Origin of the sequence: Bartonella silvatica, assembly GCF_040545155.1 — a bacterium.
Classification (GTDB): Bacteria; Pseudomonadota; Alphaproteobacteria; order Rhizobiales; family Rhizobiaceae; genus Bartonella; species Bartonella silvatica.
This window is the reverse complement of the sequence record NZ_JBEPLI010000007.1, coordinates 1-57,671: the sequence shown is the minus strand read 5'-3', so window position 1 is coordinate 57,671 and position 57,671 is coordinate 1. Positions and strand designations below refer to the sequence as shown.

The window sequence follows — 57,671 nt, the reverse complement described above, 5'->3', positions numbered from 1 at the left end:
TCTCAACGGTGGAAAACCTATTTTTATAAAAACCAAAGCCGAGTTTTCTTATAAACTTCAACCACAAGAGTTAGAAGCTGCCATTACCCAAAAAACCAAGTGGTTTATTTTTAACTCTCCTTCAAATCCATCGGGAGCTGCTTATACGCATGAGGAGTTAAAAAAGCTAACGGATGTTTTAGTCAAATATTCTCATGTCTATATTCTGAGCGATGATATATATGAACACTTAACATATGAGGATTTTATTTTTGTCACTCCAGCAGAAGTAGAACCAAAGCTTTACGATCGCACCCTCACGATGAACGGTGTTTCTAAAGCTTATGCTATGACAGGTTGGAGGATCGGTTATGCAGGCGGTCCACAAGAGTTAATTAAAGCTATGGATATCATTCAAGGCCAGCAAACATCCGGTGCGAGCTCTATTTCTCAATGGGCAGCTATCGAAGCGCTCAATGGTCCACAAGATTTCATTGCACGAAATAAAAGTATTTTCCAAGCGCGCCGTGACCTTGTCGTTTCCATGTTAAACCAAGCTCCTGGCATCCACTGCCCGACGCCGGAAGGTGCTTTCTATGTTTATCCTTCCTGTGCAGATCTTATCGGAAAAAAGACCCCTGAAGGCAAAATCATTAAAAATGACGAAGACTTTGTCATAGCCCTTCTGGAAACAGAAGCGGTTGCTGTTGTCCATGGATCTGCTTTTGGACTTGGTCCAACCTTTCGTATTTCTTATGCGACATCAGAAAAGTTTCTTGAAGAAGCTTGCTCACGTATTCAACGCTTTTGTAATAATTTACGTTAAAAATTTCAAATACGATCTATCATGAAAGCTTTATTATCAATCGCTTTATACGGAAGTTTATAACTTTTAGATTTAGGTCGTAAATAGATCAAATTCTGTGAAAAATTTATATGTACGAAAATAGATTTTTTATCATGGAATTCTCAAATCAAGTTGTGTTGTTGCTCAAGGAATGAACGAGCACCGTTATATATTTATTAACACATGTTTCTATGATAACTCTATAATCTATAAAAAGCACTTTTTCCTTGTAAAATAATTTTTATATACCTTCCTATTTTTGATGCGCAAGTCAATGATTTTATCTTAATTCAACATAAACAAAAACTTGAAATAAAAAATTACGATATGCAAAATAGTGGGTGCTTCTTATAACTCAGAGTATTTTTCATACGAGTAAAATATATAATTCTTAACTAAAGCTTCTATATTTATAAATGCTCTGTTTCTCAATTAAATCCTTTCTCTCTTGAAAAGATCAGAACTATTCAAAGATTTTCAGCAAAGCTTAATATACTTCAAAAACTGTTCAAGACTCATACAGTTCCTTTAATTTTTTTATTATCTTCCAAGACATTTACATTTTTAGATGCTATTTAAAAAATAAAAAAAAGCCGGACATAAGTCCGGCAAGTCTGGAAAATCTTCAGAGATAAAATCAATCCGAAAGATTTTCGTAAGGGAACACTCAAGAAAATGCAATGGGAGGCAACATAATCAAGAGATAATACTCTATGTCACTTTATAAGAAAAAGCACAATAAAAACTTAAGCGTAACAGCTATGCAATAAATACATAGCTGAAAGAATGGCCACACATTAAAAAGACCAATGACGCGCTTTTAAAAAAATAAAATCTCGAAAAGCTCTAAGCTTTGCCAAATTCTTTAAAGCATAAGGATAACAAAAAAAAGTATCAAAAGAGGGAATATCAACAACTTCAGGAAAAAGACGCACAAGCCGCTCATCATTATTAACAATATAATCAGGTAGAACAGCGATCCCGAGATTGCACATAATGGCATTCTTAATTGAAATGATATTATTGATTCGTAAAACTGGCAGGCGCAAAGACCCATCACTTCTACCAGCCTTTTCCAACCAGTTTAAACCAGCCAAATAAGGTGGTGCAGATTCACCAAATGAAATAATACGGTGTGAATCTAGCTCAGATAATGTTTCTGGTTTACCATAATTTGCAATATAACTCTCAGAGGCATAAACATGCATATGAATTGTAAATAATTTTCTTTGTATAAGATCAGGCTGTTGAGGTTGCTGTAAGCGAACAGCACAGTCTGCTTGACGCATCGTTAAATCAAGTTCTTTATCATCAAACAAGAGTTGAACACGGATATCCGGATAAAGACCAAGAAATTCAGGCATACGCTCCACAAGCCATCCTGCGCCCATTCCAAATGTCGATGTAATACGCAAATCTCCCGTGGGTTTTTCACAGCTTTCACTTAATTGTGAGCGAGCACTTTCAAGCTTCATTAAAACATCATGGGTCGTACGATAAAGAATTTCTTCCTGCTCGGTTAAGATTAATCCACGAGCATGACGCTGAAACAAAGATACCCCAACATCTTGTTCTAAAGCCGAAACCTGTCGAGAAATAGCTGATTGAGATAAATGAAGATTTTGGGCTGCATGTGTAAAAGAGCCAGCCTCTGCCACAGCATGAAAAATTCTTAACTTATCCCAATCCAATGGCGACGTCACAATTTTACCTATAGTTTTTTTTACTGTTTCAATAATTTTTTATGTTCGCATATCTAAAAAGCGTTCTGCTTCCAACGCTGCCATACACCCCCTTCCTGCTGCAGTGACAGCTTGACGGAATATTTCATCTGTTACATCACCTGCAGCAAAAACACCAGAAATGCTTGTTGCTGTTGAATCGGGGGCTGTCCACAGATAGCCGCCTTGCTTTTGTTTCAATTGTCCTTCAAATAAAGAAACGGCAGGATCATGCCCAATAGCAATAAATATTCCCTCCGCATCCACCTTAGTCTCTTGACCCGTTTTAACATTTTTAAGACGTGCCCCAGTAACAACGGCTCCTTTTGAATCCTGAGCTGGTAAACCAACAATTTCTTCTACCACATGGTCCCAAAGAATACGTACATTATCGCAAGCAAGCAATCTATCTTGTAGAATTTTTTCTGCCCGAAAATGATTGCGCCGATGAACTACGCTTACACTCTTTGCCAAATGCGATAAATAAAGAGCTTCTTCAACAGCTGTATTTCCTCCTCCCACAACAATGACATCCTTACCACGATAAAAAAATCCATCACATGTTGCACAAGCAGAAACCCCTCCTCCCATAAAGGTTTGTTCACTTTCCAAGCCAAGCCAGCGCGCTTTTGCTCCCGTTGCAATAATCAAGGCATCACAATGATATTGATTTCCTAAATCTCCATATAAGAGAAAAGGATATTGCCGCAAATCAGCCTTCACAATATGATCATAGATAATTCTTGCATCCATATTTTCAGCTTGTTTTGCCATTTGTTCCATTAACCACGGTCCTTGAATAGGATCAGCAAAACCTGGATAATTTTCAACATCCGTTGTAATTGTTAACTGTCCACCTTGCTGTACCCCCGTAACCAAAACCGGCTTGAGCATCGCTCTTGCCGCATAGATCGCCGCTGTATAACCAGCTGGCCCTGAGCCAAGAATAAGCAAGCGAATATGCAATTGTTCCATAGAATCCCCTTTATTGAAGAATAACTATATATTATAATGAAATACCGCCTATAAAAAACATTTTTCAATAGCCTCAATTATGGTGTATACGTACTGTTTTCCAAAATTGACAAAAAATTTCGATTGTCAAGCCACCAAGTCGTGCTTAATGTAGGCATTCACTTTTATCGTATAAAGAGATAAACGTAAATTCTTATGAGAACAAAACAGTCATAAAATAAATCTGAGGATAGGAAACGGTCATTTTTCAATTTATTATCAATGTCTGTGCACGTTTTGCATTTATCATGGGAGGAGCAATGCTTCTACCAATTTTTGTTGGCTTACACGACAACAACCCTAATTGGGTCGTTTTTCTTTACTCTTGCGCGATAACCACCGTGTTAGCAACATTAATTCTTTTAGCAACAAAGGGGGCTACCTGTCGTTTTTCAGCACGACTTGGCTTTATTCTCACTGTTTGTCTTTGGCTCACAGGGAGCATTGTGGGTGCATTACCCCTTTATCTTTCTCCTCTTCCCATTTCTCTTGCAGCAGCAATCTTTGAAGCTGTCTCTGGAATTACAACAACAGGCTCTACAGTCCTTACTGGTCTTGATAATTTATCACGTAGCCTTTTGTTATGGCGTTCTATCATATGCTGGATTGGAGGCATTGGTTTTATTGGTTTAGCCTTATTGCTTTTGCCTTCACTGCGTGTTGGGGGTGTTCGACTTTTTCATATGGAATCATCAGATAAATCTGAAAAAATACTGCCCCGTATCAATCAAATTGCTAATGGAATTATCATCGCTTATGTTGGGTTAACACTGGCTTGTATGCTTTCCTATTTTGCTTCTGGCATGAGCTTATTTGACGCTATCAACCATGCAATGAGCACAGTAGCAACAGCTGGATTCTCAACCCATGACGCTTCTTTTGGCTATTTTTCTGATAAACCAGCCATTCTTATTATTTCAACGATCTTTATGTTGCTCTCAGCACTACCTTTCGTCCTTTATGTTAAATTAGTCCTTCCTGGCCACTCTAAACGCTTTATTGATCCGCAAGTCATCATTTTCCTTCATATTGTTTTTATCTTCAGCTTTGCTTTAGCCGCATGGTTGCAATTTCATGACCATCGTACTTTCCACTTGGTTTTTCTTGATGTCATTTTTCACCTGACGTCTATCATTAGCACCACTGGTTATAGTGCCGAAGACTATCAACTTTGGGGACCTTTTGCCCTTGGTATTTTTTTCATCGTTTCTTTCACTGGTGGTTGTGCTGGTTCTACCTCTGGTGGCATGAAAATTAATCGCTTAATTATTCTTTGGCGAATTACACAAACAAATCTAGAAAAACTTTTCTCACCCCATGTTGTGGTAAAGGCACGTTACGATCATTCAAATATATCAAGTGATGCTGCTAAAGCCGTTTTGTTCTTTGTATGTCTTTACATGTTCTGTCTCATCATTGGCACTGCATTTTTACTTATGACGGGTCTCGACTTCACTTCTGCCTTTACAGGCGTCTTAACCGCTCTTTCCAATGTGGGTCCAGGTTTTGGGAACATTATTGGCCCTGCTGGAAATTTTTCTACAATCAACGATGGTGCTTTATGGATTTTAAGCTTTTTGATGCTAGCTGGGCGTCTTGAAATTATAACAATATTTGTACTTTTCATTCCTGCTTTTTGGCGTGAATAATTTTGAAACTTAAAAAAAATTCAAATACACAATCATATAAACAATATCAAACGAACATAAAGTGAGATTTTATATCATGTTATTTTAATATACAGCCCCTTTAAAAGAGATGAAAAACAAAAACTTATTATTCAAGAACTCTCACATCAATTAAAGTCAATACTCTGCTTTATCAATGGTCCCCGAAGAGGTTTGTAAGGATAACGCATTCTTTTTACTTCATAGCAAGATTTCTACTGCATTTAGGAATTTTTATCCGCAAAGATTTCCTCATAAACGCTCCCAATTGCGGCAGCCTCCTTTTCTAAAGAAAAGTGGGTACGAACATGATCTAAAGCTTTTTCTCCTGCTTCCATTGTTTTTTTCAAATTAGCCAAATAAGGCTCAATTGCCGTTGTTAAAGCTGAACCATCTCCTGCTTTCACAACCGCTCCTGTTCCCTCCACCACCAATTTTTCATAAGCTCCCGCATCACTCGCCACAACAGCTGTCTGTGATGCCATTGCTTCCAATGGTGTCAAACCAAAACCTTCTGTACGAGAAGGTGCCACATAAAGAGACAAACGACGATACCACAGAGGTGTATCGAGCACTTCACCAAGAAAAATAATACGATCTTCCAAACCCGCTTTAGCAATTTTCTGGCGCAGTTTCTTTTCAAAGTTATAATGTTGTTCTGTCGTGCGACCAGCAATAAGCGCTGTCCACTCAGGATAACGAGGCAATAACTCGATCATTGCATCCACAAAAATATCAGTCCCCTTAAAATAACGCACACGCCCAAAACACCCGACTGCATATTTTCCTGGTAAGCCTGATGCAGAAAAGCGATCATCAAGCGTTTTTGGTGGCGAAAAACGCCTTATATCTACCCCATGCATAATGACCTGATGAGGCACTTCCAGATAAGCTCCTGTATAAACACTGGTAGCAATCACTTTATCCATACGGCGAATCAACCATTTGGTAAAAGGTTTATGATAACGCCGAGATGCTGATGTAAAGACAAGTTTAAGCTTCATTTTCAATACATCACGCAAAAAGATCCCATAAAGCATTTCAATATTGCGCCGTGCGTGCAAAATACGAAACGACCTACCTTTTGGGCTTTTCCAAAGCCCAAAAAGCGACTTAAAAGCAAGAGCTGGCAAATGTGCTGGCAATCCAAACCCAAAAGTAGCTATACGCACCCCCTGCTTTCGCTGCATGGGAATAAGCTGAATAACCGTAGATGTTACGCCTGACAAACGCTTTTTAAAGTGAAGAGCAATAATCTCTATTTCTTCTAAAGATACACGCATAATAACTTAGATATACTGAACCTTAATAATTTCGTAATTATGTGTACCTCCTGGTGCATTCACTTCAATGACATCGCCTTCTTGCTTGCCAATGAGTGCACGTGCAATAGGTGATGAAATAGATATTTTACCGGTCTTCACATCAGCTTCTTGATCACCAACGATCTGGTAAACCTTTTTTTCTTCAGTATCTTCATCTAAAAGATTAATCGTGGCTCCAAATTTAATTTGATCACCTGAAAGACGAGAAACGTTAATCACTTCTGCCCGCGCAATATAATCCTCAAGCTCATTAATACGCCCTTCATTATGGCTTTGTGCCTCTTTCGCAGCGTGATATTCGGCATTTTCTGACAGATCACCATGCGCACGCGCCTCAGAAATTGCTTCAATAATCCGTGGACGCTCCTGTTGTTGACGCCACCGTAACTCTTCTTTAAGACTTTCAAAACCAGCTGTAGTCATCGGAACTTTTTCCATAATCCGTCCCTTTCTGTTACACGGAAGGTTTAATAAAAATACAAAAAACGGCTTCCAAAATTACTTCTGGAATCCGAAAACCATAACCTCTCTTACTATATAGTACGGTATGCTTGTTTTCCATATAAAAAATAAAAAAGAAAGCAAACTATTCACCAATTATATTTAGGTTCTTTAATATTTTAAAACTTAGAAATGCCACGCTTCACTTCTCGTAAACAGGAAGAAACAATTGTCTTTCTTTCTGTTTTATTATAGCTTAGAAGAGGGTTGGTATGAAGAGAAAAAACTCTAAAGGAATCCTTTGCAAAAAAATGAAAAAATTAGTCGTTTTTTTTATGCTTGTTCCTCTCTTTTTACCCATAACAGAGTCCAGAGCCGTGGATGCATTTGTGACAGAAAACCTTAACTTTAGAACAGGACCAGGCACTCAGTACGCGCGTTGTGGTTTAATCCCTGCAGGTAGACTGGTGTTTGTCAAAGCTTGTAAAGGGAACTGGTGCCATGTTCAATATAACACAAAAACAGGCTGGGTATCAGCTCGCTACCTTTCTTTTAAAGATGCCAATGACCTTTATCACATATACACAATATTTTCAGAAAAAAATCACATTAGATGCGATCCTTCTCCGTAACGACGACCGTGAATATTTAGCCCACACTCTATAGCATATTATTATAATAAAATGGTGCCCATGAGAAATCGTAAACATGACTTCCTTCCAAGAAATACTTCAAAGAACTTTCTTGATATTGAAAACTTATCAAATATCGTATGAAGTATTCAACCTGCCTGCAAAAAACAGCTCGGTAACATTTTGCCATCATTGGGATAAAGTTGTAAAATTTAGTCTTTTCTCTAAAGCCAAAAGCTCTTCTATCTTAAAAGGATACAATAATGAAAAACGGTGTCACAGCAACAGTCGAAGCTCTTTCTGCTCTGATTGCTTCTGGTAATCCTCTTTTTAAGAATGGCGAATTATGGACACCCCACCGCCCTATTCGTCCTGAAAAATCGGAAGGTGGAATTCCATTTCAACTCGAAACATCTTTTGAAGCTGCAGGAGATCAACCTCAAGCAATTAAAACCCTGGTTGAAGGCATTAAAAAAGAAGAGCGTACACAAGTGCTTTTAGGTGTTACCGGATCAGGGAAAACTTATACAATGGCTAAAGTCATTGAAAAGACACAGCGTCCTACTCTCATTTTAGCGCCAAATAAAACTTTAGCAGCGCAACTTTACGGAGAGTTTAAGCGTTTTTTTCCCAAAAATGCCGTCGAATATTTTGTTTCTTATTACGACTATTATCAGCCTGAAGCTTATGTTGCACGCTCTGATACTTATATCGAAAAAGAATCCTCTATTAATGAACAAATTGACCGTATGCGCCATGCCGCAACACGCGCTGTACTTGAACGTGATGATGTCGTTATTGTGGCCTCTGTGTCCTGTATCTACGGAATTGGCTCGGTAGAAACCTATACGGCTATGACTTTGCAAATAGACAAGGGCGACAAACTCAATCAACGACAATTCCTAGCGGATTTAGTTTCTCAACACTATTATCGACAAGACATTAATTTTATTCGTGGTTCTTTTCGTGTCCGAGGCGACACAATCGAGATTTTTCCAGCCCACCTCGAAGATCGAGCCTGGCGTATTTCGCTCTTTGGTGATGAAGTGGAAGCAATTATTGAGTTTGATCCTCTTACAGGACAAAAAACAGGTGATCTTCCATCTATTAAAATTTACGCTAATTCACACTATGTCATACCACGTCTAACATTAAATCAAGCAATGAAAGCGATTAAAACGGAACTGGTTCAACGTCTCGATGAATTGAATACAGCTGGGCGCCTTTTAGAAGCACAACGTTTAGAACAGCGTACAATGTTTGATTTGGAAATGCTGGAAACAACGGGCTCATGTATGGGAATCGAAAATTATTCACGCTATTTAACAGGCCGAAAACCCGGTGAACCCCCACCAACCTTGTTCGAATATATTCCCCATAATGCTCTTGTTTTTATCGACGAAAGTCATGTCACTATTCCTCAAATTGGTGGTATGTATCGTGGTGACTTCCGAAGAAAAGCAACCCTCGCAGAATATGGATTTCGTCTGCCCTCTTGTATGGACAATCGTCCCTTACGCTTTGAAGAGTGGGACGCCATGCGTCCGCAAACTATTGCTGTCTCTGCAACCCCTGGACGCTGGGAAATAGAGCAGTCTCATGGTATTTTTGCCGAACAAATTATTCGCCCAACGGGACTTGTTGATCCATCAACAGAAGTGCGCAAAGCCTCCAATCAAGTCGATGATGTCGTAAACGAAATCCGTAAAACAATTCAAAAAGGTTACCGTACCTTAGTCACAGTGCTAACCAAACGTATGGCCGAAGATTTGACAGAATATCTCCATGAACAAGGGATTCGGGTACGCTATATGCATTCTGATATTGATACCTTAGAACGTATTGAAATTCTTCGTGACTTACGGCTTGGCACCTTTGATGTCCTCATCGGTATCAACCTGCTCCGAGAAGGCCTTGATATTCCAGAGTGCGGTTTTGTTGCTATTTTGGATGCTGACAAAGAAGGTTTTTTACGCTCAGAAACCTCGCTCATCCAAACAATCGGACGCGCTGCACGCAACGTAGACGGACGCGTTATACTCTATGCTGATACCATGACTGGCTCTATAGAACGAGCCTTACAAGAAACACAAAGACGTCGAAAAAAGCAGATAGAATATAATGAAAAACATCATATCACACCGACAAGTATCAAAAAAAATATCGACGATATTCTCAAATCAAACGAAGAAAACAACAATAGTCCTCATAATATTCCTGACTTTATCACGCAAAAAAATATGGTTGGCAATAATCTAGCAACCCATATTCAATCCTTGGAAAAGTCAATGCGTGAAGCTGCAGCTGATCTTAATTTTGAAGAAGCGGCACGACTTCGTGATGAAATCAAAAAATTGCAAAAAATAGAACTAACACTTACAGATAATCCTTTAAAACATCATGAGGAACACCCCACCCACGAGCCTATGATGCAATTAAATGTCCTCATCAAATCAGGCCTTAATCAGGAAGAGACACCCCTAAATACCGATATTTCAAAAAATCCAAAGAACAAAAGAAAAGTGCATAAAAATACTCTTAAAAAAAACAGTAAAAAATAATGATACAAAGTTCTCAGAACATTGAAAGCCAATCTTAATTTTCTAAAATCACATAAAACAACCAAGAAACATCATAATTCTATAAAATAGATATCCTGCATTTCATTGATACGTCTATTTGGCAAAAAACATAAAGAAAAAATGATACCAACAAGAGCTTATTATATTGTCTTTTTAGAAAGTCTGTCTCATTCCAATATTTATCAACCATAAAAACTCTATAGCCACCATCCATGTTGAGTAATAATGATACAGTGCATAACCCGATTTTGTATTCGTCAACTTCTTAAAAAGTACTCAAAAAAGGTCGTACTCTTGTCAATCATATATGAAAAAAGAAAACTTCACCATAATAGGGGTAGTCATTTGTTTATAATGATAACCTATCGTTTTACATGTTAAATGAAAGCACAATGCTGCAGAGTTTCCCCCTTTCAAATTTTATTTATGTTAAACTAATCAAAATTATCCTCTTATAGGTTTATAAATGGGATTAGCGTTTAGATAAAAACTTTATAAGACAATAGAGTAGAAATGCCTCTTATGAACCTCTCAATGCCATATTCTTTACAGTACACACGCGCTGGAAAATAAAATGATATTTCTAGCTTTCTCCTTCATCAGCATAAAGATGGTGTTTTTTAATGGGGACATACTCCTCACGTCAAACAGAACGCCATTGATTTATACATTTACGGACTTGTTTTAAAGAAACATCTCTCAAAGCATCCCAAGCCCATTTCACATCAACACCCGTGAAGGATATAACGGTAAATCCACCCAGCACCTCCATCTTTACGCTTATCGAGAAGCAAACCGGCATCATCACACTATTTGCCAACTCGTGGATGTTACGATAGCCATTGCTAAGATAAGTTCATAAGAGCTATTTTTAGTCCTTTCTTATACAAATTTGATCTACAAATTCATCCCACTTATGACGTACAAGGATGTGGTTTTAATTGATTCAAGATAAGCAGGTTTAAAATAAAAGAATTTTACGTTATTCGGAACTCTCATTCAATATGAAAAACGCTAAATTATCTATATAAATAAATAAATTGAGAAAATAATACTATCTACCTATTTCAAAGATTACGCCGGTAAATATACGCAATACACTTACCACCATTTGACATACAAAAGCTGGAACTGCTTATAAAGCACTCTATCATTTTAATGTTCATATCAAACATACTGCTACGTTGCGACTAAATATTGCCTTACACGCAACAGAAAAACATGCGACCTCTTAAATAAACGGCGTTATAAAGTCAAAAACTTATCTGCAATGGATTGAAAAGAAACATTGATTTTTATAAAATACCAAATGGTAAGACTTAACCTATTTGGCTTTATGTCTCATTATTCTTACATGTGTTCGCACGAATCCTCTTCATTATATGCGTAAAGATCACCACTTATGGAAAGATTTAAACAACTCCTCCTGCAAATATGGGGAAAAGTGCAGTGTGACAACAGAATTTCACGTGTTCTTATCATTTAAAGTTCTAAAAATTCTAGAACAAGAGCGCTTGCTGTTTCGTGATGATTTCTTTGCTATCGGCCATAGTCCCATTCGTACAAATTATATGTCACAATAATTACAAAGAAAAATTACAAAAAAGTAGATTTGAAGCTTATTCTCATAGATTTTTCTCTTGTTTCCATAATTGAATCGTAGAGACAAAAAACACTCTCCATGACAGATGCAGCAACCATTTTACAATTATATGCCAAAATAAAATAGAGCGTATCTATCATCGTACTCGCTTCTTAGTATTAACCTATCATAATACAAGTAACATTTCTTTTTTTACTTTTTTATTTTGTGTATTAAAGATCACTGAATAAAGAAACTTAATAATATCATCTCATGTAAATTCTAATAATGACGATAGGGGTTATTAACGATAAAACATTCTTGATAAATTGATCTAAAGAGTGCATATTTTGGAACAATAAGCTCTTTAGGTTATTTTTATTGTATAGTTTTATAATATAACTTTAATAAAGTGAATTTTTATTCTTTTTGTCAAAATAAAGCCTAAAATCATTCAGATTATATTCAGTTTCGTACATGTACAATGCGGAGAATACGAGTTTACTAAGGAGTGTCGCTATGAAAAACTTTACCAAATTAGCGGTATTATCGGCAATATCAACGGCAACTATTTTAGTGCCATTAGATACAACGCTTGCTGATATAACATGGTCTCATGGTGATCATGTTACGAGGGAAATGGAAGAAACAAACAAAAAAATAGATGATATGATGAAGCAAATGCAAAAAAGAGCTGATTTCCATTCTCACAATTTTGGAAACCATTTTCATGATTACCACCACCATCACAATCATCATGTTGACCGTAAAAAGAAGGAGCAAAAACGTCACCATGTTGAACGCAAAACATATCATTATGTTGAGCGCAAAACGGTAACACACCGCCATATACATAAACATCACGTAGATAATCATAACTCAGGAGATGCTTTAGCGGCGGGTATTCTTGGTCTTGCAGCGGGTGCCGTTCTTGGTAATGTCTTGAAGAAACCAGAACAACCGCAAATTATCTATCAAGCGGTACCGCAACAACGAGTGGTATATCAAGAAGTTCCGCAAGTTGTGTATCAACAAATTCCACAAAATCAAGTCATTTATGAAGTTAATTCAACGGCAACATATCAACAACTCCACGAACCATGGACTCGTGGCTGGCTTCAATATTGCAAGAAAAAATACCGTTCATTCAATCCAAAAACAGGTACTTTCAGAGGGTATGACGGTTTAGATCATTTGTGCTACGCTCCATTAAATTAACTATAACACTCTAGAAAAATTTTTAAGGACCGAAAAAACACTTTAAAATGTTTTTTCGGTTATATTTTAAGTTCTTGAAGAAAAGGATTCCATTGGCGTTCATAACCTAAGTGACTTCCAGGACCATGCCCACAAATGAAACGAACATTATCCCCTAAAGGTAAAACTTTTTCTCGAAGAGATTGCATCAATTTTTCATAAGAACAGAAGGGGAAGTCTGTACGTCCAATAGAACCACGAAAGAGAACATCACCCAAGAGGGCTAAGCGCTCTTTTTCATTGAAATAAATAACATGACCAGGGGAATGTCCTGGGGTGTGAAAAACCTTAAATACATGTCCAGAAAAATGAACGCACTCACCATCTTCTAACCATTGATCAGGGATACAGATGCAAGCATCAGTGATACCATAATTTTTTGCGCTTTCGCTCACGGCATCCATCACAGGCTTATCATCGCGATGTGAACCGATAATTTTTACATTAAGCGCTTCTTTCACTTGCATTGCTGCTCCTACATGATCAAAATGACCATGTGTTATCCAAATAGCCTCAACAATAACACCATTCTTTTCGATTACGTCTTGAATCCGCGGCCAATCACCACCAGGATCAACGAGAACCCCCGTTTTACATTCACTATCAAAAAGCAAAGTACAATTTTGTTGGAATGTTGTAACTGGAATAATATATATATTAAGACTACCCATAATATCCTTTTCAAAAATAACTTTTTTAAATTTAAAAATAAAACTTTCTCTCTTTTAAGGTAAAGGTGCTGCTCGACAGCTTTATACAACTTATGTAAACTTGCATTTAGTGTAAGTTAAATTTTAGTGTAAACTAAATTTTTATCAAGGTTTTTTAAGAATGAGCAATCACGTTCAAGCTTTGTGTGACAATGCCCCTCACCTTCTTGTGATTGATGATGACACCCGTATTCGCAGTCTTTTATTTCAATTTCTTCTTAAAAATGGATTTCGTGTTTCCGTCTCAGCAAATGCAGATGAGGCAAGAAGACAACTTGCAAGCTTAGATTTTGATCTTCTTATAGTTGATATCATGATGCCCGGAGAAAATGGTATTGATCTTACCACCTCACTCCGTCAAACTAAAAACGTTCCCATTCTCATGCTCACAGCTCTGTCAGAGATAAACAATCGCATCCACGGCTTAGAAGCAGGTGCTGATGACTATCTTTCTAAACCATTTGACCCTCGTGAACTTCTACTCCGTATCAACGCCATTTTACGACGCGGTTTGCCACTCAACCAACCTAAGATTGAGCAAATCATTTTTGGACCATATATATTTTCCATTGCACGACGCGAACTTAAAAAAAGAGGAGAAGTAATCAAACTAACCGATAAAGAACAAAAAATGATGGTTCTCTTTGCAGAAAACGCAGGTGACATCATTCCACGTCATAAATTTGCAATGGATGATAAAAATATTAGTGAACGTGCTATTGACGTACAGATCAACCGTCTACGCCGTAAGATCGAACAAAACCCAGCGCTCCCCATATGGCTCCAAACTGTGCGAGGAATAGGTTATAAACTTTCAATTGAGTAAGCATAGCATGATCAACGCCTCAAAAAAAATGATCCGATGGTTGACAAAGAAGATGCCTAAACGGCTTTATGCTCGCTCTTTAATCATCATTATTGCTCCCATGGTTCTTTTGCAAACGGTCATTGCTTACGTTTTTATGGAACGCCATTGGCAAATGGTGACTGAGCGTCTTTCCATGGCTGTTGTTCATGATATTTCAGCCATTATCGATATCATTGAAACATATCCCCAAAAAGATAACTATGAAGATATCAAACGTATTGCACAGCAACGTATGGGACTCAATATCTCCATTCTTCCTCCTGCCCCTCTTCCTTCTCCTGGACCGAAACCATTTTTTGCAATTCTTGATTATTTTTTAAGTGAAGAAATTACGCGTCAAATTAATCGCCCCTTCTGGATTGATACGGTTGGAGATTCTGATCTTGTCGAAATCCGCATTCACCTTGGTCACAATATTTTGCGTGTCTTTGCATTGCGTAGCCAAGCTTACGCTTCTAATACTGATATTTTTTTAAGCTGGATGGTTGGAACAGCTCTTGTTTTGTTGCTGATAGCAATTTACTTCCTACGTAATCAAATAAAACCAATTCAACAATTGGCTGAAGCAGCAGAAAGCTTTGGACGTGGTCGTCCTTTACCAAAAGATTTTCAACCACAAGGAGCTGATGAAGTTCGACGCGCTGGCATTGCTTTTCTCCGCATGCGTGAACGTATTGAACGCCAAATCGAACAACGCACCATGATGCTCTCAGGCGTAAGCCATGACTTAAGAACCATTCTCACACGTTTTAAACTTCAGTTAGCATTAGTAGACACTGACTTTGACATTAAGCCATTAGAACAAGATGTCAGCGACATGCAAAATATGTTAGAGGACTATCTTGCTTTCGCCCGCGGTGAAGGAAGTGAGAATGTTAAAATCTTTGATTTAAATACCCTTATGCAAAAATTTTCCGCCGATGCTCATCTTTATAAGCGACAATTCTTCTATAACATTGAAGGTCCCACGAAAATACAAGCCCGCCCCCAAGCTTTTACCCGTCTGGTCAATAATCTTGTATCAAATGCATTTTGTTACGCTCATACTGTCAAACTAACAGCCATATCTCAACAAGACACTCTCATCATGATGATTGACGATGATGGTCCTGGAATTCATAAAAATATGCGCACAGAAGTCTTTAAACCGTTCTTTAGGCTCGATAAAGCACGAAATCAAGATGCGAGAGGAACAGGACTTGGTCTCTCCATTGCCCAAGACATAGCCCGTAGTCATGGAGGAAATATTCAACTCGATGATAGCCCACTAGGGGGCTTGCGTGCCATTATCGATATCCCCCTATGAATAAAATCTCATAAATTATCTATAAGATAAAAACCATGAAAAAACTTAACAATTTAGGCATTTCCTACCGTCTCAAACAAAGTATATTGTAATGCCTTGCGTGCACTTTCGCCGCACCCAGCAACCATCTGGAAAGCAATATGATAGCTTTCACAGACTTTAAGTGCGTGTATCAATAATGTTTCAACCTGTATATGAGATGGATGCACTCCTCCAGCCAAAAGAAGCCCTTGCCGATAAATAACGCTATGATTCCCTTGCCAATAATCAAAATGTCCTAGCAACAATTTTTCATTAATTGCCAGCAATAGACGATGCATTTCCTCTGTTCGATCCTTTTCGATAGAAAGATCAAATGCACAAGCTAAATGGAGAGCCTCCTGCTCTTCCATCCATGAAAAAGAAAGACGATAATTTGCCCGTTTTCCTTCCACACAAACACTAATTTCATCTTGTGCATCCCGTTCAAATGACCAATCGTATTTACAGGCAATCTGTTCTATAAAATCAACAGGATGCTCTTCTCTTCCTGTGGTGCAAAATGCAAGCCTCATCATAATCCTCAATCATATAAAAAACATTGTCAACAGAATATAAACCGCCTAAACTGCAACAATATTTTGCCACAATCAAAGCCCTACACCAAACAAATACACATTAAAAATACTAATACGACACGTTCCCAGGAACCCTATAGTTTCACTGTTGTAGCTGATGATAATAAAACGAATCATCAAGCTTTTTCAGTGTATTGATACAATTTCATAGTACTAGCCCCCCCTGTTTCAAAAAAAGTATTTTTTTTGAAAAATAAATAGAGAATCTAATCTAACAGACTCAGGATTAAGCATTTTTTAGCTTTAAACATTTCATTGAAAAATTGGGGATATTTTTCTGAAGCACTCTATTAATATAAATTATTTTACTATTTTTGTATTGGTGTCTTTTCCAAATCATCAAGACGCTTTTTCAAATCAGCATTATCGGCATGAGCTTTCAGTACCATCTCTTTAAATGTTTCAAACTCTTCACGTGAAACAAGATCGAGTTTATTGGCTATTTTTTCAGCCTGCAAACGAAAAGCCGTTCCAGCTTCACGTCGTATACCTTGTGCAACATCTGCAGCATCTGTTGCTAATTTTGCCAATTCATCAAGAATACGGTTTGATCCATTACGCATAATGTTTTCCTTAGATTTTAATTATTGACATACGCACTATAACGTATTTTCTTAACATTTAGATACTGTATTTGTTCCTTTTATCCTATAGATTTTATCTCACCGTATCAGTTTTACCAGATAAATTTTATTTTAAATCTTTTTACACTCTTTTTACTATAATAGCGTTTTAATATCGAAATCCAGTGGAAATCAGCTTCTCTCTTTGCTTGACCATTGTGTACTCATCTGTCATTCCTGACCATTTAATAACTTAAATACAAGATGCTCAAAAACCATGAACAATCTTTTTTGCCCCGCTATTGCTTTTCCCTCTTTTCTAGATCCGGTCATTTTTCATTTAGGCCCCATATCTTTTCGTTGGTATGGACTTGGTTACGTTATAGGTATTCTTTTTGCTTGGTGGTATGCGCAAAAATTATTAGAAAAACAATCTCTATGGTATAAAAATCATCCTCCTATGGATAAAGAAAAAATTGGGGATTTTGTTGTGTGGTCTGCCATCAGTGTCGTTGTTGGTGGCCGCTTAGGACAAGTGCTTGTATGGGATCCCATTTATTACTTTAATCATCCAAGTGCTATCATCGCAATATGGGATGGAGGAATGTCTTTTCATGGTGGTCTTATCGGTATCATTATTGCAATGATTTGGTTTGCTCGTAAAAATAATATCCACATACGGGCAATGTTTGATATAATTGCTGCAGGTGCTCCTATTGGTATTGGTATTGTCCGGATATGCAATTTCATTAACCAAGAACTATGGGGCAATATAAGCACACAACCTTGGGCTGTTTGCTTTCCTCTAGATCCTCATTATCTACCACGCCATCCGAGCCAAATTTATGAAGCATTCATGGAGGGGTTTCTTCTCTTCGCCATCTTATTCACAGTGATTTTTGTTTTCAAAGCTTTAAAACGCCCTGGTACTGTGGCAGGAACATTTATTATAGGCTACGCAATGGCACGCAGCATTTCAGAAGTTTACCGTGCCCCTCAAGAAGATCCAGAATGGTTTTCCAACATTTTTCATACAACTGGATTTACTTATGGTATGGCTTTATCTCTCCCCATGTTTCTTTTGGGGCTTTATTTTCTCCTCACTCCCTTCAAATATCAATCGACAAAACATGATTCCCCTGAAAGAAAAAGTTAAAGAAATTATTACAGGCAATGGACCAATCACTGTCAGCCAATATATGGCATTGGCACTTACAGATCCTCAATTTGGTTATTATCAAATACAAACACCCTTTGGACGCGCTGGTGATTTTATCACCGCACCTGAGATAAGCCAATTATTTGGAGAGATGATTGGTATTTGGACTCTTGCAAATTGGAAGGCTCATGGTTGCCCAGAACCTTTTATTCTCGCCGAAATAGGTCCAGGGCGCGGAACTCTTATGGATGATATTTTACGTACCATTCAAAAATTATCCATGACAGCGTTTAATGCTGCTGAAGTTTTCCTGATTGAAGTCAGTAAAAAACTTGCAAAAGAACAAAAAAAGCACCTTTCTTCCTATCAAAAATACATCCATACTATTGAAAATTTTGATCAAATTCCCTTAAAACCACTCTTCTTAATAGCTAATGAATTTTTTGATACACTTCCTATCAACCAATATATTAAAATAAGCGGAGAATGGAAAGAACGCCGCATTACCATCAATCAGGATGGAGACCTCATCTTTATTGCGACGCCGCATAAACTTCCTTCTTCTTGCTTACAGCTCTATGGTTCTGAAATCCCTGATGGAACAATTTTTGAACATGCCCCATCACGACATCAATTCATGCAACAAATCAGTAACCGCTTAATCCAAGTAAAAGGCTCTGCATTAATTATCGATTATGGTGCTTCTGATCTCGCCTTTGGTGATACACTGCAAGCCCTCTCAAAGCATGAATTTCGTGATATTTTTGAAGCGCCTGGTCAACACGATTTAACATCACATGTTGGTTTTTTCTTTTTGAAAAACATAGCTCTTGAACACGGCTGTTTTGCTGAAACTCTAGAACAAGGCGACTTTCTCATCAAAATGGGAATTCTAGAACGTGCAGGACAACTTGGAACAGGCAAGAGTGCGACAGTACAAAACAAAATCCGACAAGACATCGAACGCTTAGTCGGTCCAGATCAAATGGGTAAATTGTTTAAAGTTTTGCATATCAGTGATAAAGATATACCCTTACTTCCTCAATTTTGATACCAAACAATATTGACAAATCTAAACGCCTCACGCACCATTCTTATTTTGAAAATAATCATAATGGAATTTTGATGAATCCTATCCTAGCGAAAGAGCTTTCTTCTTTACAAGAGCATGGAATAAAACATGGCTTTTTTACGCGTCAAAGCGATGTTTCGAAAAACCCTTATCAAAGCCTTAATGGAGACAAAAGTTCAAACGATCAAGCAAAGCATATTGCCCCAAATCGCATTTTAATCGCTAATTATTTTGGCGTTGGAATACAAAATTTAGTAACTGTCAATCAAACACACTCTTGTGATGTAATCGTGATTAACCAAGCCTTTACCGATGATCTCCCTCAAGCTGATGCTCTTGTTACCACCAAAAAAGAACTGATTATTGGCATTCTTACAGCAGACTGTGGCCCTATTTTGTTTGCTGACCCACAGGCAGGGGTCATTGGCGCAACACATGCCGGCTGGCGAGGAAGCTTAAATGGGATTGTTGAAAAAATAATTTCTGTTATGGAACAACAGGGGGCAAAACGACACTCAATAACAGCAGTTCTCGGTCCTTGTATTGGACCTTGCCACTACGAAGTCACAGGTGAGTTTTACAATCAATTTATTGAATGCCATAGCCAATTTCAAAAATATTTTTTAAAAACAGATAAAGTCAATCATTTTCGCTTTAACTTATGGGCATTCATTATAAATCAACTCAAAGAAGCAGGAGTCTATGCTTCTTGTTTGGAAATTTGCACTTACCAAGACGAACAACGTTTTTTCTCCTATCGTCGTGCAATACACCGCAACGAACCTACTTATGGACGACAAATGTCTGCTATTATGCTAAAATAGCGAAAAGGAAAATATTTCTCACCTAAGGTAACAAAATAAAACTCCAAGCTTCTTGTCTGTATAAAAGGTGTTAGCTCTGTTCCTCTGTATTTTGTGTCAAGAAACACTCTATAAATGTGTAGAGACTTTATTGTTTTCAATATTTATCACGATAGCCAATAAAACACTGACTCTTTCATATTGCTCCTCTTCATTCATTTCATACCGTAAAATCATTGGGTATCACCATCTTTACACTTATTGAAACATAAAGCATCACTGCCATTATATTTTCCAACTTATCAATATTATGACTGTTTTTAAATTAAAGTGATCTATGAGAAGTATTTTTTATCCTTTTAAAACACCCCTCATCCATACCCCCATCTCATTTTTAATGTACGTGTAAATGCTTTCTCTGATTTAATATAAAAGAACTTAAACTAAGAAGAGCTTGCTGTGTTCAGATCTTTTATCTCAACATAAAAAATTGATATACCATTATACATAAATCTACTATATACAAGCTATATCTTATATGAGATTCATTCATTTTCAGTTTATAAAATGAAAAATGCTTTAATTGAGTATTCGTTACTTCATCATAAAAAACTCTGCTTTTAGAGCAATAAAGTTTTGGAAAAAGGGAAAACACAGTGCATAGTTCTTTAACAGTATCAAATAAAGTTGTAAGGCTTTTGTAATTGTTGCCTTACAACCTGCTAAAAAGAAATTAAAATCGTATTATATACTATCATGACAACTCAGAGGTTCCACTATGAAGCTTTTTTGCGGCAATTCTAATCCATGTCTTGCTGAAGATGTTGCAAATTATTTAAGTATTCCCTTAGGAAAAGCAACTGTGAAACGCTTTGCTGATCAAGAAATTTTCGTAGAATTACACGAAAATGTACGCGGACAGGACGTATTTGTTTTGCAATCTACATCTTATCCTGCAAATGATCACCTTATGGAGTTGCTCATTATGATTGATGCTCTTCGTCGTTCCTCGGCGCGGCGCATTACAGCCGTGATACCTTATTTTGGTTATGCTCGCCAGGATCGTAAACCTGGACCACGTACTCCTATTTCTGCAAAACTTGTTGCAAACCTGATTACCGAAGCGGGAGCCCATCGTGTTTTGACACTGGATCTTCATGCGGGACAAATTCAAGGCTTTTTTGATATTCCAACGGATAATCTTTACGCGGTTCCAGTCATTTCTCGGGATGTCAAGATGCATTACTCTCTTGAAAATGTAATTGTTGTATCTCCTGATGTTGGTGGGGTCGTCCGTGCCCGTTCTCTCGCCAAACGTTTGAACAGTTTGCTGGCTATTGTTGATAAACGTCGTGAACGCCATGGAGAATCAGAGGTTATGAATATTATTGGAAGTGTATCTGGAAAAGACTGCCTTTTGCTTGACGATATCGTTGATTCAGGTGGAACACTATGCAATGCAGCAAGCGCTCTTCTCAAGCATGGTGCCAATAGCGTTACAGCTTACATCACACATGGTGTTCTTTCTGGAAGTGCTATCGAACGTATTACCAATTCAGAGATGAAAGAATTGGTTATTACGGATTCAATTATGCCAACAAAAACAATCGAGGAAGCCCATAATATTCGTGTTTTGCCAATTGCTGATCTCATTGGAGAAGCAATTGCAAGAACCGCAGCAGAACAATCTGTCTCAAGTTTATTCGGCTAAACTCCACCTTTGGGATCTCCCGGTGCTGTTTCTAGACCAAGATCAGGAAAAGAAACAATGCGTTGACCGCTAAAATGTGTGTGAATAACGACAAGTCCACGTTCTCCGAAGTAAGTTAAAAGACGACGTGCACGACTTAAAGAATGGGTTCCATAAAGACGTGCCAAAAATGCATCTGACGGACATGGCTTTCCACTCAAAGCGGCCTGTGCTACATTTAAAAAAACACCTTGCACATCATCTTCCAAACTTTCCGATATATGCAAAATACGTTTCCAATTTTCACTAGCAGCAGTTTCTTCATCAACACAAGCTTGAGCAATAGCTAGCTTGCGACGAAATTGTGAAAGGTTTAAAAAATCTCCTGATAAACCATGAATACGACAACGAACTAAAAAATCTTGATAAAGCACCGCTGTTGAACGATAAAAAGTATCAGGATCATCAAGAATCTCTCCGATAACACCTTCGACCTGCTTATCATGCTCATCAACCGAAAGCTCAGGAAATAAACTGGGATTTTTTTCCAACGATTCTTGTTTTTTATGCACAACTTCTTCTAACATTTCATGAATTGATTTCTCTTTCAACGGTTCTCGTGACTGCTTAAATGGCACTAAAACCTCCTCTGGTGAAGCAGTAAAAACGAGTTCTTTTACATCCACTCGCTCTGTAGGAAGTGGCATTAATTTCGGGCTAGAAGAACGTGCTAATGTCTCAACAGGGCCAATGATGATCGGTAAAGGGCGTCGTGATAAAGCAGGACCTAGAGCGATAAAATGGCCACGTTCAAGATCTCGAAACATTTCCGCTTGTCGGCGCTCCATTCCCAAAAGATCAGCAGCACGCACCATATCAATATCTAAGAAAGTTCGTCCTATTAAAAAATTTGATGCTTCAGCAGCCACATTTTTAGCAAGCTTAGCTAAACGCTGTGTCGCAATAATACCTGCAAGGCCACGTTTTCGCCCTCGACACATAAGATTGGTCATAGCACTCAATGAAATCTTACGCGCTTCATCAGAAACTTCTCCTGCTGCTGTAGGAGCAAATAATTGTGCTTCATCAACCACAACAAGCATAGGATACCAATAATCACGCTCCACATCAAACAGTGCACCAAGAAAAGCCCCCACAGCCCGCATCTGTTGCTCAGTATCCAAACCTTCAAGGTTAAACACCACCGAAACCCGATGTTGGCGAATTCTATGGGCAATACGTGTGAGTTCTAATTCGCTACGTTGCGCTTCCACAATGACATGATCAAATTTATCTGCCAAAGTAACAAAATCACCTTCTGGATCAATCACACAATGTTGCACCCACGAAGCACTTTGTTCGAGAAGGCGCCGAAGAAGATGTGATTTTCCTGAACCAGAATTACCTTGTACAAGAAGACGTGTCGCTAATAATTCTTCAAGATCCATAAATGCTTGTACAGATTTACGCAAAGCATTACCTTCTGCCATCTCTCCCAAGGCGATCTCAACCTTCATAATATCTCCAGTATTTTACTTTGAGTCATCGGCTCATCTTTAGCCTTCATATAAACTATGTTTGTAACACTTCCTCTTGCTTAACGGTAGAAATCATCAATTTTTCCCACAACTCTTGCATCTATGAATGGTTTGAATTATAGAACAAATATCTGCGTAGACACCCTTGGAGGCAACGCAGAGTGAAATCATCGCTGTTTAACAGTGCATATTTTCATATTCATGCAGAAACTGTTATTGTTTTTGGTGAATCTCCGATCATTTAAAAGGACTTGAACTATGAGCAAAAGCTATACTCTTAAGGCCGAAATGCGCGAACGGGTTGGTAAGGGGTCCTCCCGTGAACTTCGTCGTAACGGTCTCATTCCTGCTGTCATTTATGGTGACAAAAAGCCACCTTTGGCAATTGCGATTCCCTATAAAGAAGTTTTTTATAAAATTCACGCAGGTGGCTTTCGTACCACCGTTGCGACGATTGAGATTGGTAAACAAAAAATTATGGTTTTACCAAAAGATTACCAATTGGATCCTGTGCGTGACTTTCCCTTACATGTAGATTTCCTGCGTATTTCAGCGAAATCTGTTGTGGAAGTGAATATTCCTGTGCACTTTCTCAATGAAGACACCGCACCTGGTATCAAAAAGGGAGGTGTTCTCAATATTGTTCGTCACGATATTGAATGTACAGCTCCAGCAAATGCTATTCCTGAAGCGATTGAGATTGATCTCTCAAACTACTCCATTGGTGATTCTATTCATATTTCGGCTGTGCAACTGCCAAAAGATGTCACACCAGTCATTCAAGATCGAGACTTTACCATTGCAACCATCGCGTCTCCAGCAGGTATGGATGTTAGTGATGAAGATTCCGAACAAGAAAATAACGAAGACAACGAAGAAAATTAACAAATTTCAGGAGGCGGGAAAAATTCCCGTCTTGACTTCACATCCCCTCACACTTTGACTGGAGGTATGCATGTGGCTTATTGCTGGTCTTGGCAACCCTGGTCTACAATACCAGAATAATCGCCATAATATTGGTTTCATGGCAGTTGATGCTCTTTATCGATCCTTTTCTTTTTCTTCATGGTCAAAAAAATTTCAATCTGAAATCTCCAATGGTTTTATAAATGGTGAGAAAACTTTTCTTATAAAACCTCAAACCTTTATGAATCGCTCTGGTCAAGCCATTGGTGAAGCTTTGCGATTTTATAAATTAGATTTGAAGAATTTGATTATCATTTATGATGAGCTCAACTTACCACAAGGAAAAATACGTGTAAAAATGGGTGGAGGACATAATGGACATAATGGTATAAAGTCTATTGATGCCCATTGCGGCACTGACTACTGCCGTGTACGCTTAGGAATTGGACATCCTGGTTCCAAAGAGCTGGTTCATCAGCATGTTTTAGGAAATTTTACCAAATCCGACCAAGGGTGGCTCTCTCCTCTTTTAGAGGCGTTAGCAAAAAACTTTGTTCTCCTTATAAAAGAGGACAAGTCTCTCTTTATGAATGAAATCTCACAAACAATGAAAAACAAAGGCACGTGATAACTGTTCATTCCTATAAGATCCAAAATAAGTCAGCATGACTTCGTATAAGCTTTGTGCATAAACCCCTCTTTTTGAAAAAAGAACCTTGTCAATATAGAAACCCTAAAGAAAACAAATGGAGTAAATAAGGTAACTCTCCTTGAAACTTAAAAAACTCACAGAGGCATTAGAAAAAATCACTGGGGTTAATTGTTGCCTGCAGTGGGTCCTCATACATATTAGATCCTTGACTTAAAGCTCTCGGTGCACGCTCATTGTTTTGCAATACCACGACACGGGCACCAACGGGAACACGATCATAGAGATCAATAATATCTTGATTAAGCAAACGAATACATCCACTTGAAATAGCATGTCCAATCGACCAAGATTCGTGTGAACCATGAATTCGGAAAAGCGTATCCTGCCCATTTTTGAAAAGATAAAGAGCTCGCGCCCCCAATGGATTGTCCGGTCCTGGTGGCATTCCTTTTCCCAAATGACCATAACGTTCGGGCTCTCGAGCCATCATTGCTGCGGTAGGCACCCAACTTGGCCATCGGCGCTTGCGCTGGACAACCCCTTCTCCTCCAAATTCTAATCCTTCCTTACCAACTCCAATACCGTAACGCAAAGCTGTTCCATTTTCACCAATAAGGTAAAGAAAACGCTCCTGTGTATCGATTACCAATGTTCCAGGTGGATAAGATGTATAATAAATCACTTTTTGACGCCAAAATTTTGGATCAATTGTTGAAAGATCAACAGCCGGTAGTAAATAAGGCTCGTTGGTTACAGGACCATACAAAGCCCGCACTTCATCTGGAATGTATCGATCTTGTTGAGAAGAAACAAACGATACATCAGATTGGTGTGTAGCACACCCAACCAAAGCCAAAGGTGCTGCAATTAAAATTAAAAAAGCATAACGAGACAACACTCTTCCATTTTCTCCAATTAGTTCCTTATGCAGACTTGAATACTGTGAAAAACTTAGCGTACCGTTAACATTCTCTTGAAATTCCCTTACTATGAAAACAGTAAAGGCTTTTAAGTACGATAACAAAGCGTTTGTTTTTTTACTGTAGACTTTTTTCTCACCTATAGCAACTAAGACTATAACTCTTCTCAAAATATGCTATAAAAGCGCCGACGAAACATTATCTTGATCATAAAGCAATAGAAAAGAAGAAACCATGGGCTTTAAATGCGGTATTGTGGGGTTACCTAATGTTGGTAAGTCAACCCTTTTTAATGCACTAACAAAAACAGCTACGGCACAAGCTGCTAACTATCCTTTTTGTACAATCGAACCCAATACTGGTGAAATTGCTGTACCAGATTCGCGAATGGAAAAAATTGCATCGATTGCAGGATCAAAAGACGTTATTCCCACACGTATCAATTTTGTTGATATCGCTGGACTCGTACGAGGTGCTTCAAAAGGTGAAGGTTTAGGCAATAAATTTTTAGCCAATATTCGTGAAGTTGATGCTATTATCCATGTTCTACGCTGTTTTCAAGATGAAGATATTACCCATGTGGAAGGACGCATTGATCCTGTTTCTGACGTCACAACTGTCGAAACAGAACTTATGCTTGCAGATCTTGAAAGCCTTGAGCGACGAATTGTGCAAATCCGTAAACGTTCAACAGGCAAAGATAAAGAAGCTCTTGCAATTCTTCCCGTAATGGAAGCAGCACTCAATTTACTCCAGAAAGGAAATGCTGTTCGGTTACTTCTCAAAGATATCTCCTCTGATGAGCGCCACATCCTTGATAGTTTAAATCTTTTAACATCCAAGCCCGTACTTTATGTGTGCAATGTAAGCGAAAATGATGCCGCACATGGAAATCACTTTACCCAAACGGTCGAAAAAATGGCAGTAGAACAAAATGCTCAAAGTATTATCATTTCTGCTTCCATTGAAGCTGAGATCACGCAACTTAGCGATGCAGAAGCTTCAGAATATCTTAATGCCCTTGGGCTTTTTGAACCAAGTTTAAACCGTCTTATTCGCGCTGGTTATTCTTTGCTTGATCTCATTACTTATTTCACCTGTGGACCTAAAGAGACAAGAGCATGGACAATCACACGTGGCACAAAAGCCCCTCAAGCCGCTGGTGTTATCCATTCAGATTTTGAACGTGGCTTTATCCGCGCTCAAACGATCAGCTATAATGATTATATTGCTTTTGGTGGAGAAAATGGTGCAAAAGAAGCAGGAAAATCGCGTGATGAAGGTAAAGAATATATCGTACAAGACGGTGATATCATGTTGTTTAAACATAATACCTAATATTTCATCCTAATATTATACAACAGAAAATAAAGAATACTGTCTCACTAATTAGATGCTATAGCATTTTATAATTTAAAAAAACACACACAAGCAAATATTAAGAATAGGATTTTTACCCTCATCATGTGGAATTAAATGCTCTATGAGAATTTAGTGTTTAATAACAGATTTTTTGCTGACTTTTTTCAAGAGAGATTAAACTGCTATAAAAGGGCAATGACGCTCTTTCAAAGTCTCTTCTTATTACTTTTGATACTTTTCACTCTTTTTTAGATTTTTACGTGCCAAGATCGAGTTTTATAAGTCATTCATATCATGGACCAAACTGTATAACGCAATGAATAATGCCCTCCTTATACCCCATGTAAGGCTTTTTCCACTGGGTATAAAGCTATCAAACAATAGGTATTTTTAGCTGTCTTTGATACCCAAAGTATTTTTCTTTCAAACAAATCAAAATCGTTTAAGAATTTCCCATCATAATCATTAAAACACTAAAGCTTCATCTAAAGATACCTCTTCAGCTCTTAAAAATGAAACCATTGTGTGCATAAAACTTTCAAAAAGATCCCAAAATGATCTGCATGAAAAAAACAGTGCTACCTTATTTATGATAGCAACTGTTCTAACCACACAAAATGGAAATATAAACTTAGCGTGCCCAACGCCCTTCATATTTAAATGTTGGAGCCTCTTTTAAAGAATCTTTTGTTGCATTAATAATAAGCTTCCACTTACCGTAATCATTTGTCATCTGGATTGTTTCTGGAGAAACAACCACATAACTCTCTCCAAGACCAAGGAAACCACCAACAGCCACAACAAATCCTGCAATATTATTTTCACGCAGAATGATATCTTTTACTTCCCCAATGTTTTCATTTTCTATGTTGTATACCTTTGCACCAATAAGACTTGACGCAACAAAATCCGTTGCCAAAGGTGTAACATAACGCGTAATCATATCTGACCCAACCTGCACAACCCCTGTCGAAAAAATCATTTCAGATTTAGAAGGTACAGTGAAAGACTGAGCGTAAGCACTAGAAGCCATGAAAACTGATATAAGAGCAGTATATACAATTTTTCTCATTTAACATCTCCGTTTTTACTTTGCTTTTACTTTACAAAGTCTGAATGCTTCATAATCAAATTGGTTCCTTTACTCAGCGCTCTACCCTATTCTTTCACCTTCTCAGTCTTCCATTCTCTTTTCTCATTTTCCTCTAAATCACGCCAAATATAGGCTTTTAAAATATAAACAAGCCCTCCCAAAATGATTAAAAATAAAATAACACGAAAACCGGTTTTTTTACGAATTTCCATATGAGGATCAGCAGCCCACATCAAAAAAGCAGAAACATCACGCGCATAATATTCAACTGTTTCGGGAGTTCCATCTCCATAGGAAACAGCACCATCACTCAAAGGAGGTGCCATAGCTAAAGTATCGCCGGCAATAAAATAGGGATTGTACCAATAGCCATCAGCAATCTTTGAATCCTCTGGTGCTGTCTTATACCCTGTTAAAAGAGCTGTAATATAATCTGGACCAGCAGTATTATAATACGTCAACACATCAGCAATAACAGCAGGAAACGGTAAAGATACAGCACGCGCACGTGCCATCAATGATAAATCTGGAGGATAAGCACCATTATGAAAAAAGCTTGTCTTTTCTTCGTAAGAAAAGCGAGAAGGGTAAGTATCTGTGGCAATTCCAACAGGTTTTAAAAATTTTCCTTCTCGATGCAAACCATCGCTCACTTCATATTGCTGAGCAAAGGCCTTAATCTGTTCCTGATCATAGCCTAAAGCCTTTAAATCCCGAAAAGCTACATGTTTGAGCCCATGGCAACTAGAACAAACCTGTTTATAAACCTTTAATCCACGCCGCAATTGCGCCTTATCATAAACCCCAAATGGTCCCGAAAAACTCCATTTTTGTTTTTTAGGAACACGTAAAGGAAAAGTGATAGACTCCTGCTCTTTAGCAGAGACATTATTCACACTCTGAAAAGAGGAGCCTATTACAACGACAACAATCAATCTAATAACAGCATTTATCATCGTTTATTTTTTCTTTGTTGTATATCTTCAGTTATTGAAGAAGGAAGTGAACGTTCTCTTTCAAAAATCGGCAGAAACGGTAAAACAATCAAAAAAAATACAAAATAATAAGCTGTCATTAACTGCGTCCATAAAAGAATATGATTGCTCAGTTCTCTTGAACCCAGATAACCCAGAAAAATAACATCCATAATCAATGCCCCAAAAAAAATTTTATAAATAGGTCGGTATCTTGCAGAACATATTTTAGAGCGATCTAACCAGGGCACAAAAATCAAAATAAAAACTGAAGCAGTTACTATAATAACCCCTAGAAAAGTCGACGAAAGGGCGCCAACATTAAAATTTATGGCGCGCAACATCGCATAAAAAGGCAAAAAATACCACTCTGGGACCACACGAAGAGGTGCTTTTAAAGGATCAGCAATACTATAATTTTCAGCTTGTCCCATATAATCAGGCATGTAAAATAAAAACCAAGAAAAAAAGAGCAAAAAAACAATAATGGCAAAAATATCTTTAATGAGTGCATAGGGTGCAAAAGGAACAGTTTCTTGATCTGATTGCACAGCGAGACCAGTCGGATTTCCTTGTCCAACATGATGAATTGCCCAAATATGAAGCCCCACAAAAAAAAGCAAAATAAATGACAAAACATAATGGAAAACATAAAAACGGTTAAGGGTAGATTGTCCCACACTATCCCCACCAAGAAACATCTCATGTAACTGCGTTCCCACCAAAGGAATAGCTTTTAAAAAACCAGTAACCACTGAAGCGGCAGATACAGACATCATCCCCCAAACCAACACATAACCAAAAAAGGCTATTGCCATCATCATTATATAAATACAAACACCCGTAATCCAAACCATTTCACGCATATTTTTATAAGAGGCATAATAAAGGCTGCGCGCGAAATGGATATAAACGGCAATAAAGAAGAACGAAGAACCTACAGAATGCCATGGGCGAAAAAGCCAACCAAAGTGCCCATTACGCCTAAATTGTTCCCCCGTTTCAAAAGCCAAATCAACATGTGGCACATAATGCAGTGACAACACAATACCAGTCAAAATCTGTGATAAAAGCATAATGGTCAAAATACCGCCAAATGTATAAAAATAATTAAGGTTACGTGGAACAGGAAAAATGACAAATACATTGTATAAAAAACGGGGAATAGGTAAACGCTTATCCAACCAACGAGCAAAAGCAGTTCTCGGAGAATAGGGAGAAAGTCGCGTCATTCACCTCATCCTATTCTCAACAAAGTATCAGATAAAAATCGATATGGTGGAATGGCTAAATTATAGTTAGCAGGCCCCGAGCGCACTCTTCCAGCCGTATCGTAAACAGACCCATGACATGGGCACAACCACCCTCCTAATTTACCCGATTGATCAAGCGTTACACAACTTAGATGCGTACAAAGATTAATCATAATAAGCCAATTTTCACGTCCCTTGCCTCCCGAGCGCGCAAAGTCCGTTGCTTCTTCTTCATATTCAAGATTAGGGTTGCGTGCTTGGCGATCTTTCAGAATACTTAATTTTGTAGCACGTGCTTCAGCAATTTCTCGGGCTGTTCGATTACGAATAACAACGGGCTGTCCACGCCAATTGACAGTTACCGACATACCTTCTTCAATATGAGACAGATCCACTTCAACAGAAGAAGATGCTAAAACAGCCTCATCGGGATATAACTGACGGATAAAAGGCCACGCAACGGCGCCAAGTCCAACCGTCCCTGTAACACCCGTTAACAAAAATAGAAAATCCCGTCTAGTCTGTTTACTCATCACCTTAACTAAAAAGCCCTTCCCTTTCAAAAATTTATCATACACTCCCCTATTGTACAATCTATAATCATATAGCTTCCTCAACTACAAAAAATATTCCAGAAAAGAACGCCTTGGCAGTTATATAAATTTACATCACTTGTTAATGTATCTCCTTTTTAAGAAGAGTTTATAATCCACCTCAGAAGACGCGACCGTTTCTCCCCATTCCTAATGCTTGTCAGCTTCAACACTTTAGAAACTTATAAGATAATATGATGAAACATATGCTATTCTTTTGCTATGCTGCTTAATGTATAGATAAAAAATCCTTTTGGTATAAGCTCCAACATTTTCCAATGTAACCACTTCAATCAATACTGAAAATCTTCGTGATACTCGCACCACCATTTCATTTGCCAACACGTGATGTTATAATAGCACCCGTATTAAGCGCGTTTATAAGAAACATTTTTAGTCTTTTCTGAAATGACTTTTATTCACGCACCAACACGACTTATGACATATAAAAAAATAATTTTATTCGTTTTAATGAAAATAGATTTTAAATAAGAAAAATCTAGGTTATTTGGAACTCAAATTTAATGAATAAAAATATATTATCATTATAAGCCAATATGTTATTTTATATAGAAAACAATTTATGCAGATACTTTTTATGTTGAACAAATTTCACGTTACTCTGCCTTATCATTTCAAAAAGCAATAATCACTATGGCGTGTTGATCACGGTAAAAATGATAGAAGCTTATTTCATGACCAGCATCACAAGCCACCTTGATCAATCACCGTATTTCTCACACAATGAAGTATCTCAATATATACGATAAAATTTTACACAAAGCAGTATTCAATATTCCTGAGCGCATTCTTGTAATCATCCAAATCTATATTATTAAGGATAATCTCCGAGCAACGTGCACTTTCACACTCTATTTAGCCTATCATAAGCTTGAGAGTATCACTTTTTCCATATAGAAAAAACAATAAAATACGCATACAAAAGCGCAAAATGATCTGTCCCTCAAGTCATATTTTTATATTTTTGAAATAAGCGATAAGGCTTCTTTACAAAGACAAAAAAAAAGTCATATTATGTAGAATATGACATTGCACATTGCTCTTTTTCAACCTGATATTGCTGGTAATACTGGAACGATTTTGCGTCTTAGCGCCTGTTTTGGTTTACACGTTCATATTATTGAACCAGCGGGCTTTAATCTATCAGATCGTAACCTTAAGCGAGCAGGATTGGATTATCTCGAATATGCTTCATTAGAGCGACATATCGATTGGCAACATTTTTTCCATACTATGAAACATTTAAACCGCCGCCTTCTACTTCTAAGTACAAAAGCAGAAACATATTATACACAAATCTGTTATCAAAAAAATGATGTCTTACTTTTTGGTCGTGAAACAGCAGGTGTTCCCGATTATGTTCATGAAAGCGTTGATTGTACATTGAGAATTCCCATGCAACCGCATACGCGTTCTTTAAACCTTGCCATGAGTGTCGCTATAACAACAGGGGAAGCGCTCCGCCAAATTGGTTATAGCGAAGAGAGCAAAACTTTATAAAAAGTACACAAATCTCATTCAAAAAATTTAATATCATATTGGAAAAAATCCTGTTTCTGCACACAGAGAGAGAAAGTTTTTAAAAGAGTGCTCTCTCCATATCTATCTAAGATGTTACAATCGTATTAAAATCTTCAGCTCTTCCATAATATTCCAATTAAGAAAATCTATTTAAAAATTATTTAGAAACAAACGACTTAAGCTGAATGAAAATTGGCTCCTATCATAGCTTGCCGCACCATTAAAACAAACAATTATAACACAGCTATAAAAGATTCTATTAACAAGCAGCAAAAAATCCTTATAAAAGCCAATTTTATGAATTTATTTTTTCTAATATTGTATGGTGATCCATTGAAAATCCGCTTTTAATCCATATTTTTTCCAGCTCTTTGAGTTTTTTCCCTAAACGCACTCCTTTAGAAAAACCTTTCTCTATCAAATCTTGACCACTGACAGGAAAAATTGGAATCTGCCATTTTTCTGCAAGGTGATAAAGCCTGATATAATCTTGTGCTTTTTGTGAAACTCTGCCTTCCTCCAAGGAGTGAAAATGTGATGCAGCAATAGACAGAGATAATTGATCTAATACCGGCTGTCGTCCATGAAAATAAATGAGCTTTTGTACAAAATGATCTGAACAGTTGTGTTTAATGATTTCCAACTTTGCCCATTCGTTTAGTCGCATTGTTTCTTTATTCGATAAACGCAAACGCTGTGCCAGCTTGTGAAGACGGATAGGATCAGGGGGAAGAATACTTTCTAACCGCAACAGAGGATCAATCTCCCAACCCAAAGTTTGCTCTAGCTTTACAAGTGAGTGGATAGCATCAATGCCCCATTTTTCTGTTTCAGGAAAAACATATGTCAAAACACCGCTTTGACGCATCCACAAAAGAGAACGCGTTGGATCCAAGGCAGCAAGAAGCTTTTTCATTTCGCCCCAAATACGCTCAGATGAAAGCTTGTGTATACCATCTTTTAAACGAACACATGCTTTTAATGCTTGTGCATCAGGTCGTCCAACTCCATACCAAGCAAAAAAGCGAAAAAAACGTAAAATACGTAAATAATCTTCACGAATACGATTTTCTGCAATACCAATAAAACGTACTGTTTTGTTGGCAATATCATTCAAGCCTCCCACATCATCATAAAGGCAACCAGCAGCATCACAATAAAGCGCATTCATGGTAAAATCCCGCCGCTCAGCATCTTTTTTCCAATCACGACCAAAGGCCACTTTTGCATGACGACCATCGGTTTCAATATCAGAGCGAAGTGTTGTAACCTCATAAGAATAGGATTGCGAAACCACCGTCACTGTACCAAATGCAACGCCCGTAGGAATAGCTTTAAACCCAGCTTTTTCTACACGCACGATAACTTCTTGCGGCAAACAGGTTGTTGCAATATCAATATCATGAATAGGCTGTCCTAACAGCTGATTACGGATTGCTCCCCCTACAATACGTGCCTCCTCACCATCCAGAGACAAAATATGAAGAAGTGTTTGGATATCCTCATGTTGCAACCACTCGGCTTGTTTGAAATTTTGTCTTATATTCACCCTTTCACCTTTCAAAAAGCTTATTTTCCTTTGCTACAAACAGATGTTTCTCGCGAAAGATAATCTTTCTCATATATACCTTACACAATACATATATGGGTTTCCAATAAATAACTCTGCCTACTTATAAATATTAAAAAAACACATATTACACTTCTTTTCTTTTTATTTTCTGTTACAAGTCATAAAATATTCATTATCATAAGAAGAAAATTATAGATTTTGCTACAAACGCCTTAAGGAAAAAATATGAGCCAACGTGATCCCTCATCCAGTTCTGTAAAAAAAGGCAATATCAATAATGAAGCTCAAATGATCATTGATGATATTGATACAACGTACAAAGAATTGGATATTCTGCAACAAGAAATTGACAAAGTTATTTTTGGGCAAAGTCATGTGATTGAATATGCTTTAATCACTATTTTTGCTGGTGGTCATGCTCTTCTTGTCGGTGCCCCAGGGCTTGCCAAAACACGTCTTGTTGAAACCTTAGCAACCGTATTAGGACTTGATGAAAAGCGTATCCAATTTACGCCCGACTTAATGCCATCGGACATTATCGGCTCTGAAGTTATGGATTCCGATAAAGATGGGAAACGTTCTTTTCGCTACGTTCAAGGACCTATTTTCACCCAACTTCTCATGGCTGACGAAATTAATCGTGCCTCTCCTCGTACACAATCAGCTCTTTTACAAGCTATGCAAGAATACCATGTCACTGTTGCTGGACACCGTTATGACTTACCTCAACCTTTTCATGTGCTTGCAACCCAAAACCCTCTGGAGCAAGAAGGCACATATCCACTGCCTGAAGCACAATTGGATCGCTTTTTGATGCAAATTGATATTGATTATCCTGATCTTACAACAGAACGACGTATCATTTTAGAAACAACAAAAGAAAAAAAACAAAATGTGAAAGCAATTTTATCAACCTCAAAATTGCAAAAAATTCAACAGATCGTTCGTAAAATGCCAATTTCAGAAAATGTTATAGAAGCTATTTTAAAAATCGTACGTTCAGCCCGCCCTCATAAAGAAAACACTCTTGCAAACACTTATGTTGCTTGGGGCCCTGGTCCACGGGCATCGCAAGCACTTTCACTTTGTGTTCGCGCTCGTGCCCTTTATTATGGGCGTTTAGCCCCTTCACTTGATGATGTTGAAGCATTAGCTCCTCCAGTATTACAACATCGTATGGCTCTTAATTTTTCTGCGCGCGCTGAAAATATAACCGTAACAGATATTATTAAAAATCTTATGAAAGATGCTCTTTAGAAATGGCCATTGGCAAAAAAGTTCCCCAAAAATCTCCCATGTCCCTTGCAGCACGGCTGCATAAAGACACTGCAAAGATGCCCTATTTTCTTTTGCAAGCGCATCGGATAGCCAATACACTCATAACCGGAGGACATGGCCAACGTAAACGTGGGAGCGGAGAGAATTTCTGGCAATTTCGCCCCTATGTTAAAGGAGAATCCATTACCCGCATTGACTGGCGTCGTTCAGCGCGTGATGAACAAACTTACCTCCGTGATCACGAATGGCAAATGGCACAAACTGTTTGGATCTGGCCTGATCAAAGTGCATCTATGCATTATTGTTCACGTTTTTCTCAAATCTCTAAGGGCAATCATGCCATCATTCTGACTCTTGCATTAGCAACACTTTTTGCACATAGCGGCGAACATATTGCTATCCCCAACTTAATGTCTCCCACAATAGCATCCGATGCAATAGAACGTATAGCTTTCGCTTTAGAAAACCACCAAAAAGAAAGTCCATTCCCAGATTTTTCAATGCTTACGCGTTTCTCACACGCCATCATCATAAGCGATTTTCTTGATCAGCCTGAAAATATTATTCAACATTTAACGATTTTGTCCGCAAAACAAGTGAGCGCCCATTTAATCGAAATTGTTGATCCTGCAGAAGAGAACTTCCCTTACACAGGGCATACAGAGTTTACTGATCCTGAAACAGGAGAAAAGTACCTTTCCGGAAAAGCAGAAAGTCTGCGCAAGCGTTATTGTAAACTCTATAAAGCAAGGCGACAAGAATTGATGCATTTTTGTTCGCGCCAAGGGTGGACTTACCACGTGAGTCAAACCAATCGTCCCCTAACAGAAACCATTTTACAGCTTTCAAGCATAATGGGCAGCTCTGCATCTCGTATAGGGGGGTCACTTTGAGTTTTTCTGCCCCCCTTCTGTTACTGGGACTTTTATCCCTACCAATTATTTGGTGGTTGCTACGAATAACGCCACCAGCGCCTCGTAAAGAGCTCTTTCCACCTCTACATTTTCTCCCTAGATCAACCAATCAACAAGAAACTGCAAACCATACGCCTTGGTGGCAACTCTTATTAAGGCTCGCCATTGCAGCCCTCGTTATTATCGCTTTAGCACGACCTACTTGGAATCAAAATCCCATTACACTCTCTGGATCTCATCCCCTTGCACTCATTATTGATAATGGGTGGGCATCTGTAAAAGAATGGAAAAAACGTGTTACAGCTGCTGAAGCTCTTCTTACGCAAGCAGAAAAACATCAAAAAGATGTATATTTTATTGCAACAGCTGAAGATGACCTGTCCAATATAGGACCTCTTCCAGCGAGAACTGTAAAGCAACGTTTAATGCATTTAAAGCCCCACCCTTGGCCTGTCAATCGTGTTCATGCATTCAACAAACTGATTGACATAACAAAAGGAATATCTCTTGATATTGCTTACTTAAGTGATGGATTAAAAACAAATGAAGATGAACAAGCCTTTTCTCTTGTTAAACAATTAAAGTCTAAAAAATTCTTATGGTATGTAACTGACGTTTCCAATTTAATTGGCATAACAGCTATAGAAAATAACGATGAGAATATGGGAGCACGTGTTATCCGTTCAACAGTACACGGTCATACCCCAGCCACCCTTAATCTTTATGATTCCAACAATCAACTTCTCGGTCGCTTTACAGGAAACTTCCCTGAAGGACAAACAACAACGTTTGTTCCTTTTAATGTCCCACTGGAACTGCGTAATGACATTGCTTGGATAAAAATTAATACCCAGGCCCATGCAGCTGCAACCTTCTTCGTGGACAGTCATAATAGAATGAGCCGCGTCGCCCTTCTTTCACCAAATACAAACGAAATGGTACAGCCTTTACTCTCTCCATTTTATTATACTATCAAAGCATTACAAGGACATACACAGCTTATAACAGCTGGAGGAAGAGAGCTTTCAACGGATGTTGATCACTTACTCAAACAAAATCCTTCTGTTTTTATTATGGGGGATATTGTTAATATATCAGAAGAAGCAGAAAAAAAGCTGTCTAAGTTCGTGGATAAAGGGGGAACCCTTATCCGCTTTGCAGGAGAAAATCTAAGCGCGGCAGAGCACTATGATAGCCTCCTTCCAGTGCCATTGCGTCATGGAAAGCGTTCGCTTGGTAGTATTATGTCTTGGACCAGACCACAAAAACTCGCACCATTTGCAAAAAATAGTCTATTTTCTGATCTGTCCTTCCCAGAAGATGTCACTGTCTCACGCCAAATCCTAGCAGAACCAAGCCCAGATCTTTTTGAAAAGACATGGCTCAATCTTTCCGATGGAACACCTCTTATAACAGCAGCCAGACGTGGAAAAGGAACTCTTATTCTTATTCACATTGCTCCTGATCCCACATGGTCAAACCTCCCTCTTTCTGGCTTTTTTGTACAAATGTTACAAAAACTCATTACGTTGAGTACTTATGAAAACACAAATCTAAAACATGTAAAAATGGAAACAACGATACAAAGCCCTTGGCGCACGATAACAGCTGATGGACAATTACAAACACCTCCCTCACATGTCGTTCCACTGGTTCTTGATCCCCAATCTCCCCCCCTTCCTTCCTACCATACCCCCCCGGGACTCTACGGTGTAAAAAATAACTTTTACGCACTTAATCTTTTAAGTCATTCATCGCACTTGATGAAACAGTCACCATTACCACCTTTCATGAAAAACCCTTTATCTTACGATATAAAAGAAAAACATCTTATTGGTCCATTTTTAGGATTAGCCATTTTATTATTTATCCTTGATCATTTTTTAGTCTTATGGATGGGAGGGGCTTTTTTCCTACGGCGGCAGAGTCATGTGCTCCTTGTCTTTCCACTTGTCATAAGTCTTATCGCCTTTTTTGTACATGTACCTATAACTCAGGCACAAAGCACAGAAAACTATTATGAGACCATCGTACAAGAAGCCGGATCAACACATCTTGCTTACATTCTAACACATAACCATGAAATTGATACAACGAGTAAGAGCGGTTTAGAAGCTTTAAGTAAATTTATCGCAGAGCGCACAATGCTTTTACCCGGCTCTGTAAAAGCACTTGATCTTGATAAAGATGAGCTTTCCTTCTATCCTCTCATTTATTGGCCGCTTGATCCTCATAGCCCCCTCCCAACACAAAAAAGTCTTGAAAAAATAAATAACTTTATGAAACACGGAGGCACAATTTTATTCGATACACGCGATCAGATCAATACCAGCTTAAATCTTGAAGGAACAGTTACCCCAGCTACACAAAGATTACGAGATATCTTAAAGGGCTTAAATATTCCAACCATTGAACCAGCAGCATCTGAGCATGTTATTGCACGCTCTTTCTATATTATGCCCGATTTTCCAGGTCTCTATCGTGGTTCACCCTTATGGGTTGAATCGTCGTCAGCGAATAAAAAAAACAAAAATTCTCTTGGATCAGGTGATAATGTAAGTTCTCTTCTCATCACTGGAAATAACTTTGCTGGCGCTTGGGCTCTCGATGAAAAAGGTAGGTGGAAATACCCACTTATTCCCAATGATCCGATGCAACGCCTATGGGCATTTCGTGCAGGATTAAATATAGTTATCTATGTGCTGACAGGAAACTATAAAGCTGATCAAGTTCATGTCCCAGCGCTATTAGAACGTTTTAAGAGAGAAAGAAGGAAATGATACCATTTTTTACTTTTCAACCTTTTTTACCTCTTTCTTGGATTATTTTATTAGGAGGGGTATCTGTCCTTTTTGTCATTATTGGTCTCTTGAAACAACGCCAAGGGTCTTTATTACGCCTCCTGACATTAAGCTCGCTTATCCTTGCTTTACTGAATCCAATGATCATAAAAGAGCAACGTGAACCGCTCAAAAGCACCGTAGGCATTGTCATTGACCGCAGTCAAAGTCAAACATTTGGTACACGAACAAATGATAGTGATAAAGCGCGCGGACAATTAACAAAAGCTTTAGCACATTACCCACAATTTGAACCTCGTTTTATTGAGGCTGGAAGGCTTTCTGATAATCGATATGCGCCCTCAACGAATCTGTTCCATGCTTTAACACAAGCCATATCTGATGTCCCATCGTCTCGTTATGCAGGTACAATTTTTATCACCGATGGGCAAGTGCATGATATCCCTCGCCTTTCAGACCTTCAGAACAAAGCGCCTATCAATGCTCTTATCACAGGCAGGTCAGATGAATTTGACCGTCAAATAAAAATTATTTCACCTCCTCGCTTTGCCCTTATTAATCAACCACAAACTCTCTCTATCTTGGTAGAAGATAAAGGAAAGTTTCAAGGGCTCCTCCCAAGGAGGGCAGATATTACTGTTAGCGTTAATGGACAAGACGTTGGTCATTATTCTGTGACGCCTGGTATTATTTTTAAAACTGCTATCTCTCTTCCACATGCTGAAAAAAATATCATCCAAGTTGCTACCGATGCGCATAAAGGTGAACTCAGCTTAGAAAACAACCGTGCCATAACGACAATCGAAGGGATCAGAGAAAATTTACGTGTGCTTCTAATTTCAGGTGCACCTTATAACGGTGAACGAACATGGCGTGATCTTTTGAAAGGTGACTCCAATATTGACCTTGTTCATTTTACTATTTTGCGTCCTCCTAACAAAGCAGATCATACACCATTAAGCCAATTATCACTTGTGGTTTTTCCGACAAGAAAACTGTTTGTTGAAGAGATTAATAATTTTGATCTCATCATTCTTGATGGCTACCAACATTCTTCTGTTTTCCCATTGATCTATTATGACTATATCGCTCAGTATGTACAAAAGGGTGGTGCATTGCTGATGGTAACAGGACCTGAGTTTACCCAACAAAACTCACTTGCAAGAACGCCTTTAATAAGCGTCCTACCTGCCTTACCCACAGGTGCTATTCTTCAAAAGCCTTTTCGCCCTCAATTAACCAAAGAGGGTGAACGTCATCCGGTTACAAGGGATCTTGAAACACCTGCTTATCCAGCCTCTCAATGGGGACAATGGCTACGACAAATTTCTATTCAAAACATACACAAAGGCATTGCTCTCATGAAAGGAGCTGATAACCAACCATTGTTAATTCTTTCCCATGTAGAGAAAGGGCGTGTTGGTATGTTGCTTTCTGATGAAAGTTGGCTTTGGGCAAGAGGTTTCGAGGGAGGAGGTCCTTATGCCGCTCTCTATCGCCGAATTTCCCATTGGCTTATGAAAGAACCAGAACTTGAAGAGGAAAAGTTAAGTGCGACCAGCGATCACCATCGTTTAATCATTCAGCGCCAAACACTCAAAGATCAGCCAGAACCAGCCGAAATAACTTTTCCCTCTGGAAAAAAAGAAAATATCACCCTTACTAAAGAAAAAGAAGGCATCTTTACAGCAACTCTTCATACAAATGAAACAGGAATTTTTACCATCAAAAATGGTGATTTAACAACGCTTTCTTCTGTAGGTATAGTTGATAATCTTGAATTATTTGATTTAATTTCAACGGAAGAAAAACTCGCTCCCATCATAAAAAAAACCGGTGGGTATATTGGGCGCTTACACAAAAAAAAAGGCATTGACCTTCCTTCAATCAAGCTGATCCAATCAAAAGCTAGTCCACCACTGTCTCCTGCTTACTCAATTGTTTTAAAAGAAGCCACGGAAACCCGTTTAATCGATACTTTCTATTTTTCAATCTTTTCCGGTCTTATAGCCCTCCTTGCTTGCCTGTTACTCTTGAATAGCATGTGGTATCGTGAGAGCCGTTAAAAAATTGAGAATTTATACCGCAACTTAAAAACGCAATTCATTCTAAAAAAACAATGAAATTATGTACACTATAATTTAACAATATATTGATTTATAAGGAGTTTTTATCTTATTTCAAATCTGTTTATATTAAATCTAAATAAAACAATTCATTTTCATATTGTAAATGCATCTGGCATATACACAAAAAAGTGTTTTAGAAAAAAATTAAAATCACTTTTATGAATTCTTTCAATTTAAGAGCTCTTAGCAACTGCTCATAAGTTAACCGACAAAATCAGAGCGCTCGCTTGTATCTTCATAAGAATAAAGATAGCTTTGCTCAATCATTCTTACATCATACCATTCAAGAGCCTAGGCGTGAAATGGACTTGGAAGCCTTAAGAGATATCTCTTTAAAAAAGCTCTGTCCTTCATGAAAAGCATGATCTTATTCAAGAACACGATAAACAAAAGTGTGTAGGTTATGCATAGTTTCTATTCTTTAGAAGCTATTTTGAAATATTTTTAAGAACCATAAAACTGCTTAAAAAAGGTAGTAAAGATAAGACTTAATGTTTTCCCCTCGCAACACACCCATTTTCTCTAATTAAACTGTCTTCCCATTTCAGAGATCAGTCAAAAAGAGACCTGCAATAATTTCACTCCGATTTACCATTCAAAAAACAATGAAGCATAAATTTTCCAAAGGTTTTTCTAGCCATTTTGATAAACTGTTTTTCATTTCTCGGTGTTCTCTCACCACAAAAACGCATCAGCGTATTTTATATTTTTATTGCCTAAATTGTTTTCAGCGCTATGCTAACGTCTATGTTTTACCTTGCACATATATCAGATTTACATCTTTCACCTCTGCCATCCCCTTCTTTATTTGAACTCTGTGGAAAACGTCTGACTGGTTATCTGAATTGGCAAAAAAACCGCCAAGGACAAATGGCAACAAATGTTCTAAAAACTTTAATGAACACTTTAAAAAAGACCAATCCTGATCATCTTTTAATTTCTGGTGATCTTGTCAACCTTGCGCTTGATAAAGAATTTGAGCAAGCACGGAATTGGTTGCTCAACCAAGGGCAACCTCAAAATATTTCTCTAACATTTGGTAATCATGATGCCTATGTTCGTGGTGCTTTCTCAAAAGCATGTTCTCTATTTCAACCTTGGATTACAGGAGATTTTCCTCAAAATTCTTCCCTTCCCTTTCCTTATATGCGCATTCGCAAGAATATCGCCATTATAAGTGCCTCATCAGCAATTGCCACACCACCTTTTCAAGCTTCTGGATATTTCGGCAAAACGCAAGCACAAGCGTTATCACAACTTTTAAATGAAGCTGCAAAACGTGATCTTTTCCGTGTTGTCATGATACATCATCCCCCCTTTCATCATGCAACCTCTTGGCATAAAAAGTTATGGGGGATTGAGCGTTTTCTCAATGTTATCAAGCATCACGGATGTGAGCTCATTCTTCACGGTCATACCCACCTCCCTACATTGAATATTATAAAAGGCACAGTAAGAAAAATTCCTATTGTTGGCGTTTCTTCTGCATCACAAGCCTTTGGTGATAACAAAACACCACCCGCAAGCTTTAATTTATTTGCCATTGATGGTGAAAATTCTCAATGGCACTGCCAATTGCAACGTTATAGTCTGATCAATCCAAAAAATGAAATCGCCTGTACTGAAATAGTTGATCTTTAAATATTTTATAAGAAAAAACCTCAAATTTGCAAAAACGACCAACCAATGAAAAACATCGTGTATTTCATATCCTTTCAATAATAATTTTCTTGTCTCCACACCAAAAGAACATTTCTGATTACAAATCGAATAACTGTGTGTTTTTTTGAATTCGATAATGATAACATGCCTTTCTCAGAATGAGGACCACCAGCAGAGACAGAAAAAACATTACAAGAGCGCACGCTTGCTCAAAAATTTTTAGTACTTTTAGATGATAAAGTTACACGAAACTCTATTTCCCATGTCACATCTTCCTTTTATATGCTTAATAGAAATAGTGCCCCTATATTCTTTGCAACTGGTCTTTCTGAAGGACAAGGCGATAAATTTCTACAGCTCCCTGTGAGGGTAAGTAAACACAAAACGCAATATGGTATGATTACTGTTACTTTAATATTTTATAAAAAGTTACGATCTTTTCTTCATTCATATCTGGCAAATATTGCATTTTATGGCATTATTTTTCTTGGCTTGTTGTTTTTCTATTGCCTGTTATCGACATCTCATTCATTTGAAAGCAATATTAAAGCGATTGAACATTTTGTATAGAATTCTAACTTTTACATGCCAGGTTAGAAAGAGCGTATTTCGTATGTCTGTTTGACTGATCTCCAAAATTGAACGATAGCCTCACTGGAAAAGTGCATAATTTATTAACATATTGATTTATAATGATAACTATACGTATTACATATTGAATGAAAACCGCGAATATCGTAATCTTTTCTCATTACAAACCTGTTCATATTAACCAAAATCAAGTAATTTGTTTTCGCATCATAAGTTGAAGATAACAGGTGAATAGCAAACACTTAAGAGGAGAGTAAAATACCTCTTATAAATCATCTCCATGCAAGAGATACATAATATTGAGAGAGAATACAAAGTTTCATGAGTCAAAACCAATTTCCATCTTTACCACCTCTCTTGCAAGCAGCTTTACGGCTTTCAAAAATATCCCCAAATATCTTAAAAAAAATAAAAATTGTGCATAATCTCAAGCTTTTATTTCTCGCATTCTTTCATGAATGCCACGTCCCTCATACAAAATAGAATATCATTATATTGCCAATTCACATGCTTTTTTAAAGAGATATCTCTCATTGCTCCTAAACCTATTTTGCAATAGCACCCGTAAAAGATATACTGTAAAATTCACTGAACACCACCTATACACTTATTAGGGAATAAGTCATCACCATCATTTTTTATTTGCCAACTTGTGAATGTTATAATTTTTCTTAATAATGACCATGGCTGCAATAATAAATTGAAAATGTTTTTAATATTTTTCAGAATTCATTCTAAAGTGGTTTTATCCATACACCAGTTTCACTTATGATATGAACATGAACGTTTTATTTGACCAATACGAACAGGTTTGTGTTAACTACATTAAAGTGGTTTATAAGAAATTTTTAAAGCTTTTCCCCCATACTACTCATAACTTACAAAAGCATATTGTCTTTCATTCAAGATAAAAGGACTTACAATAAAGGAAACTTGCTATATTATTTTTTATATAACATAAAACTAATAAATTATATTGCCATCTTACTTCTTATGTATCTCAAAACCTTACTGAATAACTCCTACCTTGAATATTCACTTCAACTTTATTAATATTAAAAAATAGACAAGCATCGCGATTTTTAATATGTATTGAAGAAACTCATTTTTCACACTATTATCGATTATTTCAGGCAAATTGTTCTATATAAAAGGAACAACTGTTGTTCCTGGCGGCAATTTAGCCTCCTCTTCAGGTTCGACATGAATAGAAATACGCACATTATCAAATTCTTTTTGAAGAACACCTTCAATTTTATCGCAAATCTGATGTGCCTCTCCTACTGACATTGCGGCTGGTACCACCAAATGAAACTCTATAAAAGTAACGCGACCAGCAACACGTGTTAACAGGTCATGAACTTCAAGAGCTCCATGTGCATTTGCAGAAATAAGCTCACGAATCCGCATAGTTTCATTTAGTTCAACTCCAACATCCATCAAGCCTTGAACAGCACTCCTAATGATTTTCCAACCTTGCAAAAGGATATTGGCCGCAACAATGATCGCTAAAATCGGATCAACAACTTCCCACCCCCCTAAAAAACCAGCAATCAAACCAATTAAAATAGCAAGTGAGGTAAAAACATCTGTTATGAAATGCATTCCATCAGCTTTAAGAGCTGGTGAACGGTGGGCTCTTCCCTGCCGCAACAACACAAAACCCCACATGTAATTTATGGCACTCGCAATAAGGTGAATAACCAGCCATATCCCCGGTTTTTGCAGCAGTTTGACAGTTGAGAGAGCAAGCCACGCTTCTCTTAAAATAACCATGGCTGCAATAATAATCAGTATCCCTTCAAGAATTGCAGAAAAATACTCCGCCTTATGATGCCCAAAAGGATGGTCATAATCTGCTGGCTTCATACTTATTTTAACAGCCCACCACGCCGCTACTGAGGCTAATATATTGACAATTGATTCCAATGCATCAGAGTAAAGTGCAACTGAACCAGTGATATAATATGCCCAATATTTCAAAGAAAAAACGATACAAGCAACAAAGATAGAGTATATGGTTAAACTTTGTATATTGACTTTTACATTCACCATCACACCCTTTTCTTGACTCGATGAGAAATAATACTTTTGATCCTATAACATATTGATATTTTTGACATACCCCAATATTTTCTCAATATTACAGAAAATTCATAAAATAATAAGTAATTTTCTCATCCCAAACACTTACCCTTATTTTAAATAACCTATTGTTTATCTTATTTTTTATTTTCCCTCATATACATAGCATTATTATCACAGTAACAATCCAATGGTACGATCTAAAATAATGAATAGAGCAACACGAATATAAATAAAATAAGAAAAATCAAACTCTATTTCATAAATTTTTGAGTATCTTATAATGGCTCTATGATAGAAAAACACTTGTTTTTTCTCAAACGTATCATATTGATGACGCCATTTATCAAATTTTTTACAATAATATCCTAATGTAGAGCAAAAAAATCCCTTAGCGCTTCCCCTGCAATCCTATACCCCAATTGCATCACAAAACATGATAGACAAAAACAATTCCCCCATCCACACAAAAAAAGAATCTGGGCATTGGGGACCCAGATTCTTTTCCCTTAAAAATTAAGGATATGCAGAGCTTAGGAAATAGCGGGGACCTAAATCCCTGCACCCGATACGAAAACAAAATATATTGTATTGCACTCGGTATTTATAATATATACCTATAGTTGTAAAATGTCAACAAAAATTCTACTATAAGTTTAAAAATAATGCATTTTTTCATCTTTTTCTTCAAAATAAAGCAAATATCTCATATCTAATAACGGAAACAACGACCAAAAACGCCGATACGAGCTTGAAGAAGCTATACAACAAACCATATACATTTCGGAAATAGTCACAAGATTCGTAAAATCTGATTGGATAGAAAACTCAATCTATTTCTGAAGACAAGGTTATATGGCTAGCATCGCTGTATTAGAATTTTTTCCTTCGCACAACTTATGGCGATAGAAAGCCTTCCAAACTTACACCTTTTCTAGAAAAAATATAACCAGCATATCCCTTTTATAGCATTTTATAAAAAATCATATAGATATACACTCCCCTATGTTTATTGCTATATAATCACGACTGTTTAACTTAACATATTGATATAAATATAAGGTCTTTCTAAAAAAACTTGTATTCTGGTTTGATAGAAATCATGATATTTGTGTGTCGTTTTCGCACTATCACTGCTTTTGCGAATAATTATATTATTATTCCCCTTCGCATCCCCTTTTACTGCACAACAATCACCATTCTTCATAATAAGTGCGAAAAATACTTTATACGCAAAATTCTAATGTAAATGACACTAAAAAAACTCTAAACAATCTAGATTCTCGTCTTTATGCTCTTTTCTCTTCTGCCACATACCCTGTACAGTAAGCAAAAACAATAAAAAGAATAGCATTTCATTTTGAAAATAGAAGGAGGAAATAAACCATGTACAATAAAAATCAGAAACTTTTCATATTCCCGTAGCTTATGATTTTGGCAAAATACCCATAATATTCTAATAACAACACTGGGGGCATCTATTGGAATGATTTTAAAAAATACGACTAAAGGTAATAATACTCAAAGTTGTAAAAAGCTCTAGGAGATGTATCACTTTTATTTATAAGAAGCAGTTGTTTTAATTCCAGAAACAATATCATCTTTTGTTTCCTGATTACACAAAACACGTTTCAACATAGCTTCAGTATCAGCAGCACGTTGCGAATGTGTAACAAATCCTCCTCCTAAAACACGTGCTTCACCATCATTACTATCATAAAAAACACAAGCTTGTCCTGGTGCTACAGCACTTCCATGTTCCAATAAGTCAACAGAAAAAATACCTTCTTTATAATGCAAACGAGCAAGATGAGGAGGACGTGTTGAACGAACTTTTACAGCCACCTCAACACCATCAAGAGAGAAGTTATCCAATGACTCATCACCAAGCCAATTAACATCACGCAAAAAGAGCTTACGTGTTTCCAACATTTCACGTGGACCAACAATAACACGTGCATTTTCCACATCAAGATAAACTACATAAAGTGCTTCCCCCGTTGCCACACCAATACCACGACGTTGTCCAACGGTATAATTAACGATTCCCGAATGTTTTCCTAACACATGCCCATCAATATGCACAATAACTCCGGGATTAGCCGCCTCAGGACGCAATTTTGTGATAACATCAGAATACTTTCCCTGTGGAACAAAACAAATATCCTGACTATCATGCTTATTGGCAACAACAAAGCCCATTTCTGCTGCGATTTCACGAACACGTGCTTTTGGAAGATCCCCAAGTGGAAAACGTAAATAATCAATTTGTTCTTGTGTTGTTGCAAAAAGGAAATAACTCTGATCACGATCAGCATCAAGAGGGCGAAAGAGCGCGCGATGAGCCCCATGCGGACGTGAACGAATATAATGTCCCGTTGCTAAAGCATCTGCACCTAACTCACGTGCTGTTGCTAGTAAATCAGCAAACTTGACTGTTTGATTGCATGCAATACACGGTACAGGCGTTTCACCATGCGCATAACTTTCTGTAAAAGGATCAATCACAGCTTCACGAAATCGTTTTTCATAATCAAGAACATAATGAGGTATCCCCAATGTTTCGGATACACGGCGTGCATCTTCAATATCTTGTCCAGCACAACACGCCCCCACCCGATGCGTTGCAGCACCATGGTCATAAAGCTGCAACGTAATCCCTATAACGTTATAACCTTCCCTTTTTAAAAGACCCGCAACAACCGATGAATCAACCCCGCCCGACATCGCAACAACAACACGGGAATTCTCAGGTGATCCTGGTAAATCAAGACTGTTCAAAAACATACGCTCATTCTCTATTTAGCGGACACCCATTCATGACTATCCTTAATATATACCATTCTATTTTTTTATGCTATTTATCATCCTTTATATATTGTTTTTTTATCCTTTTCACAACCAATAGCATGACTTTCTTAAAAGCGATTGCAAACAAGAAAACAATGATGAAAATAAGGCACTCTGAAAATCCTTTTGACTCTTAAAAAACTAACAAAACAGTGCAAAAAGAACTATTCTAGCTGCTTTACTTTGCATCATATTTTTTACATACAGGCCGACTTTGATTAATTTTTTCTTTCGACAGTTTTAGCTCTTTTTTAAATTTCATGTTTTACAAGCGAGTCGAGTCCTTGACTAAAGGTAGAGGATATAATGACCAACTTGATAAAAACACAAATGAAATATGTTATTGGGCCAGATGGAAGTCCACTGACGATTGCTGATCTACCACCAAAAACAACAAGGCGTTGGGTCATTCGTCGCAAAGCTGAAGTTGTTGCAGCTGTCAGAGGTGGATTGTTAAGTCTTGATGAAGCATGTCAACGTTATACTTTGACTGTAGAAGAATTTCTTTCATGGCAAAGTTTAATTGATGAACATGGTTTAGCGGGGTTACGAACAACCAGAATCCAACATTACAGGCATTAATCGCCATTGATAGTGATTCGATAATGGCTCAAAATACCTTTCAAACAGCCAAACTTAAAAAGGTTTGGCTGTTTTGATTCTTCTGCATATTAAACATTACAAAAAACTTATTTTCAAATTGCAGCTTACACTATCCAGTCATTGTGCTCGATTGAACTAAAGTGCCTCTGTCCCCTGCATCTTCCTTCTTTTCCCGCTCTTCAAGGAGTTGTGCACGTTGTAACTCCATATTGGCTTCATGGAGAGCAATTTCAGCATTTGTTTTTTGAAGTTGCAAATCACGAATCGAATTTACCAAGTTATCACGCCTCTGTCGTGCGGCACGCGCAAAAGCAGAATAAGCAAAATGGTGAACATCATTATTTCCAGATTTGCGTTCTTCGTTAATAATTTGTGCTTCCAACTCTAATACCATTCGCTCAAATTCTGCGATCATCATCTCAAGCTGTGCAATTTCACGTCTCTTCCCACGCGCTTGAAACATCCTCAATCGCACTACACTTTTCCGTGGCTTCATACTGATAACTCCTTGATTACGCCAACTCAAAATTTGTATTCTTACCTAATATTGTGAGTTCCATTTTTTTCTGACAAAAACAGTCCACTTTTAATTTTAAACTATCACTTTCTGGCTCTCCTCATAAAGCCTCTGTGAACAGAACATACTTTAAAGAAAAATAACCATTTCTTCACTTTTCATCTCCACTATAAAAGGAAGAAATTTAAAGCTCGGTAAATAAAAAATAAAATGGTAAAAAGTAATTTAAAAGAATCTATTACTACACTTTTTGAAAGCTTAACTTTAAGAGAAAAGCGCATCATTTTTTTTATTCAATTTAAAAATATACGATTTTTCTAAAATAATTTTGAAGCCTCTTCCAAAAATAAAAATATTTTGTTAACCACTATCATGGATAGTGGGGGACTTAGTAGTGAATGTTACGCGTACTACTAAATATTCATAAATACTTTTTAATTAAGTGTTTGATTCTATGAATTGTTTTTTTATAAATAGTGGTTTTGCCAACTGTTTAAAATAGAAATGCTACTTATGATTCGTAAGAAGCAAAATGAGGGACTTAAAAATGCGCGTATTATTGATTGAAGATGATAAAGCAATGACTCAAAGCATTGAGTTAATGTTAAAGTCAGCAAACTTTAATGTTTATATTACTGATCTGGGAGAAGAAGGAGTCGACTTAGGAAAGCTTTATGATTATGATATTATTCTGCTTGATTTAAATTTACCTGATATGTCAGGTTACGATGTCCTACGGACCTTAAGATTGGCAAAAATCAAAACTCCTGTCCTTATCCTGTCCGGTATGAATGCCATTGAAGATAAAGTACGCGGCTTTGGTTTTGGTGCAGATGATTATATGACAAAACCATTCCATAAGGATGAGCTCATTGCGCGTATTCACGCGGTTGTTCGTCGCTCAAAGGGGCATGCACAATCTGTTATTGTTACCGGCGATCTTACCGTGAATCTTGACGCAAAAACTGTTGAAATTTCTGGACATCCAGTTCATTTGACTGGTAAAGAATATCAAATGTTAGAGCTTCTCTCTCTACGTAAGGGGACAACTCTCACCAAAGAAATGTTTCTCAATCATCTCTATGGTGGAATGGATGAACCAGAGCTTAAAATTATCGACGTTTTTATCTGTAAACTACGAAAGAAGTTAGAAGCGGTCTCTCCTCATGCGAATTACATTGATACAGTCTGGGGACGAGGTTATGTATTACGTGATCCAATTGAAGAAAATATTCGTAAGACCGCTTAAGCAGTGAAAATACACATTGTAAAATCTCGGAGTGTAGCGGGCCGAGATTTTTTCTCTGTTACAGTGTAAAGGCTCGCGCACAAAATTTTTTATTGATCAATCATTCTTAACATTTAAGGACTTCAAAAAGCCGTTTACGATTATTAACCACTATAATTTAAACCCTCCTTTCTTAATAATTTATACAACTTAAATGTTGTCTTCTTCAAAGCTTCTTCACACTTTCCAAAATAACATGCGATTCAGTTTCCTCAATCTTGATTTTCATATCTGTCATTTTAGCAAGCAAGACTGTATAATAAAATTGAATGACATGAGCATCAGTAATTTCTTCCTGAATTTCTCCATTATATAATGCAATAAAATAAGTAGGAATGCGCAAAGCTGTACTATGAATCTCAAATCGGAAAGAACGCATATTCTCATTATGCAAAATCGTTATAACAATGTCTCCCCCGCGGGAAACTGTTGCATTTGCAATTAATAATAAATTAAGTAAAAGTTTAATCTCATTTTTGGGCAAAAGAAGAGAAGGAGCTTGCCATGTTAAAGTTGCTTTTTCTTCTTTCATATATTGTTGAGCAACCTGCTCAGCAGAGCGTGTATCTATTTGCCCCCCACTTGTTCCTGCAAAACCAAAAGCCAATCGCGCAAACTGCAAACGTGCAGAAGCACTTGCAACGGATAAACGCACCAATTGTAAGGCATCTTCCTCAGATCCCCCTTCATCATAGAGCTCCATTGCATTTTGAATCGCGCCAACTGGTGAAATCAGATCGTGGCAAATGCGGCTACAAAGTAGAGCAGCAAGATCAGTAGACTTCAAAGCAACAGAAAATGTCATATGACTAAAAACTCCTAAAGTTAAAAAAACTCTGCTTTAAAGCAAAATTCTTAACATCCAGTGCACAGATATGAGATACTTAAAAAAAATACGCTCATTTTTTAGAAACAAATTCAAGAATTTAAATAACCTTACATCTTATTTTTTATTTGAATAGAATGAAAATCCTAATATTATCTCCTTATTTGTAACTGATAAAAGGAAAAAACTCTATGGTTCTCTCTCTTCTTATACGCTGGTACAAAAACATTGTATTTTTAATCTTCCTTTTATTTATCATCATAAATTCTGCAAATGCTCATCCCCAGCCAATCGATCCAAACGAGCCTCATTACTCTCTGCAAGAAATCATCGATTCAGGTCATACTTTTTTTGGAAAAACCGCCAGCGGTTTAGCTGTTGCAATTCAAAATATTTTTTCGCGATATGGTTATCCAAATGCCTATATTTTAGGGGAAGAGGCTTCTGGTGCCTTCTTTGCTGGATTAACCTACGGAGAAGGAAAAGTTTTTACCAAAAGCTATGGTTATCATAAAGTTTTTTGGCAAGGGCCTTCCGTTGGATGGGATTTTGGTGGACAAGGTTCTCGTTTAATGATTCTCATTTATGATCTTAATAATATAAATAATTTATGGGGACGCTATGGTGGTATTTCAGGTTCGGCCTATTTAATTGCAGGTGTTGGTTTTCATGTTCTTAAAAATAAGAATGTTTTATTGGTTCCGATACGTACAGGAATTGGTGCACGTCTTGGTATTAATGTAGGATATTTAAAACTAACTCCTACACCAACATGGAACCCATTTTAAATGAACTCTTAATTGAAAAGGAAATTTATGTTTATCCAATCATTTCTTTTTTTCATTCTCGGAGTTGCCTTCACTACTTGGTTATTGGTGCTCTTTTCTCCTCTTATTTGGCGAAAAGCTATTCATTTTGCACGCGAATATGTCTGTACAAAATTTCCATTATCCTACACTGAAGTACAAGCCAACTACGACTTTCTCTGTGCAAAACATGCTGTCGAATTGGCACATAACGAACAAAAATACAATTTTTTACAAAAGAAATATGCTCAACAGAAGATACAATTAAGCCAAATAACGGAACAACTTTATCGATTATGTCTTTCCACACAAAGTGCAAATTCTTCTGCTAAAGCAGCGACGACCACCGAACAAAATATCATCACAACGAATACTTTCATGATGGAAATCAAAACTATGCGTGAAAAAATTGCAAATTATCAGCAACGTTTACAAAATATTCAAACCAATGCGCTTGACACCACAAAAAACCTGCAACTTCTCCATGAACTGCGTGAAGAAATAAAGGAATTAGCAGCGACATTAACTGCTCAAATCGCATTAAAAGAAGGTGAAGCATCCCCCATCAATAGACTTATCCAAAAATCTAAAAGCAAAGATGATCTGGCATCACGTATTCGTAAAAAAATAACCAATATTAAAAAAAATTCTTTACATAAGTTATTTTTTTAACAACTTTACGTAAATATCTAGCGTGAACGTTAAATTTTTCATCCTGAAAAAAATTAGGTATAAACCCATATCATAAGCTATGCTTTTCATAGCATAGCCTCTAACTTTTGCTTTATTTTTAGTTACAATTTCAAAAATATCTTTCAATAGATATAATCAAACACAGCCCCATTAATAAAGATTTTTAAAGATAAAACACTCTCTCAAAAATGATAAAAATCTCTTATTTTCTGGATAATCATATCCTGATCATTATGCGTTAAATAAGGGTGCATTGGCAAACTTAAAACACAATCTCCTAAAGTCTCAGAAACATGAAGAGCGTTTTTAACATAAGAAAAATGTTTATAAGCTCGTTGTTGATGCAATGGAGTCTTGTAATACACCATTGTCGGAATTGAGTTTTTCTGTAAATAGTCCTTTAGCTTGTCACGCTCTTTCACCTTAATCGTATATTGTGCATAAGCACAGCGGCTACTCTCTTCCACTTCTGGAACTGTAACAATATCTTTTAAAGAATTGGAATAATACCGAGCAATAGCCCCACGCTTTTCCATCTCATCTTCAAAAATAACAAGTTTCTCCAGCAAAATTGCAGCTTGAATGCTATCTAAACGCGAATTAATACCAATACGCACATTGTCATATTGCGTTTCCCCCTTACCATGAAACCGAATAGAATGTAAAAGCTCAGCCAAATCATCATCATTGGTCATCATGGCCCCTCCATCACCATAACATCCTAATGGTTTTGCAGGGTAAAAACTTGTTGCGGCGACATCACCAAAAGCTCCACACATGATATTGCCACGTCTTCCCCCCATCGATTGAGCAGCATCCTCAATAACAAAAAGATTTTCTTTTGCCGCCACTTTAGCAATTTGTGCATAATCAGCAGAAAGTCCAAATAAATCCACAGCAATAATTGCCTTTGGTTGAAGACGTCCCTCTTTTCTAATCATTTCGATCGCTTCACAAAGTCTTTCAACATCAATATTAAACGTATCAGGCAAAACATCCACGAAAACAGGTTCAGCTCCCACCAATGCAACCACTTCAGCTGTTGCAGAAAATGTGAAGCTAGGACAAAAAACAGCGTCCCCAGGGCCAATATTTTTAGCCATAAGAGGCATCTTCAATGCATCCGTCCCATTGGCACAGGCAATTACATGTTTAACGCCGAGATAATCTGCTAATCGCTCTTCAAACTCTGTTACTTTTGGCCCTAAAATATATTTGCCGCTGGCAACTACATGCGCAATTGCAGAATTAATTTTGTCTTCAATACGCGCACGCTGCGCTCCAAGGTCGATGAATTGCATATTAACTCCATTAATCATCGTAATAATGCAAAAGCACTGCTTATTTCTTTCATTTATGATAATTGATACTAGCAGCCGTTAAAATACGTAAAACATTAATAGCATCATAACCATTTGTACGAGGTATTTGACGTGTTACAATACAATGAAGAAAATGCTGTAATTCACGCGTAAGCGGTAAATCTTCACAAACCTCAATATAATTCAAATCGTCATTACGAAAATTCCACTTTTGATTCTCTTTCCAAACAGAAAAATTATGTAATGCCAATTTACGACTCCACGGCTCTAGATCATCAAAAATAAGCGTAGCCTTTGTGCCAACAACAATTAAACGTCTTTCACGATAAGGACTAAAACGCGAAGCAAAAAGATGGCTACGAATCCCATTTGGAAAATCCATATGAATATGAGCAAAATCTAAATGTTGATCAATGACAGCAGCTCCTTCACCCCGAATTTCCAAAGGTTCACATCCTGTTAAAGCCAAAATCATTGAGAGATCATGAGGAGCCAGATCCCATAAAGCATCACTTTGTGTATGAAATTTTCCAAAACCTAACCGATGAGAATAAATATAACGTACATCCCCCAAATCTCCATTTGCCACCAATTCACATATTTTTTCAAAAACAGGGTGAAACCGCAAAATATGCCCCACCATAAAGAGCCGTTCATATTGCCTAGCAGACTGAACTTGACGCTCGGCATCGGCAATATTTAAAGCGATTGGTTTTTCAACCAAGACATCTTTACCATTTTTCACGGCACGTATCACATTTTCTGTATGAAATTGTGGAGGCAGCGCTAGCACAAGCGCATCAATATCTTTGCAAGTAAAAAGATTATCGGCAGAAATAGCTTTAACACCATACATATCTGCAAAACTTGCAGTACGATCAATATCAACATCAGAAACGGCCACTAAAGCCCCAAGTTCGTGGAGTGTCCGTATATGATTTCCACCCCAATAACCACATCCTAAAACCGCTACACGTGGCACCATTTTTATGCATTACCTTACTTAATCATATAAAAAATATATTTTCTTCTATTCCATATCGGGGTTGAAATAGAATGACAAGCAAAAAGCTTAAAAACGATGCTTGACATCTCACTATTCTACCTTTTATATCCCCAAAAGATAAAATAAGTTTTCCTGTTTATTCTGGCGGAGTAGCTCAGTAGGTTAGAGCAGAGGAATCATAATCCTTGTGTCGGGGGTTCAAATCCCTCCTCCGCTACCATGTTATCTCTGTTTATGTCTGTTGTAGCTTGTCACTAGGTTTTGTATATTTTGCCACTAGGTTTTGTACCAATTTATTTTTTTTCAAAGAGTTTTAAAGGTGTTCTCAAAGGGTCTTCAAAGACCTTTCAAAGATCATTTAAAGTCTCTTTTTCTTTTCTGCTCAAAATCGCAATTTTTGATGATCAATCATTGAGTTGGAATCGTATTATTTGAGAAGCAGCGTATATAAGATGTGTTCACCTCTTTTATCTTAAATTGATTGATAGTTTTTCCGTACCCCAAACACATTATTCAAGTACATTATTAAAAGAAAGAAGCGTTTAAGGAATTCGGTCAACTTGACCAAATTGCTCTTCAGTCTGCAATTGGTGCAAGTTGCACCTATTCCTTACCTCCACACCAAAGTGCGAACTTTTGATTTTGGTCTCAATACTCTTCAACACCGATCAAAGAGTCAAGTTGCCCCTTTGATGTTCTGTCACTCAGAGGTTTATTTTTCTCCTGCCTCTTTTCCCTTGTCTGGTGCCTCAAAGGTAATTTCTGTGGTATAACCGCTTTGTTTCTCATAGCAGTGGGTGACAGTGGAAGCTTTCCATGGACCATTAATTTGCATACGAAACCCTTGAAGAAGCAGAGGTTGATCCGCCATGATTTCTGGTCGCCCCTCAAGGGTCAAAGAACCACTGCCCACAGCACGGCAAAGTCGATCTGATTCTGAAGCAGCAGCAGCTCGTGCTTCCTCCTCACAAGGATAACAACTGCGCAGACGCCGCACAGAACCACAAAAACCCGTCTGATGCTGGACTGACAACTGCCGCCCTGTTGAGCGATCAAAATAAGAAGATTCTATGGTGCCGTATTGCGTGCGTGGCTCTAATGTGAATTCCCAGTTAGAACAGTCGTGCTTATGGATGTCGAGTGCTGGTAAATTGTCACCGCTTAAAAATAAAAACTTATTGTCCTTGATCAAAAAGCGTGCCTGCATACGGTCAGCAAGGCGGGTTAGAAAATCAACAGCCGATTGATCTGTACGAATCACATAAGGCAAAGTTTGTTGAGTGAACTGAGGACTGACCTTTGCTTGATAGCCATGGCGTTTGGCAAGTGTCTCAACAATCTCACCAGTGGTTTTGTGGTCAAAATGTTCACTCACCTGTTCTTTGAGTTCCTTGCGCATCGAGGCGCTTTTGCCACAAAGGCGCAAAATCTCTCCATCACTGCCACCACAACTTACAACCGATTCGACAACAAAACACCCCATAAAAGCACTGATGCTTCCCTCATAACCAAAAACCACCTGTAGAGTGCTGTTGTTTTGGGGAACCTCTAAATCATTGCCAATATCATCAAACTCTGCTTCAAATGTATCAGATTCATTGCCAGCATGATCCGTGATGGTTGCCGTTAAAAGACGTTGGTAAAAAACCTCGTGAACAGGTTTATCTCCCACCTTGACCACAATAAAGGAATGTGTGCGTCTTAATCCCATAACCGCTTCACCGCACTTTGAGGATTAACAAAAACAAATTCAAGCAGAAGAACATTTAAGCCCAACGGTAAAAGAGCACCATATTTGGCAACATCCGGATTGGCTTCCAGTGTAGCTTCTAAATAGCCTCTCAGTAGCCCAACTTGGAAACGATCTCCTAAAACAGACATGGCATGTTCAAAGCAGATGAGATCAAGACTCATATCCTCTAGCTCTACAACAACCTGCTTTTGGGGTATCTTCATTGCGTATATCCTTGTGGTTTTCCGCCATTGAAAAAGGGCAAGAGAGTAATGGAATAGCGAATACGCTGCGATTGACCAGAGCTGCTGATATAATCGTGGTCTT

At 37.6% G+C, this 57,671-nt stretch carries 47 protein-coding genes, 1 tRNA gene and 2 pseudogenes (1 of these 50 running past the window's edge); 26 read left to right on the top strand and 24 right to left on the bottom strand.

Going from position 1 to position 57,671, the window contains the following annotated elements; all coding sequences use genetic code 11:
- On the top strand, positions 1 to 805 hold the 3' portion of the coding sequence (locus ABID23_RS04370) for a pyridoxal phosphate-dependent aminotransferase (RefSeq protein WP_354189708.1). It extends 398 nt beyond the left edge of the window; the window shows 805 of its 1,203 coding nt (coding positions 399-1,203); its start codon lies beyond the left edge, outside the window; the stop codon is at positions 803 to 805.
- A gap of 818 nt (positions 806 to 1,623) precedes the next feature.
- Here the strand turns inward: ABID23_RS04370 and ABID23_RS04365 are convergent.
- Together ABID23_RS04365 and trxB are read right to left on the bottom strand one after the other, a co-directional pair.
- Positions 1,624 to 2,529: a LysR family transcriptional regulator gene (locus ABID23_RS04365; RefSeq protein WP_354189706.1), complete on the bottom strand. Its 906-nt coding sequence runs from the start codon at positions 2,527 to 2,529 to the stop codon at positions 1,624 to 1,626.
- A 39-nt stretch (positions 2,530 to 2,568) separates the two neighbouring features.
- A complete protein-coding gene (trxB, locus tag ABID23_RS04360; protein WP_354189704.1) occupies positions 2,569 to 3,522 on the bottom strand; it encodes a thioredoxin-disulfide reductase in 954 nt (317 codons plus the stop codon).
- Positions 3,523 to 3,821: 299 nt separating this feature from the next.
- On the opposite strand from trxB, the gene ABID23_RS04355 reads away from it, so the two are divergent.
- Positions 3,822 to 5,210, top strand: coding sequence for a TrkH family potassium uptake protein (locus tag ABID23_RS04355; protein ID WP_354189702.1), 1,389 nt, complete (start codon positions 3,822 to 3,824; stop codon positions 5,208 to 5,210).
- A gap of 242 nt (positions 5,211 to 5,452) precedes the next feature.
- Here ABID23_RS04355 and ABID23_RS04350 read toward each other — a convergent pair whose 3' ends face one another.
- Together ABID23_RS04350 and greA are read right to left on the bottom strand one after the other, a co-directional pair.
- A complete protein-coding gene (locus tag ABID23_RS04350) occupies positions 5,453 to 6,511 on the bottom strand; it encodes a glycosyltransferase family 4 protein (RefSeq protein ID WP_354189699.1) in 1,059 nt (352 codons plus the stop codon).
- A gap of 6 nt (positions 6,512 to 6,517) precedes the next feature.
- The gene (greA, locus tag ABID23_RS04345) at positions 6,518 to 6,991 is read right to left on the bottom strand and encodes a transcription elongation factor GreA (protein ID WP_354189697.1); all 474 of its coding nucleotides are present in this window, start codon (positions 6,989 to 6,991) and stop codon (positions 6,518 to 6,520) included.
- Positions 6,992 to 7,305: 314 nt separating this feature from the next.
- Between greA and ABID23_RS04340 the strand changes: the two genes are divergently transcribed.
- Both ABID23_RS04340 and uvrB read left to right on the top strand, forming a co-directional pair.
- On the top strand, positions 7,306 to 7,626 hold the full coding sequence (locus tag ABID23_RS04340; protein ID WP_354189695.1) for an SH3 domain-containing protein: 321 nt from the start codon (positions 7,306 to 7,308) through the stop codon (positions 7,624 to 7,626).
- Positions 7,627 to 7,889: 263 nt separating this feature from the next.
- Positions 7,890 to 10,187 carry an excinuclease ABC subunit UvrB gene (gene uvrB, locus ABID23_RS04335; RefSeq protein WP_354189693.1) on the top strand — a complete coding sequence of 766 codons (2,298 nt, stop codon included), beginning with the start codon at positions 7,890 to 7,892 and terminating at the stop codon, positions 10,185 to 10,187.
- 667 nt (positions 10,188 to 10,854) lie between these two features.
- Here the strand turns inward: uvrB and ABID23_RS04330 are convergent.
- Positions 10,855 to 11,002, bottom strand: a pseudogene (locus tag ABID23_RS04330) (integrase); the annotation flags it as partial.
- A 657-nt stretch (positions 11,003 to 11,659) separates the two neighbouring features.
- Here ABID23_RS04330 and ABID23_RS04325 point away from each other — a divergent pair.
- Together ABID23_RS04325 and ABID23_RS04320 are read left to right on the top strand one after the other, a co-directional pair.
- Positions 11,660 to 11,791 (top strand): hypothetical protein, encoded by a 132-nt coding sequence (locus ABID23_RS04325; RefSeq protein ID WP_354189691.1) that lies wholly within the window; start codon positions 11,660 to 11,662, stop codon positions 11,789 to 11,791.
- Positions 11,792 to 12,309: 518 nt separating this feature from the next.
- Entirely contained in the window at positions 12,310 to 13,008 is a 699-nt protein-coding gene (locus ABID23_RS04320) for a BA14K family protein (protein ID WP_354189689.1), read from the top strand.
- Positions 13,009 to 13,067: 59 nt separating this feature from the next.
- On the opposite strand, the gene ABID23_RS04315 is transcribed toward ABID23_RS04320, so the two are convergent.
- Positions 13,068 to 13,718 carry an MBL fold metallo-hydrolase gene (locus tag ABID23_RS04315; RefSeq protein ID WP_354189687.1) on the bottom strand — a complete coding sequence of 217 codons (651 nt, stop codon included), beginning with the start codon at positions 13,716 to 13,718 and terminating at the stop codon, positions 13,068 to 13,070.
- Between the two features lie 160 nt (positions 13,719 to 13,878).
- Here ABID23_RS04315 and ABID23_RS04310 point away from each other — a divergent pair, with 160 nt between their 5' ends.
- Together ABID23_RS04310 and ABID23_RS04305 are read left to right on the top strand one after the other, a co-directional pair.
- Positions 13,879 to 14,583: a response regulator gene (locus tag ABID23_RS04310; protein ID WP_354189685.1), complete on the top strand. Its 705-nt coding sequence runs from the start codon at positions 13,879 to 13,881 to the stop codon at positions 14,581 to 14,583.
- Positions 14,584 to 14,590: 7 nt separating this feature from the next.
- On the top strand, positions 14,591 to 15,931 hold the full coding sequence (locus ABID23_RS04305; protein ID WP_354189683.1) for an ATP-binding protein: 1,341 nt from the start codon (positions 14,591 to 14,593) through the stop codon (positions 15,929 to 15,931).
- A 53-nt stretch (positions 15,932 to 15,984) separates the two neighbouring features.
- On the opposite strand, the gene ABID23_RS04300 is transcribed toward ABID23_RS04305, so the two are convergent.
- Both ABID23_RS04300 and ABID23_RS04295 read right to left on the bottom strand, forming a co-directional pair.
- The gene (locus tag ABID23_RS04300; RefSeq protein WP_354189725.1) at positions 15,985 to 16,485 is read right to left on the bottom strand and encodes a type III secretion system chaperone family protein; all 501 of its coding nucleotides are present in this window, start codon (positions 16,483 to 16,485) and stop codon (positions 15,985 to 15,987) included.
- Between the two features lie 371 nt (positions 16,486 to 16,856).
- Complete coding sequence (locus ABID23_RS04295) at positions 16,857 to 17,111, bottom strand: accessory factor UbiK family protein (protein ID WP_354189681.1); 255 nt, start codon at positions 17,109 to 17,111, stop codon at positions 16,857 to 16,859.
- A gap of 277 nt (positions 17,112 to 17,388) precedes the next feature.
- On the opposite strand from ABID23_RS04295, the gene lgt reads away from it, so the two are divergent.
- The 4 genes from lgt to ABID23_RS04275 all read left to right on the top strand — a co-directional run bounded on the left by lgt (position 17,389) and on the right by ABID23_RS04275 (position 21,856).
- Positions 17,389 to 18,267: a prolipoprotein diacylglyceryl transferase gene (gene lgt, locus ABID23_RS04290; RefSeq protein WP_354189679.1), complete on the top strand. Its 879-nt coding sequence runs from the start codon at positions 17,389 to 17,391 to the stop codon at positions 18,265 to 18,267.
- Positions 18,242 to 19,321 (top strand): class I SAM-dependent methyltransferase, encoded by a 1,080-nt coding sequence (locus ABID23_RS04285; RefSeq protein ID WP_354189677.1) that lies wholly within the window; start codon positions 18,242 to 18,244, stop codon positions 19,319 to 19,321. Before lgt ends, ABID23_RS04285 begins: the two co-directional genes overlap by 26 nt.
- 74 nt (positions 19,322 to 19,395) lie before the next feature.
- Entirely contained in the window at positions 19,396 to 20,166 is a 771-nt protein-coding gene (gene pgeF, locus ABID23_RS04280) for a peptidoglycan editing factor PgeF (protein WP_354189675.1), read from the top strand.
- Between the two features lie 757 nt (positions 20,167 to 20,923).
- The gene (locus ABID23_RS04275) at positions 20,924 to 21,856 is read left to right on the top strand and encodes a ribose-phosphate pyrophosphokinase (protein WP_354189673.1); all 933 of its coding nucleotides are present in this window, start codon (positions 20,924 to 20,926) and stop codon (positions 21,854 to 21,856) included.
- Here ABID23_RS04275 and ABID23_RS04270 read toward each other — a convergent pair.
- Positions 21,853 to 23,352 carry an ATP-binding protein gene (locus tag ABID23_RS04270; RefSeq protein WP_354189671.1) on the bottom strand — a complete coding sequence of 500 codons (1,500 nt, stop codon included), beginning with the start codon at positions 23,350 to 23,352 and terminating at the stop codon, positions 21,853 to 21,855. The genes ABID23_RS04275 and ABID23_RS04270 overlap by 4 nt on opposite strands.
- 279 nt (positions 23,353 to 23,631) lie before the next feature.
- Between ABID23_RS04270 and ABID23_RS04265 the strand changes: the two genes are divergently transcribed.
- Together ABID23_RS04265 and pth are read left to right on the top strand one after the other, a co-directional pair.
- On the top strand, positions 23,632 to 24,258 hold the full coding sequence (locus ABID23_RS04265; RefSeq protein WP_354189669.1) for a 50S ribosomal protein L25/general stress protein Ctc: 627 nt from the start codon (positions 23,632 to 23,634) through the stop codon (positions 24,256 to 24,258).
- A gap of 70 nt (positions 24,259 to 24,328) precedes the next feature.
- The gene (gene pth, locus ABID23_RS04260; RefSeq protein WP_354189667.1) at positions 24,329 to 24,907 is read left to right on the top strand and encodes an aminoacyl-tRNA hydrolase; all 579 of its coding nucleotides are present in this window, start codon (positions 24,329 to 24,331) and stop codon (positions 24,905 to 24,907) included.
- A gap of 169 nt (positions 24,908 to 25,076) precedes the next feature.
- Here pth and ABID23_RS04255 read toward each other — a convergent pair whose 3' ends face one another.
- On the bottom strand, positions 25,077 to 25,829 hold the full coding sequence (locus tag ABID23_RS04255; protein WP_354189665.1) for a L,D-transpeptidase: 753 nt from the start codon (positions 25,827 to 25,829) through the stop codon (positions 25,077 to 25,079).
- Between the two features lie 256 nt (positions 25,830 to 26,085).
- Between ABID23_RS04255 and ychF the strand changes: the two genes are divergently transcribed.
- Positions 26,086 to 27,189 (top strand): redox-regulated ATPase YchF, encoded by a 1,104-nt coding sequence (ychF, locus tag ABID23_RS04250; protein ID WP_354189663.1) that lies wholly within the window; start codon positions 26,086 to 26,088, stop codon positions 27,187 to 27,189.
- Between the two features lie 655 nt (positions 27,190 to 27,844).
- On the opposite strand, the gene ABID23_RS04245 is transcribed toward ychF, so the two are convergent.
- The 4 genes from ABID23_RS04245 to petA form a co-directional block, all read right to left on the bottom strand.
- Positions 27,845 to 28,285: a PRC-barrel domain-containing protein gene (locus ABID23_RS04245; protein WP_354189661.1), complete on the bottom strand. Its 441-nt coding sequence runs from the start codon at positions 28,283 to 28,285 to the stop codon at positions 27,845 to 27,847.
- Between the two features lie 86 nt (positions 28,286 to 28,371).
- Entirely contained in the window at positions 28,372 to 29,262 is an 891-nt protein-coding gene (locus ABID23_RS04240; RefSeq protein WP_354189659.1) for a cytochrome c1, read from the bottom strand.
- Positions 29,259 to 30,512 carry a cytochrome b gene (locus ABID23_RS04235; protein WP_354189657.1) on the bottom strand — a complete coding sequence of 418 codons (1,254 nt, stop codon included), beginning with the start codon at positions 30,510 to 30,512 and terminating at the stop codon, positions 29,259 to 29,261. Before ABID23_RS04235 ends, ABID23_RS04240 begins: the two co-directional genes overlap by 4 nt.
- Before the next feature lie 5 nt (positions 30,513 to 30,517).
- On the bottom strand, positions 30,518 to 31,066 hold the full coding sequence (petA, locus tag ABID23_RS04230) for a ubiquinol-cytochrome c reductase iron-sulfur subunit (protein WP_354189655.1): 549 nt from the start codon (positions 31,064 to 31,066) through the stop codon (positions 30,518 to 30,520).
- Between the two features lie 1,104 nt (positions 31,067 to 32,170).
- Between petA and ABID23_RS04225 the strand changes: the two genes are divergently transcribed.
- Positions 32,171 to 32,647 carry a tRNA (cytidine(34)-2'-O)-methyltransferase gene (locus tag ABID23_RS04225; protein WP_354189653.1) on the top strand — a complete coding sequence of 159 codons (477 nt, stop codon included), beginning with the start codon at positions 32,171 to 32,173 and terminating at the stop codon, positions 32,645 to 32,647.
- Positions 32,648 to 32,963: 316 nt separating this feature from the next.
- Here ABID23_RS04225 and ABID23_RS04220 read toward each other — a convergent pair whose 3' ends face one another.
- Positions 32,964 to 34,217, bottom strand: a complete 1,254-nt coding sequence (locus ABID23_RS04220; RefSeq protein ID WP_354189651.1) for a CCA tRNA nucleotidyltransferase — start codon at positions 34,215 to 34,217, stop codon at positions 32,964 to 32,966.
- Between the two features lie 249 nt (positions 34,218 to 34,466).
- On the opposite strand from ABID23_RS04220, the gene ABID23_RS04215 reads away from it, so the two are divergent.
- From ABID23_RS04215 to ABID23_RS04195, 5 genes are all read left to right on the top strand, one after another.
- The gene (locus ABID23_RS04215) at positions 34,467 to 35,498 is read left to right on the top strand and encodes an AAA family ATPase (RefSeq protein ID WP_354189649.1); all 1,032 of its coding nucleotides are present in this window, start codon (positions 34,467 to 34,469) and stop codon (positions 35,496 to 35,498) included.
- A 2-nt stretch (positions 35,499 to 35,500) separates the two neighbouring features.
- Complete coding sequence (locus ABID23_RS04210; protein WP_354189647.1) at positions 35,501 to 36,412, top strand: DUF58 domain-containing protein; 912 nt, start codon at positions 35,501 to 35,503, stop codon at positions 36,410 to 36,412.
- Positions 36,409 to 39,213 carry a DUF4159 domain-containing protein gene (locus ABID23_RS04205; RefSeq protein WP_354189645.1) on the top strand — a complete coding sequence of 935 codons (2,805 nt, stop codon included), beginning with the start codon at positions 36,409 to 36,411 and terminating at the stop codon, positions 39,211 to 39,213. Before ABID23_RS04210 ends, ABID23_RS04205 begins: the two co-directional genes overlap by 4 nt.
- Complete coding sequence (locus tag ABID23_RS04200; RefSeq protein ID WP_354189643.1) at positions 39,210 to 41,300, top strand: hypothetical protein; 2,091 nt, start codon at positions 39,210 to 39,212, stop codon at positions 41,298 to 41,300. The genes ABID23_RS04205 and ABID23_RS04200 overlap by 4 nt, the downstream gene beginning before the upstream one ends.
- A gap of 798 nt (positions 41,301 to 42,098) precedes the next feature.
- A complete protein-coding gene (locus tag ABID23_RS04195; protein ID WP_354189641.1) occupies positions 42,099 to 43,004 on the top strand; it encodes a metallophosphoesterase family protein in 906 nt (301 codons plus the stop codon).
- Between the two features lie 1,755 nt (positions 43,005 to 44,759).
- Here ABID23_RS04195 and ABID23_RS04190 read toward each other — a convergent pair.
- Positions 44,760 to 45,668 (bottom strand): cation diffusion facilitator family transporter, encoded by a 909-nt coding sequence (locus tag ABID23_RS04190; protein ID WP_354189723.1) that lies wholly within the window; start codon positions 45,666 to 45,668, stop codon positions 44,760 to 44,762.
- Between the two features lie 1,590 nt (positions 45,669 to 47,258).
- Positions 47,259 to 48,488: a tRNA 2-thiouridine(34) synthase MnmA gene (gene mnmA / locus ABID23_RS04185; protein ID WP_354189639.1), complete on the bottom strand. Its 1,230-nt coding sequence runs from the start codon at positions 48,486 to 48,488 to the stop codon at positions 47,259 to 47,261.
- A 369-nt stretch (positions 48,489 to 48,857) separates the two neighbouring features.
- Between mnmA and sciP the strand changes: the two genes are divergently transcribed.
- Entirely contained in the window at positions 48,858 to 49,133 is a 276-nt protein-coding gene (sciP, locus tag ABID23_RS04180; protein WP_004863244.1) for a CtrA inhibitor SciP, read from the top strand.
- Between the two features lie 130 nt (positions 49,134 to 49,263).
- Here the strand turns inward: sciP and ABID23_RS04175 are convergent, their stop codons facing one another.
- Complete coding sequence (locus tag ABID23_RS04175; RefSeq protein ID WP_354189637.1) at positions 49,264 to 49,650, bottom strand: flagellar export protein FliJ; 387 nt, start codon at positions 49,648 to 49,650, stop codon at positions 49,264 to 49,266.
- Between the two features lie 568 nt (positions 49,651 to 50,218).
- On the opposite strand from ABID23_RS04175, the gene ctrA reads away from it, so the two are divergent.
- On the top strand, positions 50,219 to 50,920 hold the full coding sequence (gene ctrA, locus ABID23_RS04170; RefSeq protein WP_354189635.1) for a response regulator transcription factor CtrA: 702 nt from the start codon (positions 50,219 to 50,221) through the stop codon (positions 50,918 to 50,920).
- 205 nt (positions 50,921 to 51,125) lie between these two features.
- Here the strand turns inward: ctrA and chpT are convergent, their stop codons facing one another.
- Positions 51,126 to 51,764: a histidine phosphotransferase ChpT gene (gene chpT, locus ABID23_RS04165; RefSeq protein WP_354189633.1), complete on the bottom strand. Its 639-nt coding sequence runs from the start codon at positions 51,762 to 51,764 to the stop codon at positions 51,126 to 51,128.
- A gap of 212 nt (positions 51,765 to 51,976) precedes the next feature.
- Here chpT and ABID23_RS04160 point away from each other — a divergent pair, with 212 nt between their 5' ends.
- Together ABID23_RS04160 and ABID23_RS04155 are read left to right on the top strand one after the other, a co-directional pair.
- Positions 51,977 to 52,573 carry a DUF1134 domain-containing protein gene (locus ABID23_RS04160; protein WP_354189631.1) on the top strand — a complete coding sequence of 199 codons (597 nt, stop codon included), beginning with the start codon at positions 51,977 to 51,979 and terminating at the stop codon, positions 52,571 to 52,573.
- Positions 52,574 to 52,600: 27 nt separating this feature from the next.
- Complete coding sequence (locus ABID23_RS04155) at positions 52,601 to 53,263, top strand: hypothetical protein (RefSeq protein WP_354189629.1); 663 nt, start codon at positions 52,601 to 52,603, stop codon at positions 53,261 to 53,263.
- Between the two features lie 203 nt (positions 53,264 to 53,466).
- Here ABID23_RS04155 and ABID23_RS04150 read toward each other — a convergent pair whose 3' ends face one another.
- Both ABID23_RS04150 and ABID23_RS04145 read right to left on the bottom strand, forming a co-directional pair.
- The gene (locus tag ABID23_RS04150; RefSeq protein WP_354189627.1) at positions 53,467 to 54,585 is read right to left on the bottom strand and encodes a DegT/DnrJ/EryC1/StrS family aminotransferase; all 1,119 of its coding nucleotides are present in this window, start codon (positions 54,583 to 54,585) and stop codon (positions 53,467 to 53,469) included.
- A gap of 49 nt (positions 54,586 to 54,634) precedes the next feature.
- Positions 54,635 to 55,591 carry a Gfo/Idh/MocA family protein gene (locus ABID23_RS04145; protein ID WP_354189625.1) on the bottom strand — a complete coding sequence of 319 codons (957 nt, stop codon included), beginning with the start codon at positions 55,589 to 55,591 and terminating at the stop codon, positions 54,635 to 54,637.
- A gap of 164 nt (positions 55,592 to 55,755) precedes the next feature.
- Between ABID23_RS04145 and ABID23_RS04140 the strand changes: the two genes are divergently transcribed.
- Positions 55,756 to 55,832: transfer RNA gene (locus tag ABID23_RS04140), tRNA-Met, on the top strand.
- A gap of 492 nt (positions 55,833 to 56,324) precedes the next feature.
- On the opposite strand, the gene ABID23_RS04135 is transcribed toward ABID23_RS04140, so the two are convergent.
- From ABID23_RS04135 to ABID23_RS04125, 3 genes and pseudogenes are all read right to left on the bottom strand, one after another.
- Positions 56,325 to 57,323, bottom strand: coding sequence for a phage late control D family protein (locus tag ABID23_RS04135; RefSeq protein WP_354189623.1), 999 nt, complete (start codon positions 57,321 to 57,323; stop codon positions 56,325 to 56,327).
- Positions 57,314 to 57,568: a tail protein X gene (locus ABID23_RS04130; RefSeq protein WP_354189621.1), complete on the bottom strand. Its 255-nt coding sequence runs from the start codon at positions 57,566 to 57,568 to the stop codon at positions 57,314 to 57,316. The genes ABID23_RS04135 and ABID23_RS04130 overlap by 10 nt, the downstream gene beginning before the upstream one ends.
- Positions 57,565 to 57,671 (bottom strand): annotated as a pseudogene (locus ABID23_RS04125) (phage tail protein); the annotation flags it as partial. The gene ABID23_RS04130 and the pseudogene ABID23_RS04125, both read right to left, overlap by 4 nt.

What these genes read in the sequence shown, in the direction of transcription:
- pth (WP_354189667.1), top strand. Translation starts at nt 24,329, where the DNA reads ATGTGGCTTATTGCTGGTCTTGGCAACCCTGGTCTACAATACCAGAAT.
- ABID23_RS04240 (WP_354189659.1), bottom strand. Translation starts at nt 29,262, where the DNA reads ATGATAAATGCTGTTATTAGATTGATTGTTGTCGTTGTAATAGGCTCC.
- ABID23_RS04270 (WP_354189671.1), bottom strand. Translation starts at nt 23,352, where the DNA reads ATGAAGGTTGAGATCGCCTTGGGAGAGATGGCAGAAGGTAATGCTTTG.
- ABID23_RS04355 (WP_354189702.1), top strand. Translation starts at nt 3,822, where the DNA reads ATGCTTCTACCAATTTTTGTTGGCTTACACGACAACAACCCTAATTGG.
- trxB (WP_354189704.1), bottom strand. Translation starts at nt 3,522, where the DNA reads ATGGAACAATTGCATATTCGCTTGCTTATTCTTGGCTCAGGGCCAGCT.
- ABID23_RS04155 (WP_354189629.1), top strand. Translation starts at nt 52,601, where the DNA reads ATGTTTATCCAATCATTTCTTTTTTTCATTCTCGGAGTTGCCTTCACT.
- greA (WP_354189697.1), bottom strand. Translation starts at nt 6,991, where the DNA reads ATGGAAAAAGTTCCGATGACTACAGCTGGTTTTGAAAGTCTTAAAGAA.
- ABID23_RS04285 (WP_354189677.1), top strand. Translation starts at nt 18,242, where the DNA reads ATGATTCCCCTGAAAGAAAAAGTTAAAGAAATTATTACAGGCAATGGA.
- ABID23_RS04245 (WP_354189661.1), bottom strand. Translation starts at nt 28,285, where the DNA reads ATGAGAAAAATTGTATATACTGCTCTTATATCAGTTTTCATGGCTTCT.
- ABID23_RS04305 (WP_354189683.1), top strand. Translation starts at nt 14,591, where the DNA reads ATGATCAACGCCTCAAAAAAAATGATCCGATGGTTGACAAAGAAGATG.
- ABID23_RS04210 (WP_354189647.1), top strand. Translation starts at nt 35,501, where the DNA reads ATGGCCATTGGCAAAAAAGTTCCCCAAAAATCTCCCATGTCCCTTGCA.
- ABID23_RS04195 (WP_354189641.1), top strand. Translation starts at nt 42,099, where the DNA reads ATGCTAACGTCTATGTTTTACCTTGCACATATATCAGATTTACATCTT.
- ABID23_RS04235 (WP_354189657.1), bottom strand. Translation starts at nt 30,512, where the DNA reads ATGACGCGACTTTCTCCCTATTCTCCGAGAACTGCTTTTGCTCGTTGG.
- uvrB (WP_354189693.1), top strand. Translation starts at nt 7,890, where the DNA reads ATGAAAAACGGTGTCACAGCAACAGTCGAAGCTCTTTCTGCTCTGATT.
- ABID23_RS04225 (WP_354189653.1), top strand. Translation starts at nt 32,171, where the DNA reads ATGACATTGCACATTGCTCTTTTTCAACCTGATATTGCTGGTAATACT.
- ABID23_RS04265 (WP_354189669.1), top strand. Translation starts at nt 23,632, where the DNA reads ATGAGCAAAAGCTATACTCTTAAGGCCGAAATGCGCGAACGGGTTGGT.
- ctrA (WP_354189635.1), top strand. Translation starts at nt 50,219, where the DNA reads ATGCGCGTATTATTGATTGAAGATGATAAAGCAATGACTCAAAGCATT.
- pgeF (WP_354189675.1), top strand. Translation starts at nt 19,396, where the DNA reads ATGAATCCTATCCTAGCGAAAGAGCTTTCTTCTTTACAAGAGCATGGA.
- ABID23_RS04300 (WP_354189725.1), bottom strand. Translation starts at nt 16,485, where the DNA reads ATGAGGCTTGCATTTTGCACCACAGGAAGAGAAGAGCATCCTGTTGAT.
- ABID23_RS04315 (WP_354189687.1), bottom strand. Translation starts at nt 13,718, where the DNA reads ATGGGTAGTCTTAATATATATATTATTCCAGTTACAACATTCCAACAA.
- mnmA (WP_354189639.1), bottom strand. Translation starts at nt 48,488, where the DNA reads ATGTTTTTGAACAGTCTTGATTTACCAGGATCACCTGAGAATTCCCGT.
- ABID23_RS04215 (WP_354189649.1), top strand. Translation starts at nt 34,467, where the DNA reads ATGAGCCAACGTGATCCCTCATCCAGTTCTGTAAAAAAAGGCAATATC.
- ABID23_RS04145 (WP_354189625.1), bottom strand. Translation starts at nt 55,591, where the DNA reads ATGGTGCCACGTGTAGCGGTTTTAGGATGTGGTTATTGGGGTGGAAAT.
- chpT (WP_354189633.1), bottom strand. Translation starts at nt 51,764, where the DNA reads ATGACATTTTCTGTTGCTTTGAAGTCTACTGATCTTGCTGCTCTACTT.
- lgt (WP_354189679.1), top strand. Translation starts at nt 17,389, where the DNA reads ATGAACAATCTTTTTTGCCCCGCTATTGCTTTTCCCTCTTTTCTAGAT.
- ABID23_RS04340 (WP_354189695.1), top strand. Translation starts at nt 7,306, where the DNA reads ATGAAAAAATTAGTCGTTTTTTTTATGCTTGTTCCTCTCTTTTTACCC.
- ABID23_RS04130 (WP_354189621.1), bottom strand. Translation starts at nt 57,568, where the DNA reads ATGAAGATACCCCAAAAGCAGGTTGTTGTAGAGCTAGAGGATATGAGT.
- ABID23_RS04320 (WP_354189689.1), top strand. Translation starts at nt 12,310, where the DNA reads ATGAAAAACTTTACCAAATTAGCGGTATTATCGGCAATATCAACGGCA.
- ABID23_RS04200 (WP_354189643.1), top strand. Translation starts at nt 39,210, where the DNA reads ATGATACCATTTTTTACTTTTCAACCTTTTTTACCTCTTTCTTGGATT.
- ABID23_RS04350 (WP_354189699.1), bottom strand. Translation starts at nt 6,511, where the DNA reads ATGCGTGTATCTTTAGAAGAAATAGAGATTATTGCTCTTCACTTTAAA.
- ABID23_RS04310 (WP_354189685.1), top strand. Translation starts at nt 13,879, where the DNA reads ATGAGCAATCACGTTCAAGCTTTGTGTGACAATGCCCCTCACCTTCTT.
- ABID23_RS04175 (WP_354189637.1), bottom strand. Translation starts at nt 49,650, where the DNA reads ATGAAGCCACGGAAAAGTGTAGTGCGATTGAGGATGTTTCAAGCGCGT.
- ABID23_RS04275 (WP_354189673.1), top strand. Translation starts at nt 20,924, where the DNA reads ATGAAGCTTTTTTGCGGCAATTCTAATCCATGTCTTGCTGAAGATGTT.
- ABID23_RS04295 (WP_354189681.1), bottom strand. Translation starts at nt 17,111, where the DNA reads ATGCGTAATGGATCAAACCGTATTCTTGATGAATTGGCAAAATTAGCA.
- ABID23_RS04150 (WP_354189627.1), bottom strand. Translation starts at nt 54,585, where the DNA reads ATGCAATTCATCGACCTTGGAGCGCAGCGTGCGCGTATTGAAGACAAA.
- sciP (WP_004863244.1), top strand. Translation starts at nt 48,858, where the DNA reads ATGACCAACTTGATAAAAACACAAATGAAATATGTTATTGGGCCAGAT.
- ABID23_RS04160 (WP_354189631.1), top strand. Translation starts at nt 51,977, where the DNA reads ATGGTTCTCTCTCTTCTTATACGCTGGTACAAAAACATTGTATTTTTA.
- ABID23_RS04135 (WP_354189623.1), bottom strand. Translation starts at nt 57,323, where the DNA reads ATGGGATTAAGACGCACACATTCCTTTATTGTGGTCAAGGTGGGAGAT.
- ychF (WP_354189663.1), top strand. Translation starts at nt 26,086, where the DNA reads ATGGGCTTTAAATGCGGTATTGTGGGGTTACCTAATGTTGGTAAGTCA.
- petA (WP_354189655.1), bottom strand. Translation starts at nt 31,066, where the DNA reads ATGAGTAAACAGACTAGACGGGATTTTCTATTTTTGTTAACGGGTGTT.